We start from the raw sequence: 55,273 nt of genomic DNA on the forward strand, positions 1-55,273 counted from the left end.
GTCAGCAGCCCTCCGGCCAGGCATTTCGGTGAATTGGGGCACGCGGAGGTTACGGCGACCCTTGAAGGGTCTAGACAACAAGCAAGACCCGGTCTATGACCTGGGCCTTCGTAGTGGAGCGGGTGACGGGAATCGAACCCGCGCTCTGAGCTTGAGAATCACGAGGGGTGGGGTGGCATGTGTGCTGCCTGAGCTGCAGCATTGCGTGCTCCTGCCGGAGTGTTCGGCCGGACGTCGGCCCCGTCGCTGACCGTCGTTTGCCGACCGATCTGGCACTGGTCTGGCACGGCCGTTTGCGTCCGGGCGGTTGCGAGGTCACCCCTGGCACATTGGGCGACCGACCCGCGCAACCCGGCTGGCATCCGCGTGGGAGACGTGTACTAGGACCAGGAGGTAGGGCGTTCCCGGCGGCCCCCGAAGTGTCTGGCCTGCAGGTCTCACCGAGACTTGCAATCTGGCTGCGGTGGGATGAGTAGCCGTTGATCGCCTACCAGTACGATCCCTTGTCCATCAGCTCTGGGGAGGACGTATGACCGCCGACGTATCCGTGCAGTTCACGTACACGGTGACACTGCGGGAGATATCCGACGGGTTGAAACTTCAGATGCGGCACAGTCCGGTTGGCCGGTGGGGTTATCGCGTCCTGTGGGTCGTGGGCATCTTCCTCGGCCTGGTGATCGCGATCAACGTTGCGGCCAAGGGCATCGACTCCCCTGCCCTGGGGGTATTGCGGTTCACTGTGACCGTCATCGTCATCATGATCGCGTGCCGCTGGCTGATGGCTCTGGGCTTGCTCGGATATGCCAGGCACCTGGGCGAACATCGCGTCACGGTCGACCAATCAGGGATCGGCACTGTGTCCGAGCGCCATACGAACCACACAGGCTGGGAGTTCTACGGGCGCTGCGTCGAGGGTCGCCGGGTCTTCGTGCTACTCACCCCAGATGTATGGGGCGCCGGAGTGCTGATACTGCCCAAGCGCGGCTTGAGCGCGCCGCAGGACACGGAACGCATGCGGGAGTTGCTCGCCGCCGCGCTGATCGACCAGCACTCAGTCCGGGCCGCGCGGAAGAAGGGTTCTGCCCAGCCGGAAGAGGGTTCAAGTGGTGCGGAAGTGGTGCGCGGCGCCTGAATCGGTCTGGACAACACAAAGGCCCGGGTTGGGGTCCCTGACCTGGGCCTTATCTATTGGAGCGGGTGACGGGAATCGAACCCGCGCTCTGAGCTTGGGAATCACCGGGCCGTCACGGAGGGGGTTGACGCTGACCAGCGCAAACGGCCTCTGGTGATTAATCGCGAGGCGTCGCGCTTGACTGCTCTTGACCGCTGGGATCCGCTCTTTCTGGCACGGATGTGGCACGGGCTTCCATCCGCTCTGACGGGTCGCGTCACCGACCCCGCACCCGACAGCAATGTCAACCGAACGGCCCAACATGACGTGTCGCCCACATGGATGAACAATTGGCTGAGTAGTGTCCCAACCGAGGCAATCTGTGAAAGGCGAACCAAATGCGCATTCGACGAATCCTCGCCGCAGTCTTCGCCACGGCAGCCCTCGCCGGACTCGGCCTCACAGGCGCCGCCACCGCCACCGCCACCGCCGGCAGCGTCACCCCGGCCAGCGTCACCCCGGGTGAGTGCACGGACGGCGGCGGAACGATCGATCGGTCGACGCCCGTGCTCCCGACCTGCAGAGGCGGTATGTACGACGGGCAGACGGTCGACTAAACCCCACTAGGGCCCGTTGTGAAAGTGGATCGGCGCCCCGCAGCCACGCGTTGCGGGGCGCTCCCTCGCGAGCGTTCCCCCTCGGCTGACGGCTCAACGTACCTGGGAGGCGTGACGATCGCACACGGGCCCGATGAGGTCGGCGGGAGCGGCTTTGGGCTGGAGCTGCCATGGGGCGAGAGATCGGGGCCCGTACGCTGGTCGCGAATCGGGCAGTCTCTGGACCTGCCCGCAATAGCCCGATGTGGGCCCCGATCTTCGAGGCTCGCCCCATGGTGGCTGCCTAGAGCCGTGGAGCCGACCGGCCCCAGCCACAGCGGGCTACCGTCCACCGCATCTGGTGTGCTTGCTCTAGTCGCGCGGCCGGCGTTGGAGCCGGAGCCGCGCGGCGAGCGGAGCGAGCCGCCTTGAACCCGTAGAGAAAGTTGTTACTCAGCCCTTGGGTGGGATGTGCCAGAGTGGGGCTTGGTACTGCTCCGGGCGGCTGTTGAGCAGGAGAGCTCTGAGGTCCTGGCGCTGCTTGCCGTTGAGTTCGAGTGCTTCGGTGAGGCGGCGGAACGTTGTGTGGGTGACTCCGCGGGCGCGGGCCTCTGCTTCGAACTGGTCGAGTTGGCGGAGAGTGGTCTCGGGGTCGAGCTTCTGCTCCGGCTGGGTGCCGAACCAACTGGCCTTGTTGCGTTCGTAGTCGATTTCGGAGTAGCCGCAGATTTCGCGGCTGTGTTGCTCGACCTCGTCGAGTGTTTCCGTGGCAAGGATGGCGCGCGCGAGCTCGTTGCGGGTGAGAGCGTCGTCCAGTTCGGCTTCGTGGATGGTGGGGCCCTCGTCGGTGAGGGGGACCGGGAGGCCGGCATCGCGGACTTCACACAGGCCGCGGACTCCTCGGGCTGTCGCGGCGAGCATGGCCGTTGCCTCCGAGGGGTGCCATTCCAGGACCGAGCTGACCGGCTCCACGTGCTCAGCCGTCAGGGTCAGAAGAATGGGGCCCGTGCGGTCGCGTAGGTCCTCGGCTGGGATCTCGCCGTCCAGGCCGGGGCCTGCGACCAGGAGGCGTACGGGGGCGTTGACTTGGCAGCAAGCCGCGAGCGTGAGGGCGTCCGCGAGTGGGCTACGCAACGTCGGCTCGTCGCCGCGGGCGAGGATGTCGCCTCCCACGTCCAGCAGGTCGATCGACTCCGGCTCCAGGTGCTGGATGAGTTCTTCGAGCTGACGCGTGATGCCCTCGGCACCGTGGTGCGGATCGATCAGGGCGAAGGTCTGCGGGAGCTCCGCGGCGAGCCGCGGGAGGGTCGAGCCTGCGGGAGCTACCGGACGAGCCTCGCCGGGTACCACCTGGACGCTTCTAGTCAGAGGTCGCAGGCCGGTGAAGCTCGCGGGACCTCGGGGGCCCGGGACCGGGTCGACCAGGAGGCGATCCCACGCGTACGTGAAGACAACCGCTGGGCCCTCGTCGCCGTACAGGGCGGCGTCGAGCATTGAGGCGGCGACTGCGTCGCCCCCTCCACCTGCTGCCACGATCAAGCGCGTCACCCGCGTCAGCGTACGGGCTAGGTGCCTGGCCACTCACCCTATAGTGGCCAGAGGTAATAGCCACTTAGGGAAGGGGCTCGGATGCCGCAGATCGAAGAGACCCAGCCCAAGTACCTGCAGATCGCGCATCACATCCGCGATCAGATCTTGCGCGGTGACTTGCGGCCGGGGGATGAGGTTCCGTCGGAGAGGCAGCTGGCGGCCGACTGGAACGTGTCGCGGCCGACCGCTGCGCGCTCGCTGGAAGCCCTGAGTCATCAGGGCCTGGTCGAGAAGCGGCAGGGATCGGGGACGTACGTCCGCGGTCTGCAAGTAAACCGGCGTGCACGTGAGTTGTACGGCCGTGCCCGGCAGACGGGCAAGATCTATACGCCGGGCGAGTACGCGGTCATCACTTCGGCGGGCTGGCTGGGTGCCCCCGACTACGTCGCCGAGGCGCTGAACCTGGCACCCGGCAGCCGTGCCGTGCATCGCCGGCGGGTGACCAACAACGAGTCCGGACCGATCACGCTCTCTACCTCGTGGTTCGCCGCCATGGTCGGCGAGCGGGCGCCCAAGCTCCTGGAGCCGGACCGGATTCGGGAGGGCACGTTGATGTACGTCGAGAGTATGACGGGACGTCAAGGTAGCTACGCCGAGGACCGGATGTGCGCCCGAGTGGCCACCGAGGAAGAGGCGGCCGACCTCAAGTTGCCTCCCGACTCGCCTGTGTTGATCGTGCATCACATCGTCTTTGACATGCAGGATCGTCCTCTGGAGTTCGACGAAGCGACGTACCCGCCTGGGCGTTGGGCCTTCGAGCAGGGCTACCCGATCACGTAGAAACCTGTGGCGCTGTCTCCGAACCACTTGCGCGCCCCAAGTGGCCAATGCCACTATCCAGTAAGTGGCTAAGGCCACTTACTGGAAGGGAGTGCGGACGTGATCAAAGACGGCGCAGGGTTAGCGCGCAACGCGCATGCGCCATGCGTGGGTTGCCGGGGCCAAGGCTGGAAGCGCGTAGGTTCCCGCTCCGCCCTGGCAGCCTCCGCGGCTGACGGTCGCGCTCGCACTACGTCCAAGCGGCGCTGTCTCGACTGCGACGGCACCGGTAGGGAGCAGCGAAGCGCATGACTGATGCCGATGACCGGCGCGACGAAACGGGCTCCGGCCCGGTCTCGATCGGTCGCATGACCCTCTACCCGGAACCCGAATCGGTCGCCCGAGCTCGGCGATGGTTTCGGAAGTTCTTGGATCCGTACGACCTGTCGTGCTCGCTCGACGATTGCGTCTTGATGATCTCCGAACTCGTCACCAACGCGATCCTGTACGGGGAAGCGGAGGACGAGTGGCGGGTGCGCGTCGAGTGGTGGCGCGTGAATGAGGCCTTGCGGGTCGACGTCCACAATCCCGGATTCCCCGCGCACGTCAGGATGCGGCAGCCGACCGCATACGAGGCGCACGGGCGCGGACTCTGCCTGGTCAATGAGCTGTCGGACTCATGGAGCGCCGGGCCCAGTCCCTTCGGTGGCACTCTGGTGTCGTTCCAGGTCGACGGGGCATGGAAGCGCTGAGCCGCGACCGGATTCCGCAGAAGTTCCGTGCCATGGGTGGCCACTGCCTACTCACGTGAGTAGGTTGGTTGACAGGTTGACTTGGCGAATTCCGACTAGGCGGGGCTATGGCGTACGAAGTGGCTGCACCGAAGTACGTGCGGCTGGCGCAGACGCTCCAAGGTCGGATCGAGGACGGAACGTACCCGCCCGGCACCGTCATCCCGAGCGAGAACCAGCTCGTTCAAGCCTTCGGCATGTCGCGGCCGACGGTCGTTCGGGCCCTCGAACTCCTCAAGCGGGACGGTTGGCTTGAGTCCCGCCAGGGGTACGGCACCATCGTGCGCGGCCAGCCGGAAGCCGTCGAGCAGAAGATCCGGCGTGGTCGCGAAGTGGTGGAGCGCGACGAGTCCCAAGCTGCGGGCCGCCTGGTCGAGGTGAGAGAAGTGCCCGTGCCTCCGCGTGTGGCTTCGCTGCTCGGCGTACCCAAGCGGGCCAAGGTCCTCGTACGGCGGCTGCTGATCGAAGATGAGGGCGAACCGTTTGAGCTGGCCTCGTCGTACTTCCCTGCAAGTCTGGTCGACGGTACGGACCTTGCCGGTCCCGCGCCTATTCAGGGCGGCCTCCGCGAGCACCTGGAGTCGCGGAAGCGCGTGCGCTTCGACCACGTGACGGAGCGCGTTTCGGCTCGCCTGGCGACCAAGGAGGAGGGCGATCTTCTCGGCATGGCTGCCGGGGACCCGCTGCTCAGCGTGCTCGTCGTGGCCTTCGATGCGTCCGGGCAGGCCCTCCAGGTGACCGATGTGCTGCTGCCGGCGGACCGGCAGGAACTCGAAGACACGTATCGGCTCGCCTGAGATCCACCAACTGATCCATCCAGCAAGCCACTTGAATCACTTGACAAGTCAACCTGGCATCCCTAACTTCGAACCTGCTAAGTCAACCTGTCAGGTTGACAGGTGTCCACACAGAGGAGAAATTTCAGTGCGTGTGATGCGAATCGACGCCTCGACGGCAACGGTCCTGATGACGGAAGCTCCGGCGCCGAAGCTGCGAGACCGGCAGACCGGTGAGATCGCCAAGGACGCCGTAACGGGCGAGGGTCTGATGACGATCGGCGTCGTCTACATCGACCAGGGGGAGTCCTCCCTGATCTCGGTGACCGTTCCGCAGAGCGGCGTCATGGACGGGCTCGCCGTGGGTGCGCCCGTCTCGCTGCCGGGCCTGGTCGCCCGGCCGTGGGAGAGCGTCTTCAACGGTCAGGCTCGTCACGGCATCGCCTTCCGTGCGACTGCGATCGCTCCCGGCGCGTACCCAGCCGGGCAGGAGGGCTGATCCCGTGGCTGACCTGGTGACGCTCGCCGAACTCGGGGGAGCACTTACCGCCGTTGGTGGGGCGGCCTACGCCCGCAAGGCTCACCCCACGGTCTACTGGTCCATGGTCGGCCTGCCCCTCTCGACCGCCCGGCTGCTGGTCTCATATGGCTCCACCATGGATGCGTGCGGGCTCACGGTTCCGCCGTCCCGTCTGCGGGCGCTTGCAGTCAGGGCGACCACTCGTCGCGAGGTATGCCCAGTCCCTCCCCGTCGCGGCCTGGTTCGCCCGACCGCGACGGGGCTCCGGGTACGGCTCCGCCTCGCCCCCGGACAGGAGCCGGCCGACGTGGCTGCCTCGTGCGAACGGCTCAGGCACGCCTGGGGCGTACACGCCGTGCACGTCCGGAGCGTCAAGCCGGGCGTCGTCGAGCTGCTGCTCGTAGGCTTCGACGTGCTGCGGGACGTGAAGATGCCGCGTCGGGTGGAGAGGAGCCTTCTCGCCGTACCCGTGGCACTGCGGGAGGACGCGACGCCGTTCGTACGCGACTACCGGGCCATCCCTCACCAACTGGTCCTCGGAGCCACGCTCTCGGGGAAGTCCATGTTCCTTCGCAACCTGCTGGCGGCGCTGGCGGCTCAGCCCGTGGCGCTCGTCGGCATCGACTGCAAGCGCGGTGTGGAGCTCGCTCCCTTCGCGCCTCGGCTCTCGGCCCTGGCCACGGACCCCGATGAGGCCGCCGAGCTGCTGCCCGTACTCGTACAGGAGATGGAGGACCGGTACGACCTCATCCGGGCCCGGCAGAGCATCGCGCCCGGCGTCCCGAACGAGGAGATCACCTCCGATATATGGGGCCTGCCGTACGACGAACGACCCGCCCCGATCGTGCTCTTCGTCGACGAGGTCGCGGAACTCTTCCTCGTCGCCACACGCAAGGACGAGGAACGGCGCGACGGGATGGTCACTCAGTTGATCCGTCTCGCTCAGCTCGGACGGGCCGCGGGCATCTATCTGGAGGTCTGCGGGCAGCGCTTCGGGGCCGAACTGGGCAAGGGGGCGACCATGCTCCGGGCCCAGCTCACAGGCCGCGTGTGCCACCGGGTGAACGACGAGGCGTCGGCCAAGATGGCGCTCGGCGACATCGCTCCTGAGGCGGTGTACGTCGCGTCCGCCATCGCCCCCGAAGTGCCTGGGCTGGCGGTCGTCGGTGACTCGTCAGGCGGCTGGTCCCGCATTCGCACGCCGTACCTCTCCCTCGCCGGTGCCGCGGCGACCTGCCGTGACTCGGCCCATCTCGCCCCGCACATACCGGCGTTGGAGGCCTTCCGGCCGTACGCCTCGGCCGAGCTGAGTCCGGCGGACTGAGCGCGCTCAATCCCTCGGCCGGCGTGACCGCATCGCGCCGAGTCCCTACCCCGCCATGCCCGAAACCGGAGGTCCTGCCGTGCGTGCGCTGCCCGTCCGTGTCGACGCCGTCCTGATCCAGGCGGTCATCGCCGCCGCGCTCTCGTTCGCGCACCTTCATGACCTGGCCGTGGCAGCTGGCGAGGACGGTTGGAAGGCGTGGGCCTATCCGGTCAGCGTCGATCTGCTGATGGTCGCTGCCTGGAAGCGGCTGCGGTCGGGGGGTTCCAGGGCCGCCGGCTGGTCGTGGTTCCTGGTGGCCATCGCCGCGAGCCTCGGAGCGAACGTGGCCACCGCGGGACTGCTCGACGTCGACAACGTTCCGGCCTGGCTCCGCATCACCGTGGCGGGTTGGCCGGCGGTCGCTTTCCTCGGCGGCACGCTGCTCGCCCACGGGGCCAACGAGTGTACGGAAGCCGTCGACGAACCGGCCCCACTGCCCGCTGACGAGCTGGATGCGCCCGCGCTGCCCGCGACTCCCGAAGAACCCCGCGCGCCTGGCCAGCTCCCGGCCGCTCTCGTCGACCACGCCCGGAAGGTCGCGGCGGAACACCGCACCCGCACGGGATCGCTGATCGACACCGCCACCCTTCGCGCACGGCTCGGTGTCCCGATGCCGCTTGCCGAGGCCATCGCCGCCGAACTCACCTGACCGACAAGGAAATGCCGTTGCGTCCGTCCACGCTCCGCACGCTCAAGCGCGCGGCCGAACTGACCCGCCAGAACCACTTCGTTGAAGCCGTGCTCCTGGCAGAGCCGGTGATCATCAGCGCCGACGAGCAGGAGGCCGCGGAGATCCGCCGCTGGCTCATCGACCACACCTCCCAACTCACCCAGGAAGGGACCCACTCATGCCCGCACAGCCGCGTTTCCGACGCGTGATCCGCGTCGGCCCGGTCCAGGTCGGCACGTACTACGACGGCCGGGGCCGCGAGAAGCACGCCGCCGCCTGCACGGCTCCTCGCTGCGGCTTCTCCACCGACTTCGACAGTCGCGCCGCCGCCGAGCTGGCTGCCCGTACTCACCGCTGTTCCGTCCGCTGAGGAGCCTCCCGTGACCGTGAGTCTGCCCCTTGTCTTCGTCCTCGGCGTCATCGCCTGGGCCGCGATCAAGTTCCTCGGCGTCCGCCTGTGGGTGGCCGTCGTGATCGCACTCTTCGGCTTCTGGCTCTCTCAGACCTTCCTCGCCCCGGCGATCGAGTCCGGCACGCGCTCCGGAGTCGACGTCGTCAACGGCACCAACAAGTGATGAGGAGAACGCTGTGCTGCTCCGCCCGAAAATGCCTGACACTCCGCCTGCCCCGACCGCGCACCTGATCACCTCGGGTTCGCCACCTTCACCGCGCCCGGGTTCGGGCCCGTCCACAACCGGCCGACCGGCGGGCACGGAACGATACGGCCCTGCCGGTGCGGCCTCCTGCACGACCAGGACGACGACGGACTCGGCGTGCCGCTCGACCCGGCAACGTACGACTACGAGGCCGCAGTGCTGTGGAATGCCCACGCGGGGATGCTCTGGCGGCGCTTCTCCATCTATCTGCGCAGAGAGATCGCCAAGCGCGCCGGGCTCACCCAGCGCGACTTCCCGAAAGCCGCCCGAGTCTCCTTCGCCAAGGTGGCCGAGTACCAGAAGCGCGGCGCGGTCCACTTCCACGCGGTGATCCGCCTCGACGGCCCGGAGGGTAGCTACAGCTCTCCTCCGACCTGGGCAACGGCTGAGCTGCTGACCGACGCGATCCGCGCCGCCGCTCGCCATGCGGCCGTCAGCGGGCCCGTGGTCGACGGTCGGCCCCACGCATTCAGGTTTGGTCGGCAGCTCGACGTACGCCCGATCCGCTCGGCTGACTTCGAGGGCCCGGCTGAACTGACGGAACGCGCCGTGGCCTCTTACATCGCCAAGTACGCCACCAAAGGCGCTGAGGCAGCGACCGGGACCCTGGACCGGCCGATCAAGTTCCTTGCCGAGCTCGCCCATGCGCGCATCACGGACCACGCCCGGCAGATGATCCGCACGGCCTGGCTGCTCGGCGCGCGCAAGGACCTGGCTGAGCTGCGGCTGAGGGCCTGGGCCCACATGCTCGGCTTCCGCGGCCACTTCTCGACCAAGACGCGCCGCTACTCGACGACCCTCGGCGCGCTGCGTAATGCCCGAGCGGAGTGGCGGCGCGCCCAAGCGCTCGCGACTCTGCCCGAGGAGTTCTGTTCGGTCGAGGTCGACCAGGACGAGGAGACGACCTACGTCGTGGCCCACTGGGCGTTCGCCGGATTCGGCCTGACCCGCGGCGAGGAGTGGCTATCCGCCTCGCTCGCCCCCGCCCTCGGTACGGAAGGAGAACCCACCCATGGCTGAGCGGCTTCTGACCGTCGCGCAGGCTGCCGAGCGGCTCGGCACGAGCGAGCGCTTCCCCCGGCGCTTGATTGCCGAACGGCGCGTGACCTTCGTCAAGGTCGGTCGGCATGTCCGCATCCCGGAGAGCGCGCTGGCGGCCTTCATCGACGCCAACACCATCGAACCGGTCCGCCGCCGCCGTTCCCGCTACGGGAGGGCTGCCTGATGGCCAACAGCAAAGGGAGGCGTCGCACCTTTGGCGCGGTTCGAAAGCTGCCGTCCGGGCGCTATCAGGCCCGCTATCCAGGCCCGGACGGCGTCATGCGGCCGGCATCCGAGACCTTCGAGACTGCCCGCGACGCTGACGACTGGCTCGCTGAGAAGCAGACCGAGATCCGCCGAGGGGATTGGCAGGACCCAGACGCGGGCGCGATCAACTTCAGGGATTACGCCCTCCGCTGGGTCAAGGAGCGTCGGTTGGCGCCGACGACGGATGAGCTGTATCGGCGGTTGCTGCGGCTGCACATCATGCCCACCTTCGGAGCCCTGGACCTCGACGAGATCGCCGCGCCGGGTGTGCGGAGCTGGCGGTCGGAACGTCTCGACTCCACAGGTGCCGAGACCACGGTCGCCAAGAGCTATCGACTTCTCAAAGCCATCTTGGAGACGGCCTTCGAGGATGAGCTGATCCGCCGGAACCCTTGCCGGATCCGGGGAGCCGGAAAGGAGTCCGCGGACGAACGGCCGGTCGCCTCCGTCGACCAGGTCGACGCGCTCGCTGAGGCGCTCGGGCCGCGCTGGCGGCTGATGGTCTACCTCGGCGCGTACGGGCCGCTTCGACCGGAGGAACAGGCGGAGCTCCGCCGAAAGGATGTGGACCTCGACAACTTGACGGTTCGCGTCCGTCAGGCAGCGCCCGAGCTCACCACCGGCAAGCGGGCGGAGGGGCCGACCAAGTCCGAGGCGGGCAAGCGGCTCGTTGCCCTGCCGGCCTTTCTGCGAGTCGAGCTGCGGCGGCATCTCGACTGGTACGCCGAAAGAGGTCCGGACGGACTGCTGTTCGTGGGGGAGAAGGGCAAGCCGTTACGTCGGTCCACCTTCGGGCGGAAGTGGCGCAAGGCTCGCGCTGTCGTAGGGCTCCCAGACGGCTTCCGCTTCTACGATCTTCGTCACACAGGGCACACGCTGACGACCCGATCCGGGGCGACGCTCAAGGACACGATGGTGCGGGCCGGGCAGTCCACGGAGCGTGCCGCGCTGATCTATCAGCACTCGGATCTGGAGCGGCAGAAGGAGGTCGCTGCAGGGCTCGACCAGCTGGTCCGGGCGCAGCGGAAGGACGCGGACGATCAGGCATCTGGCACGGATCTGGCACGAGACGCTTAGCGTGGTCTAGACAACAAAGAAGCCCCGGGCTCTTGGCCTGGGGCTTTTGCGTGGAGCGGGTGACGGGAATCGAACCCGCGCTCTGAGCTTGGGAAGCTCATGTTCTACCATTAAACTACACCCGCGCGGCGGGCCGTCGACCGGCGACCGCATCGTCGCACACTGTACCCCATCGCTGGCCCCCGGTGTTTTTAGCCGCGGGGTCTTTGCCCTGTCCAGGGGGCGGATGCAGTCGATGTCGCCGACCCGGATGCGGCTGCCGCGTACGGGAGTTGAGGCGTACCGTTGCGTGCGGAGTGCCGTCGGAGTGCCGCATGCGGGCGCGTCCCGTTCATCCCCTAATGTGGTCGTTCGTCCGCATTTTGTTGGGAAAGGGGACCCGATGGACTTGAGGGAGCGCACCGTCGTCCGCTGTGCCGAGGGGCACGTCTTCAGTACCGCTTCGTTCCCGATGCAGCAGCTCGGCGCCGATCGGATCGGGCCCGGGCGGCTCATCCGGTGCCCGCGTTGTGCGCGGCTTCGCAGCGTCGTGCCTGTGGAGTCGGAGCGGTCGGCCAAGCGGTAGCCGGTAGCCGTAGGGAAGCCGTGGGGAAGCGGCGGTCGGAGTGGGCGCGGGGGCTGTCCCGATTGGGGTGGGCCCGCGCGCTCTGCGTATCCTCGGTGCGTGCTTCTCTCAGACAAGGACATCCGGGCCGAGATCGACGCCGGACGGGTGCGTATCGACCCGTACGACGAATTCATGGTGCAGCCCTCGAGCATCGATGTGCGGCTCGACCGCTACTTCCGGGTGTTCGAGAACCACCGCTATCCGCATATTGATCCTGCTGTCGAGCAGACGGATCTGACCAGGAAGGTCGAGCCGGAGGGGGATGAGCCGTTCATCCTGCACCCCGGTGAGTTTGTCCTTGCCTCGACCTACGAGGTCATCTCGCTGCCGGACGACCTCGCCTCGCGGCTGGAGGGGAAGTCCAGCCTCGGGCGGCTGGGGCTGGTCACGCACTCAACCGCAGGGTTCATCGACCCCGGCTTCTCCGGGCACGTCACGCTCGAGCTGTCGAATCTCGCGACGCTGCCCATCAAGCTCTGGCCGGGCATGAAGATCGGTCAGCTGTGCATGTTCCGGCTGAGCTCGCCGGCCGAATTCCCTTACGGGAGCGAGCGTTACGGGTCCCGTTACCAGGGGCAGCGTGGGCCCACGGCGTCGCGGTCGTACATGAACTTCCACCGGACGCAGGTGTGAGCGATGAGTGAGGCACGGGAGAACCTGACGTACGAGAAGTTCGGCGGGGCGATCCGTGAGCTTGCTCAGGCCATCGCCGACGACGGGTACGAGCCCGACATTGTCCTCAGTATCGCCAGGGGTGGCGTGTTCGTCGCCGGGGGACTGGCGTACGCGCTCGACTGCAAGAACATCCACCTGGTGAATGTGGAGTTCTACACGGGGGTCGGCACCACTCTCGAGATGCCGGTCATGCTCGCGCCCGTCCCGAACGCCATTGATTTCTCGAACAAGAAGGTCCTTATCGCCGACGACGTCGCCGACACCGGTAAGACGCTGAAGCTCGTGTACGACTTCTGCGTCGACCAGGTCGCCGAGGTGCGCAGCGCCGTCATCTACGAGAAGCCGCATTCGCTGGTGAAGTGCGAGTACGTCTGGAAGCGCACCGATGAGTGGATCAACTTCCCCTGGAGCGTCTTGCCTGTAGTACGTAAGTCTGGGGAGCCGGTCACTCCGTCGAAGGAAGCCCTCTGACCTGCGGCTGAGATGTGCCGTCATTCTTGCGTGCCCTGGCTCGGCGCTGAGGAGGCTTGACCTCGGCTACCACCCGGTTGCGTCCGGTTGAGGCAGGCGCCGGGTCATCCGGCTGTGCTCGAGGCGCCACCTGGGTGCCATGGCACGCGGCAATGGACACCATCAAGGTGGCGCGTTGCTCCACGGCGACGTCAAGAGCCCGGGACCAGCGGGCTCTTTCCCATATGGGAACGCCGTTCTCTGTCAAGTCCCGAAAAGCAGTGACGTGTCGGGATGGCAAAGCTCGGGGCTTACTCAAGAGGCGGGCTTTGACAAAGCCGGTGCATGATCAGCGCCTCCCGGACATGGAGCGACATTGGCCTTAGGGAGGCGAACGAGAAGAATTTCCCATTCCGCGACATCTATGCGGTTGAGGAGAGTGCCGTGAGTTCCCTACCTCCTTCGTCCGAGCGCCCCACCGGCCCTCCCTCCGGTCCGCTGTCCGGCCAGCCCTCAGGTGAGCAGTCGCCGGTACCCCCGCCCCCACCCGCGCCACCGCCCCCACCGGGGTCCACGGGTCCGCCCGGCGAACCCGATGAGCCTCATCGGCGCCGCGGAGGACTGTCGCCCCGGTGGCGGACGCGGAGAACTTTGCTGGGTGCCGGCACTGTGGTGGTGGGTGCCGCGATGGCGGTGTCCCTCACGGTCGCCCTCCCCGGCGGGAAAAAGGGCGGTGGGGAGGTCTTCCTCCAGACCGCCTCCGCGGCCGGCTCTGATCCGTTCACCCCGTCGACCGTCACCCAGGACAAGGATGCCGCAGCCTCGTCCGCAAGCCCCGGTACGTCATCGGAAGGCGGCACAGGCACCCTCGTCGTCAATGGTTCCCACCCGGGGCTGTACGGCGGTACGGAGAACGTCGCGAGCTGTGACGTCGAGAAGCAGGTCAAGTTCCTCACGCAGAACGGCGACAAAGGGCAGGCCTTCGCCGGAGCCCTCAACATCCGGCAGCCCGAAATCCCCCAGTACCTGGGGTCCCTGACGCCGACTCGGCTGGTCTGGGACACACGCGTCACGAACCACGGGTACAGGAACGGCGCGGCGACCAGCTATCAGGCCATCCTGCAGGCCGGCACGGCCGTCCTCGTCGACGACCGCGGCGTTCCACGCGTCCGCTGCGCCTGCGGCAACCCCCTGACTCCGCCCGTCGCCGGCGAGAACAAGCAGAAATACACCGGCAGGCAGTGGTCGTCGTTCCAGCCCTCCCACCTCGTTGCGGTCACACCCGCCAACAAGCCCATGAAGACCGTGATGATGTTCGACCAGGAGCGCAAGGGCTGGTTCCAGCGTCCGAGCGGCGACCTCCTGGGCAAGAGCGACGCAAGGGTTCCCGCCCCGAAGGGCCGGCCTGCCGGAACGCCGTTCCCTGTCCTGCCCCCTCCTGAATCGACAGAGAAGCACCAGAACAAGGAAGAGGAGTACCCGGAGAAGGGCGAGCAGAAGGACAAGGACAGCAAGAAGGACGAGCCGAAGGACCAGCCGAACCAGGACGAGCCCAAGGGCCACCCGAAGGACGAGCCGAAGGACCAACAGAAGGACCAGCCCAACCAGGACCAGCACAAGGATCAGCCCAACCAGGATCAGCACAAGGACCAGCCCAACCAGGACGAGCCCAACCAGGACCCGCACAAGGATCAGCCCAACCAGGATCAGCCGAAGGACGAGCCGAAGGACCAACAGAAGGACCAGCCCAACCAGGACCAGCACAAGGACCAGCCGAAGGACCAGCACAAGGACCAGCCGAAGGACCAACAGAAGGACCAGCCCAACCAGGACCAGCTCAACCAGGACCAGCACAAGGACCAGCACAACCAGGACCACACCGGCGCCGGTTGAGCCGCCGGCCCCGGAGTCGCGGCAGAACTGAAGTATGGAGAACGGCCCCCGGATGGCTCCGGGGGCCTCTGTGCGTCCGTAGAAAGTCTTAGATCGTGCCCAGCTTGATGATCGACAGCAGTGCGATCAGCTGGATCGCCGACGCGCCCAGCGCCTTCGGCCACGGCAGATCGTGCGACTTGCTCACCATCGATGTGAACAGCGCTCCCGCCGCCACCCATGTCGCCCAGCCCAGGACCTGGACCAGGGAGTTCTCGCCGCCCAGAAAGAGGGCGAAGATCAGGCGCGGGGCGTCCGTGATCGACATGATCAGCATGGAGAGGCCGACCGTCGGCTGCCAGGCGCCGTCGCCGCCGAGCTGGCGGGCCATGGTGTGGGTCACCGCGCCCAGGATCAGGCCGCCGATGACGAATGCGACCGCCGTCGTCAGTACGTACGGGATGGCCGCGGAGATCGTCGCGTTGATCGTCTCCTCGCGGGCCTTGTCGAAGCCGAAGAGCGCGAGCAGTCCGTAGAGGAACGTCACGATCAGCGCCGGGCCCCACACCGGGTAGTCGCGCATCTGCCAGAACGTCGGTCCGGGGCGCAGCACGATGCCGCTCAGCAGCTGCTTCCAGTGCAGACGCGGGCCGGACGGGGCGGCAGCGGCCGCGCCCGCGCGGTAGGTCGCGCCGTCGCCGTACGGGTCCTCGTTGACGCTGAACGCCTGGGTGTGGCCAGGGTTGTTGGCGTACGGGTCACCGTGCGGGGGCTGCTGGTACGGGTCGCCGAAGTACTCCGGTTCGCCGTACGGGCCCTGAGGCTGCTGCTGATGATGACCGCCGCCGGCCCGGGGCCACTGCGGCGGTTGCTGCTGCTGCGCATACGGCGGCGCCGCACGGCCGCCCCCGCCCCGGTAGGGCGGCGGCGGTGCCTGCTGCGGTTGCTGCTGCTGCGAGGTGCGGTTGTCCCGGCCGCGTCCGATCCTGAATCCAGCCACGTATTCGAACGTACCTGGTCCCGGAGAGTGAGGTGCTCGACCCAGGGGAACAAGCGGTCCTTTGCTGCTGAGCTGTGACATCCCCTAGGGGAACCCCGGGGGGTCTGCGGTACTGCGCTCAGCCGGGCATTCGGCGGGCGTAGGGGCAGCCGCCCGGCAGGCGGTCAGGTCAGGTCAGGGCAGGAAGACCGACGTACTGAAGGTGAGCAGCGCGCGCGTCCGCTCCGCCGCCGGGTACAGCGCCACGACGTCCGCGTGTTCGCCGCGGTGCGTACGTGTCACCAGGTCCGGGCGCTTGTCGCCGTCGAAGTCCGCGTACTCGAGGACGTTGGTCGCCGGGCTTGTCTCGCCGGACGGGAGCGCGGGGCCGGGCGGCAGCTGTACCGGCTTGGTGCGGTACGTGCCGCCGGCGCGGCCGGGTCCGTCGGGGCTGCCGAGCAGCAGCTCCCCTATGGCCGCCGCGCCCGGCTCGGGGGCGCGGGCCGACACCACCAGGTCGTCGTAGCCGTCGTCATTGGTGTCCGGCTCGGGTGCCGGTGCGGAGAGCGCCGGGCCGCCGCCCGGGACAGGCGCTGTGGCGGCGCGCGGGGCGCCGGCGCGGGTGAAGGGGCCGCGCAGGAAGCTGACGTGGCCCGCGGAGGCGGTGACCGCCAGGTCGGTGCTGCCGTCGCCGTCGAAGTCGCCGCAGACGGGGTGGTCGGGCCAGTCGTTGCCGTATCTCGCCTGGTCGGGGATGCGGAGGACGACCGCCTTGCCGCCGAGGCCGGTGGGGGAGCCGAAGAGGAGCTGGAGCGGTACGGGTGGGCGGCCGATGCCGTTGTACGGCGGGTCCGTGGCGACGATCAGGTCCGCGAAGCCGTCCTTGTCGAGGTCGCAGGAGGCCTCGGCGTCGAAGGCGGCGGGGAGAGTGCCGTCGACCGGCGCGGCGTTGGCGCGCGGGGTGAGGATCTGGCGTCGGGCGGGGTCGAGCCGGCGCAGGGCGGCGGTGCCGTAGACGATTCCGATGCCCGCGTCGTCGCCGTGGCTGTCGTCGGGAGCCTTCACCAGGTCGTTCAGTACGAGATCGCGGTGGCCGTCGCCATTGAAGTCCTCGGGGACGCGGCTGCCCGCGCCGTGGGGGACGGGGAGGCGCGGGGTGGCGGCCCGGCCGGCGAGCGGGGCGGTGTCGCCGTTCTTGGCGGCTGCCGGCCGGTCGGGCTCGGGGTTGCTCGTGCAGCCCGCCAGCAGCACTGCGCAGGCGCAGGCGGCGCCCATCGCCGCTGCTGCCGCCGTTCGTATCCGCACGACCCACCCCGTCCGTCTGTTCTGTGCTCAGTCGCCCCACGATGCTCGTTCGGCCGTCGCGGCAGGGCAATGGATCCGTCGTGATCGCAGGCCAATGGTTATGCGGTGGGTAGTGGGGCGGTCGCGGAACGCAGCGCAAAGGGCAACAGACACGATAAACCAGACACCGGACCACCCTGGGGGCGGTGTCGAGCGGCCCGCGGACACGCGCGTACGCACACAAGAGAGCGGCCGGTTCTGCCCCCGATGCAGATCCGGCCGCTCCCGTGCTACGCAGGGACTACTTCACCGGCTCGGGCTCCGGCGCGTCCTCCGACTCCTCGGCGGCAGTCGGGTCGGCCGGAGGCGTACGCACCGAGTCGAGGAGCAGCTGCGCCACGTCCACGACCTGGAGCGATTCCTTGGCCTTGCCGTCGTTCTTCTTGCCGTTCACCGAGTCCGTGAGCATGACCAGGCAGAACGGGCAGGCGGTGGAGACGATGTCCGGGTTCAGCGAAAGGGCCTCGTCCACACGCTCGGTGTTGATGCGCTTGCCGATCCGCTCCTCCATCCACATCCGGGCACCACCGGCGCCGCAGCAGAAGCCGCGCTCCTTGTGGCGGTGCATCTCCTGCTGGCGCAGGCCGGGGACGGCGGACATGATCTCGCGCGGCGGCGTGTAGACCTTGTTGTGACGGCCCAGGTAGCAGGGGTCGTGGTACGTGATCAGACCCTCGACCGGCGTCACCGGAATCAGCTTGCCCTCGTCGATGAGGTGCTGGAGCAGCTGCGTGTGGTGGATGACCTCGAACTCGCCGCCCAGCTGCGGGTACTCGTTCGCGATCGTGTTGAAGCAGTGCGGGCAGGTCGCGACGATCTTCTTCGACGACTTGGGCTTCTTCGTCGAGGGGTCCTCGTCGTCTTCGCCGTACGCCATGTTCAGCATGGCCACGTTCTCCTGGCCGAGCTGCTGGAACAGCGGCTCGTTGCCCAGGCGCCGGGCCGAGTCACCCGTGCACTTCTCGTCGCCGCCCATGATCGCGAACTTCACGCCCGCGATGTGCAGCAGCTCGGCGAAGGCCTTGGTGGTCTTCTTCGCCCGGTCCTCGAGGGCGCCCGCGCAGCCGACCCAGTACAAGTAGTCGACTTCGGACAGGTCCTCGACGTCCTTGCCGACGATCGGGACCTCGAAGTCGACCTCCTTGGTCCACTCGACACGCTGCTTCTTGGCAAGACCCCAGGGGTTGCCCTTCTTCTCCAGGTTCTTGAGCATCGTGCCCGCCTCGGACGGGAACGCGGACTCGATCATCACCTGGTAGCGGCGCATGTCGACGATGTGGTCGATGTGCTCGATGTCGACCGGGCACTGCTCGACACACGCACCGCAGGTGGTGCAGGACCACAGCACGTCCGGGTCGATGACGCCGTTCTCCTCGAGCGTCCCGATCAGCGGGCGCTCGGCCTCGGCGAGGGCCGCCGCCGGCACATCCTTGAGCTGCTCGGCCGAAGCCTTCTCCTCGCCCTCCATCGTCTTGCCGCCGCCGGCCAGCAGATACGGGGCCTTGGCGTGCGCGTGGTCGCGCAGCGACATGATCAGGAGCTTCGGCGAGAGCGGCTTTCCGGTGTTCCAGGCGGGGCACTGCGACTGGCAGCGGCCGCACTCGGTACACGTGGAGAAGTCGAGGATGCCCTTCCAGGAGAACTGCTCGACCTGGGAGACGCCGAAGACGTCGTCCTCGCCCGGGTCCTCGAAGTCGATCTCCTTGCCGCCGCTCGCCATCGGCAGGAGCGCGCCGAGCGCGGTCGAGCCGTCGGCGTTCCGCTTGAACCAGATGTTCGGGAAGCCGAGGAAGCGGTGCCAGGCGACACCCATGTTGGTGTTGAGCGAGACCGTGATCATCCAGATCAGCGAGGTGCCGATCTTGATCATCGCGGTGAAGTAGATGAGGTTCTGGAGCGTCGCGAGGCTGAGCCCCTTGAAGGCGAGGACCAGCGGATACGAGACGAAGTAGGCGGCCTCGTAGCCCTCGACATGGTGGATCGCGCCTTCGAGCCCGCGCAGGGCGAGGATCGCGAGACCGATGGTGAGGATGACGTACTCGACGAAGTACGCCTGCCAGGCCTTGGAGCCCGCGAAGCGCGACTTGCGGCCGGCCCGGGACGGCAGGTTCAGCAGCCGGATGGCCATCAGCACGACAATGCCGACGACCGTCATCAGGCCGATGAACTCGATGTACATCTCGAACGGCAGGAAGCCGCCGATGACCGGCAGCGTCCAGTCCGCCTGGAAGAGCTGTCCGTATGCCTGCGCCAGCGTCGGCGGCAGGGTGAGGAAGCCGATCGCGACGAACCAGTGGGCGAAGCCCACGATCCCCCACCGGTTCATCCGGGTGTGGCCGAGGAACTCCTTGACCAGGGTGATCGTGCGCTGCTTGGGATTGTCGGTACGGCTGCCCGCGGGCACGGCCTGGCCGAGCCTGACGAACCGGTAGATCTGCGCGACGGCTCTGGCGATGAGCGCAACGCCGACCACGGTCAGGACCAGCGACACGATGATCGCGGCGAGTTGCATTTGGGGGCTCCTCGGGCCTGCGAGGGTGGGATTCGGCGACTTCTACTAAGCGGTAACTTATTCAGTCCGTGCTGAGATTACCTACTTATTCCGCCGCACTGTAGCCGCGCACGCGGTGATCTGTGTCGCTCAGGCAAGCCTGACCGGGCGGCCCTGGCGGGGACGGACCGGGGGGCGCCCGGCGAAGACGGCCGGGAGGGTCCGGGCCAGGATCAGCAGGTCCAGTCCCAGCCAATACTCCTCCATGTAGTGCAGATCGAGCACGGCCATCTCCTCCCAGGGGAGTTCGGAGCGCCCGCTGATCTGCCAGAGGCCCGTGATGCCGGGGCGTACGCCGAGACGGGCGCGGCCCGCTCCGGTGGCGGGCTCGGACCTCTCCGGTGGCAACGGCCGTGGGCCGACGAGGGACATCTCGCCGCGCACCACATTGATCAGCTGGGGCAGTTCGTCGAGGAAATGGTCGCGCAGCGGCCGTCCGACGGGTGTGCTGCAGCGGGTGCCGGCCCGCCGTGTGCGGAACGTCAGCATCGCAAAGGTGCGACCGCCGAGGCCGGTCCGGTTCTGGCGGGCCAGGACGGGCCCCGGAGAGGTGAGCGCGACCGCCGCGGCGACCGCGAGCAGTAGCGGGGACAGGAGCAGCAGCAGGATCAGACTGCCCGTCAGGTCGACGGCTCGCTTTGCAGGCATGGATACACGCCCTTCATCACGATTGACAGTTATTGATCGTTTTTGCGGCTACGACTTTCGCAGATGGGCGCTTTGTGAGCCGGTCCGCCACGCGCGCGGACCCCCGCACGGACCCCTGGGTGCAGGGTGGGTGCAGGACTTGGCCACAAGGGTGGGCAAGGGTGCTCGTAAGGGCCGGATAAAAGTTGAGTGGGCTCGACTCAGGTCTGTTGACTCGATCGAGCCGTTCATGCATCCTTGAGCCAGATCCACTCAAGTCAGCTGGAGGAATCGAAATGGCACGTGCGGTCGGCATCGACCTGGGCACGACTAACTCCGTCGTCAGCGTTCTGGAGGGCGGAGAGCCCACCGTCATCACCAACGCCGAGGGTGCCAGGACCACGCCGTCCGTCGTCGCCTTCGCGAAGAACGGTGAGGTGCTGGTCGGCGAGGTTGCGAAGCGTCAGGCGGTCACCAACGTCGACAGGACCATCCGGTCGGTCAAGCGCCACATGGGCACCGACTGGAAGATCGAGCTCGACGGGAAGCACTTCAACCCGCAGCAGATGAGCGCCTTCATTCTGCAGAAGCTGAAGCGCGACGCGGAGTCCTACCTCGGCGAGAAGGTCACCGACGCGGTCATCACCGTACCGGCGTACTTCAACGACTCCGAGCGTCAGGCGACCAAGGAGGCCGGTGAGATCGCGGGCCTGAACGTCCTGCGTATCGTCAACGAGCCGACGGCGGCAGCCCTGGCCTACGGCCTCGACAAGGACGACCAGACGATTCTGGTCTTCGACCTCGGTGGCGGCACCTTCGACGTCTCGCTGCTGGAGATCGGCGACGGCGTCGTCGAGGTGAAGGCCACCAACGGTGACAACCACCTCGGTGGTGACGACTGGGACCAGCGCGTCGTCGACTACCTGGTGAAGCAGTTCGCCAACGGTCACGGCGTCGACCTGTCCAAGGACAAGATGGCTCTCCAGCGTCTCCGCGAGGCCGCGGAGAAGGCGAAGATCGAGCTGTCGTCCTCGACCGAGACGAACATCAACCTGCCGTACATCACGGCCTCCGCCGAGGGTCCGCTGCACCTGGACGAGAAGCTCACCCGGGCTCAGTTCCAGCAGCTCACCGCGGACCTGCTCGAGCGCTGCAAGACCCCGTTCCACAACGTCATCAAGGACGCCGGCATCCAGCTGTCCGAGATCGACCACGTGGTCCTGGTCGGCGGCTCGACCCGGATGCCCGCCGTCGCCGAGCTCGTCAAGGAGCTCACCGGCGGCCAGGACGCCAACAAGGGCGTCAACCCGGACGAGGTCGTCGCCATCGGCGCCGCGCTCCAGGCCGGTGTCCTCAAGGGTGAGGTCAAGGACGTCCTGCTCCTCGACGTGACCCCGCTGTCCCTCGGTATCGAGACCAAGGGCGGCATCATGACCAAGCTCATCGAGCGCAACACCACGATCCCGACCAAGCGGTCCGAGATCTTCACGACGGCCGAGGACAACCAGCCGTCCGTGCAGATCCAGGTCTACCAGGGCGAGCGCGAGATCGCGGCGTACAACAAGAAGCTCGGGATGTTCGAGCTGACCGGTCTGCCGCCGGCCCCGCGCGGCGTCCCGCAGATCGAGGTCGCCTTCGACATCGACGCCAACGGCATCATGCACGTGACCGCGAAGGACCTGGGCACGGGCAAGGAGCAGAAGATGACCGTCACCGGCGGCTCCTCGCTGCCGAAGGACGAGGTCGACCGGATGCGCCAGGAGGCCGAGCAGTACGCGGACGAGGACCACCGTCGCCGCGAGGCCGCCGAGAGCCGTAACCAGGGCGAGCAGCTCGTCTACCAGACCGAGAAGTTCCTCAAGGACAACGAGGACAAGGTTCCCGGCGATGTGAAGACCGAGGTCGAGACCGCGCTCACCGAGCTGAAGGAGAAGCTCAAGGGCGAGGACACGGCCGAGATCCGTACCGCCACCGAGAAGGTCGCCGCGGTCAGCCAGAAGCTCGGCCAGGCGATGTACGCCAACGCCACGCCCGAGGGCGGTGCCGCTGCCGGTGCCGACGCCCCCGCCGGCGAGCAGGCCAAGGCTGAGGACGATGTCGTCGACGCCGAGATCGTGGACGACGAGAAGGACGCGAAGGGTGGTGCCGCGTGACGGAGGAGACTCCGGGCTTCGACGAGAAGCCCGACGTCCCCTCCGGCGCCACACCTGACGACGCCGCCGAATCCGCCGAGTCCTCCGAGAAGGAGGGCCCGGCGGCCCCGGCAGGGGACGCAGCAATGATCGTCGGCCTGACAGCACAGCTGGACCAGGTCCGCACGGCGCTCAACGAGCGCACGGCAGACCTCCAGCGGCTCCAGGCCGAGTACCAGAACTACCGCCGTCGCGTGGAGCGCGACAGGATCACGGTCAAGGAGATCGCCACGGCGACCCTCCTGACCGAGCTCCTGCCCGTACTCGACGACATCGGCCGCGCCCGTGATCACGGGGAGCTGGTGGGCGGGTTCAAGTCGGTTGCCGAATCTCTTGAGACGGCCGCCGCCAAGATGGGCCTGCAGCAGTTCGGCAAGGAGGGCGAGCCCTTCGACCCGACGATCCACGAAGCCCTGATGCACTCGTACGCACCGGATGTCGCAGAGACCACGTGCGTCGCGGTCCTGCAGCCGGGGTATCGCATCGGCGAGCGGACCGTCCGCCCCGCGCGGGTCGCGGTGGCGGAGCCCCAGCCGGGCGCGGCTCCGAAGGACGAGACGGCAACCGACGAGGAGAGCGGTGGCCCGGAAGAGGGCTGACGCAATGACAGGCCGAGAGGAGGGACGTCGATGAGCACGAAGGACTTCGTCGAGAAGGACTACTACAAGGTTCTCGGCGTCCCGAAGGACGCCACCGAGGCCGAGATCAAGAAGGCGTACCGGAAGCTCGCCCGCGAGTTCCACCCGGACGCCAACAAGGGCGACGCCAAGGCCGAGGAGCGCTTCAAGGAGATCTCCGAGGCCAACGACATCCTCGGCGACCCCAAGCGGCGCAAGGAGTACGACGAGGCGCGCGCCCTCTTCGGCAACGGTGGCTTCAGGCCAGGTCCCGGCGGCCCCGGCGGCACCTTCAACTTCGACCTGGGCGACCTCTTCGGAGGCACGCAGGGCGGGACGCAGGGTGGCGCCGGAGGCTTCGGCGGCGGTCTCGGCGATGTGTTCGGCGGCCTGTTCAACCGCGGCGCCGGCGGCGCCGCGGGTACGCGCACCCAGCCGCGCCGTGGCCAGGACATCGAGTCCGAGGTGACGCTCAGCTTCACCGAAGCGGTCGACGGGGCCACGGTCCCGCTGCGGATGTCCAGTTCGGCGGCGTGCAAGGCGTGTTCAGGCACCGGCGACAGAAACGGTACGCCTCGGGTGTGCCCGACCTGTGTCGGCACCGGCCAGGTCTCGCGCGGCGGCAGCGGCTCCTTCTCGCTCACCGATCCGTGCGTGGACTGCAAGGGCCGCGGCCTGATCGCGCAGGACCCCTGCGAGGTCTGCAAGGGCAGCGGGCGCGCCCGCTCCTCGCGCACCATGCAGGTCCGTATCCCCGCGGGTGTCTCCGACGGCCAGCGGATCCGGCTGCGCGGCAAGGGCGCGCCGGGCGAACGAGGCGGCCCGGCCGGCGATCTGTACGTCGTCGTGCATGTCGGCGCCCACTCCGTCTTCGGCCGCAAGGGCGACAACCTCACGATCACCGTGCCCGTCACCTACACGGAGGCGGCGCTCGGCGGCGAGGTGAAGGTACCGACCCTCGGCGGTCCCCCGGTCACGCTGAAACTGCCCGCCGGGACGCCCAACGGCCGTACTATGCGGGCCCGCGGCAAGGGTGCGGTCCGCAAGGACGGCACCCGCGGCGACCTGTTGGTCACCGTTGAGGTCGCGGTACCCAAGGAGCTGAGCGACAAGGCGAAGGAAGCGCTGGAGGCCTACCGCGAAGCCACTGCGGAGGAGGACCCGCGGGCCGAGCTGTTCCAGGCCGCGAAGGGAGCATGACGCAATGGACGGACGTCGCCGACAGTATTCAGCTGTCAGCAGGGCTTACGAACTGACCGACGAGTCGCCGGTGTACGTGATCTCGGTGGCCGCGCAGCTCTCGGGCCTGCATCCGCAGACCCTGCGACAGTACGACCGGCTGGGTCTGGTCTCGCCGGACCGTACGCCGGGCCGGGGTCGGCGATACTCCGCCCGCGATATCGAACTGCTTCGCACCGTCCAGCAGTTGTCGCAGGACGAGGGCATCAACCTGGCCGGAATCAAGCGCATCATCGAACTGGAGAACCAGGTCGCGGCGCTTCAGCAGCGGATTGTCGAGCTGTCGGCGGCCGTGGACGGCGCGGCGGCGGCGATGCAGCAGCGCGAGGCGCAGGTGCATGCCTCCTACCGGCGCGATCTGGTGCCGTACCAGGATGTGCAGCAGGCGAGCGCGCTGGTGGTCTGGCGGCCCAAGCGTCACGAGTAGGACCGGAGTTGTACGGCTGAGGGGCCGGAGAGCGAGTCGCTCTCCGGCCCCTCAGCCGTGTGAAACATGAGACGGGACGCCAGCTTCTTACGTCCCTTCTCATGTCCTCCCACGTCCCCGCGGCATACGGATCCCGCCGTTCTCGCCGGCTGCCCCGCCATGGGCCTCAGCCTTCGTGCTCCAGGATCCCCGACTGCGCGATGAGATAGCCGAGTTGGGTCCGGCTGCCGCTGCCCAGCGAGGAGCCCAGCTTGGCGATATGGGCACGGCAGGTACGGACGTTCATGCCGAGCCGCCGGGCGATGGCCTCGTCCACATGGCCCTCGACCAGCAGCTTGGCGATCGAGCGCTGGACGCCTGTGATGCCGTCCAGCGGTGGGCCGTAGGAGACCTGCTCCTCCCACGGGATGCCGTGCAGCCAGAACTGCTCGAAGACGCCGACGAGATACTCGACGATTCCCTTGTGCCGTAGCTCAAGTGCCGAGAGCCTGTCGCTACTTGCCGGTATGAACGCCACTTTCCGGTCGACAATGATCAGCCGGTCGATGATCTCCTCGAGCGTGCGCACCTCCACGCCGGACGGGCCGACCTGCTCCATGTAGGCCAGGGTGGCCGGGTGGTGGCGGGCCGTGTGCTGGTAGAGCGTCCGCATCCGTACGCCGCGGTCGATCAGCGGCTCGACGCGGCGCAGCGCCTTCTCCAGGATGTGCGGCTGTCGCCCGCTGCCGGGCTGCACCGTGAGAAGCTCCTCCGAACAGTCTGCGGTGACCTGGTCAAGGGTTGTGTTGATGCGGTTGAGACCCTCGAGGACGGTGATCCCTTGTGGGACGGTGGAGTTCTGAGCACTGAACGCCATGAATGGCTCAAGAGCATCGGTCAGAGCGACAGTTCGACGTCGGCGCTCTTGGATCTCCCGCTCGATGGGGTGTATCAGCTGTGTCAGCGCAGTGGTCGGCGGAACCGGACGGAGCCATTGAGCGTCGTCGGGATCCGGATGCAGTAGGGCGAGATCGAAGAGACAGGGTGTGGGCTCCGCCTCTGACCGGGCTATTCGCCCGGTCCGCAGAGCGGTGATGTACAGATTCTTCCCCGCCTCGCACAGCTCGCCGTCTGCGTGAGGGTGTCCCGTTTCGCCCCCCTTCGATGACATGTGCACCCCCTCAGGCTCCTGCATTACAGGAACATGATGCCTGCCGTCGCTGGTGCAAGCGTTCGGAGTGAGACATCGTCTTATGCGCGGGGGAGGAGGAATGATCAAAAGAGGTGGAGATCACCCATGTCTAGGACGCTTCGTGCTCTTTGTGCTCTTGCCATAGCGGCGGCCGCGCTCGGTGCGGTGGCTTCCGGCGAGCCCTCCTGGGGTAGCTCTCCCGCCGGCGCTGTGACGGCAACCCCCGGCGAACCTTCGTGGGGCTTCGTTCCCGCGGACGCTGTGGCAGCAACGCCCGGTGAGCCCTCCTGGGGTTTCGTCGCTGCAGACGCGGCGCTTACTCCTGGTGAGCCTTCCTGGGGTGTGGCACCGGCAGACGCGGCGCTTACTCCTGGTGAGCCTTCCTGGGGTGTCGCTCCGGCCCGCACGGACGCATGACTGTTCCACCGGACGACCGGGTCTTCCGGCGTGAAATGGCTACGGCCTACCGATCGGGGTGGCATTTCATCGACCTCGTCACGGCAATCCCCCACCGTGGCGACTCGTTGATGGTCACCCTCTTCGGGGAGCCGATCGTCGTGGCGCGTGAGGAGGATGAGGACGTCCGCGCGTATCGGTGCCTTCGCAGGCCCCGTGGAGCTCCGCAGCCCGTCCGCTGTGCCATCCGGTACGGCATGATTTTCGTCAATCTTGACCAGCGGGATCACCAGCTGGTCGAGCCCGACACCACCACCGCCACCCCCCGCAGTGCCTGAGCGGTTCCCCCGTCGTTTTAAATCGCTCAGGTGCTTCCCCCACACAGCGGCGCCATCGTGGACCTGAAACACGATGGCGCCGCTGTGCTTTTCCCGTACGGAGCTTCTCCCGTACGGAAGCGGGACGGCCGACGGCAGCCGCGTCCCTCAGTCGCGTCCGTCAGCCGCGCCCCAGCGCCCGGTCCAGGGTGATTTCGATGAGCACCCGGTCCGGGTTGGGCGCCGGCATCCGCTCGTAGCGCTCCGCGTAGCGCCGTACCGCGTCCTCGATGAGCTCCGGCTCCGTGCGTACGGTCGCCCGCCCCTCCAGCGTCGCCCAGCGCCCCCTGTGGACCTGACAGACGGCCACGCGCGCCCCGCCCTGCCGGTCCGCGGCCAGGATGTTGGCCACCTTCCTGCTGCTCTTGTTGGTGATGACGCGGGCGAGCCCGGCCTCGGGGTCGTACGTCACGCCCACCGGCACGACGTGCGGGCTGCCGTCCGGACGCTGTGTCGTGAGCGTGCACAGATGGTATTCACGCCAGAACGCGAGGTACTCGGGACCGGGGTTGCGTACGTCGATGGCCATGCTCTGCAGGGTAGTGGCGGCGATCGTTCGCGTCGGCATGTCCTGGCCTGCCCCATACTTGAGTGAAGTAGACTCAACTTAGTGCAGGTTGAATGAGTCAGTGTTGAGGGAAAGAGTCCTACAGCGAGGAGGAGAGGCCGCAGTGGACGCCGAGCTGACCAACAAGAGCCGGGATGCGATCAACGCCGCCACCACCCGGGCCGTGTCCGAGGGGCATCCCGATCTGACCCCCACGCATCTGCTGCTCGCGCTGCTCGCGGGCCAGGACAACGAGAACATCACCGATCTGCTGGCCGCGGTCGAGGCCGACCAGGCCGCCGTACGGTCCGGGGCGGAGCGGCTGCTGGCCGCGCAGCCCAGCGTCACCGGGTCCACCGTCGCGCCGCCGCAGCCCAACCGCGAGCTGCTCGCCGTCATCGCCGACGCCGCGCAGCGGGCCAAGGAGCTCGGGGACGACTACATCTCCACCGAGCATCTCCTCATCGGAATCGCCGCCAAGGGCGGTCAGACCGGGGAGGTGCTGGACCAGCAGGGGGCCACGGCGAAGAAGCTGCTGGCCGTGTTCGAGACGGTAAGGGGAGGGCGCCGGGTGACCACCCCCGACCCTGAGGGGCAGTACAAGGCGCTGGAGAAGTTCGGTACGGACTTCACCGCCGCGGCCCGCGAGGGCAAGCTCGACCCGGTCATCGGCCGGGACCAGGAGATCCGCCGCGTGGTGCAGGTGCTGTCGCGGCGTACGAAGAACAACCCCGTCCTCATCGGTGAGCCCGGCGTCGGGAAGACCGCGGTCGTCGAAGGCCTCGCCCAGCGGATCGTGAAGGGCGACGTGCCCGAGTCGCTCAGGAACAAGCGGCTGGTCTCGCTCGATCTCAGCGCGATGGTCGCGGGCGCGAAGTACCGCGGTGAGTTCGAGGAGCGTCTGAAGACCGTCCTCTCCGAGATCAAGGAGAGCGACGGCCAGATCATCACCTTCATCGACGAGCTGCACACCGTCGTGGGCGCCGGCGCGGGCGGCGACTCGTCCATGGACGCGGGCAACATGCTGAAGCCGATGCTGGCGCGCGGCGAGCTGCGCATGGTCGGCGCGACGACTCTCGACGAGTACCGCGAGCGGATCGAGAAGGACCCCGCGCTGGAGCGGCGGTTCCAGCAGGTGATGGTCGCCGAGCCGTCCGTCGAGGACACGATCGCGATCCTGCGCGGGCTCAAGGGCCGGTACGAGGCACACCACAAGGTGCAGATCGCGGACTCGGCACTGGTCGCCGCCGCGACGCTCTCGGACCGGTACATCACCTCGCGCTTCCTGCCCGACAAGGCCATCGACCTTGTGGACGAAGCCGCCTCCCGGCTCCGTATGGAGATCGACTCGTCGCCTGTCGAGATCGACGAACTCCAGCGCTCCGTCGACCGGTTGAAGATGGAGGAGCTCGCCCTCAAGAACGAGACCGACCCGGGCTCCATGCAGCGCCTGGAGAAGCTGCGCCGCGACCTCGCCGACAAGGAGGAGGAGCTGCGCGGCCTCACCGCGCGCTGGGAGAAGGAGAAGGAGGGCCTCAACCGCGTCGGTGCGCTGAAGGAGAAGCTCGACGAACTGCGCGGCCAGGCCGAGCGGGCCCAGCGCGACGGCGACTTCGACACCGCGTCCAAGCTCCTGTACGGGGAGATCCCGGGCCTGGAACGGGAGTTGGAGGAGGCGGCGGAGGCCGAGAAGGAAGCGGCCAAGGACACCATGGTCAAGGAGGAGGTCGGCCCGGACGACATCGCGGACGTCGTCGGCTCCTGGACCGGGATCCCGGCCGGGCGGCTGCTCGAGGGCGAGACGCAGAAGCTGCTGCGCATGGAGCAGGAGCTGGGCAGGCGGCTGATCGGCCAGACCGAGGCGGTGCGGGCGGTGTCCGACGCGGTCCGGCGCACCCGGGCCGGGATCGCCGACCCCGACCGGCCGACCGGCTCGTTCCTCTTCCTCGGCCCGACCGGTGTCGGCAAGACCGAGCTGGCGAAGGCCCTCGCCGACTTCCTTTTCGACGACGAGCGGGCGATGGTCCGCATCGACATGAGCGAGTACGGGGAGAAGCACTCCGTGGCCCGGCTGGTCGGCGCGCCTCCCGGGTACGTCGGCTACGAGGAGGGCGGCCAGCTCACCGAGGCCGTGCGGCGGCGTCCATACTCCGTCGTGCTGCTCGACGAGGTGGAGAAGGCGCATCCCGAGGTCTTCGACATCCTGCTCCAGGTCCTCGACGACGGCCGGCTGACGGACGGGCAGGGCCGGACGGTGGATTTCCGCAACACGATCCTGGTCCTGACGTCGAACCTCGGCAGCCAGTATCTGGTCGAGCCGCTCACCTCGGAGGAGGAGAAGCGGGAGCAGGTCCTGGAGGTGGTCCGGGCGACCTTCAAGCCGGAGTTCCTGAACCGGCTGGACGATCTGGTGGTCTTCTCGGCACTGTCCCGCGACGAGCTCGCGCACATCGCGAAGCTCCAGATCGACCGCCTCGCGCAGCGCCTCGCCGAGCGCAGGCTCTCGCTGGAGGTCACCCCGGCGGCGCTGGAGTGGCTGGCCGACGAGGGCAACGACCCGGCGTACGGGGCGCGCCCGCTGCGCCGTCTGGTGCAGACGGCGATCGGCGACCGCCTCGCGAAGGAGATCCTCGCGGGCGAGGTCGCGGACGGCGACACGGTCCGGGTGGACCGTTTCGAGGACGGACTGATCGTGGGCAAGGCGGGCTGACGCGGTGCGGGGTCCGTCTTGCCGAGGCGAAAGGCTCCGGCCGGAAATGTCAGCCTGCAGCGGATCGGGTGAGTCGGGGGTTGCCATGCCCCGCCGGGCATGGGAGAGGATGGCGGGAACCGTACGAAGGGAAATACACGGTGACCATCGATCCGTCCTCGATTCCTAATTTCGGGGGCCAGCCCCAGCCGCAGGCCGCAGGACCGGCGGGCCCCGTCGTTCCCGATCAGGACCTGGTCAAGCAGCTCCTCGATCAGATGGAGCTCAAGTACGTCGTCGACGACGAGGGCGACCTCGCCGCGCCGTGGGAGGAATTCCGCACGTACTTCATGTTCCGCGGCGAGGAAGACCAGCAGGTCTTCTCGGTGCGGACCTTCTACGACCGTCCGCACGCCCTTGAGGAGAAGCCCAAGCTCCTCGACGCGATCGACGACTGGAACCGCCGCACCCTGTGGCCGAAGGTCTACACGCACATCCACGACGAGGACGAGGACGCACCCAGCACGGTCCGCCTCATCGGCGAGACGCAGATGCTGATCGGCATGGGCGTCAGCCTGGAGCACTTCGTGTCGTCGACGGTCAGCTGGGTCCGGGCCTCGATCGAGTTCGACAAGTGGCTCGTGGAGCAGCTCGGCCTGGAGCCGGCGGACGAGCAGTCCGCCGACGAGAAGCCCGCCGACGACGAGGCCTGAGCGGCCCCCCGGCAGCACCGGCTACGGCGCCAGCGGGGACAGTGTCACCAGATACGTCCCGTAGGCGAATGACAGCCCGGCCAGCGCGACGGTCACCACGACCGCCGCACTCGGCCGGGCTTTCGTCATGACGCGGGCCACCGGCAGCAGCAGCGGAAAGGCCGGCAGCAGAAAGCGCGGCTTGGACTCGAAGAAGCCGGAGCCGCCGACCGTGATCAGCACCAGCACGATGGTGTAGACGAACACCGCCAACGGCGGCCGCTCCAGCGCGAACAGCACGAACAGGACCACCGCCGCCGCGACGATCAGCAGCGCCACCACGGGTGGGAACATCGCCGGGCGCAGCACGATGTCGCGCACCACCTTCAGCGCTCCGATCCCGAAGTCGAAGCGCGAGTTCCAGCCGCGCTGCACGGCGAAGTACCCGTCCAGTGGGTCGCCCTTACGGAAGCCGACGAAGAGCACATAGCCGCACCAGCCGAGCGGGGCCACGGCCGCGCCCGTCCCGATCCGCCAGCCCGGGCGCTCGCCCCGCCGGTACGCCTTGGAGACCTCGTACGCCGCCACCGCGAGCACCGCCGCGGCCACCGCGATCCCGTTGGGCCGGGAGAGCCCGGCGAGCGTCGCCAGCGTGCCCGCCCATACCCAGCGGCGGGTGAGCAGCGCGTACAGCGACCAGGCGGCGAACGCGGTGAGTACCGGCTCCGTGTACGCCATGGAGAGCACGATCGAGTGCGGCAGCAGGCCCCAGAGCAGGACCACCGCGGTCGCGATGCGCCGCCCGCTCAGCCGCTCGACGACCGCGTAGATGCCCCAGGCGGCAGCCGCGGCCGCGGACCAGGAGAGCAGCAGCCCGGCCGTGCCGCTGGTCACCGGCAGCAGGGTTGTCACCCCGCGCAGCAGCCCCGGGTAGAGCGGGAAGAACGCCAGATCGCTCTGGACCGAGCCGTCCGGCCAGCGCAGGACGCGGCCGTAGCCGTGCTCGGCGATCAGCATGTACCAGTCGGAGTCCCAGGCACGGGCCACGAGCATCCGGGGCGAGCGCCCGATGTGCCAGGCCCAGCCCGCCATCACCAGCAGCCCGGCCAGTCGCGCCGCCGCGAACAGCCCCAGCGCGGGGGCTGCCCTCAGCAGCGCGGTGCGCCAGCGGGGAGCGGGCCTGGCAGCCGCCGCCGCTGTGCTGTCGAAAGTGTCGGCGGACAGGGTGCACCTCCGGGCGCGCACAGGGGGTCGGTCAACCCGACCTTGTGCCGCCCAAGGCGCGCGCGCGAGCGCTGCGCAGCAGATGGTGCTGGTTCTTACCCGGTCGGCTGAAGGTGTGCGTGTCACTCGTGACAGCGGGCGGTTCAGCCGTTATTGAGCCCCTTCAGGCGGGTCACGGCCTCCTGGAGCACCGACTCGCGCTTGCAGAATGCGAATCGGACGAACGGCGCGCCCTGGTCACGGTGGTCGTAGAAGACCGCGTTCGGGATGGCGACCACCCCGCACCGTTCCGGCAGCGCCCGGCAGAAGGCGAAGCCGTCGTCCTCGCCCAGGGACCGGATGTCGGTGGTGACGAAGTACGTGCCCGCCGGGCGGTAGACCTCGAAGCCGGCATCCACCAGACCCGCGCTCAGCAGATCCCGCTTGGCCCGCAGACTGTCCCGCAGGTCCTCGAAGTACGTGTCCGGCAGCCGTAGCGCCTCGGCCACCGCGTACTGGAACGGCCCCGCCGACACGTACGTCAGGAACTGCTTCGCCGACCGGACCGCCGTGACCAGCTCGGGCGACGCCGTCAGCCAGCCGACCTTCCAGCCGGTGAACGAGAACGTCTTGCCGGCCGAGGAGATGGTCACCGTGCGCTCGCGCATCCCGGGGAAGGACACGATCGGGACGTGCTCGCCGTCGAAGGCGAGATGCTCGTACACCTCGTCGGTGACGACGAGCAGATCACGCTCGACGGCGAGTGTGGCGATCGCCGCCAGCTCCTCGCGCGTGAGCACCGTGCCGGTCGGATTGTGCGGCGTGTTGAGCAGGATCAGGCGGGTCCGGTCGGTGATCGCGTCCCGCAGCTCGTCCAGGTCGAGGTGGTACGAGCCGTCCCGCGGCCGCAGCGTCACCGGTACCCGCGTCCCGCCCGCCAGCGCGATGCACGCGGCGTACGAGTCGTAGTACGGCTCCAGCGCGATGACCTCGTCGCCCGGCTCCACCAGCGCGAGCAGCGCCGCCGCGATCGCCTCCGTCGCCCCCGCCGTGACCAGGACCTCCGTGTCGGGGTCGTACGACAGGCCGTACCGCCGCTGCTGGTGGTCGGTGATCGCGGTGCGCAGCTCGGGGACCCCGGGACCCGGCGGGTACTGGTTGCCGCGGCCGTCGCGCAGCGCCCGTACCGCCGCCTCCCTGATCTCCTCGGGGCCGTCCGTGTCGGGGAAGCCCTGGCCGAGGTTGATCGACCCGGTCCGTACGGCCAGCGCCGACATCTCCGCGAAGATCGTCGTGCCGAATTCCGCCAGCCGGCGGTTGAGCAGCGGTCGTGGTCCGGGTTCGCGTCCAGTCATGGTCGACATCCTGTGCCCAAGCTCTGGAGTTGCTCAAGTCTGCTTTGGGTCTTCGGAGCCAGGGGCATCCCCCTCTCACACAAGAAGCGGTCACGCAAAGACGCGGGGGGCTCGCTTCGGGGGAATGGAAGGACGGTGAGAGCAATGGCAGCTTTCTTCGGGATTCTGATGGTCGTCTTCGTCTTCGCTGTGATCATGGCCAGCACGGCACACGGGAAGAAGAACAACAGGCGCAGGACGGTCAAGAGCCGTCGGCGCAGCGGGGCCGGGGGCAGCGGTGGCAGCTGGTGGGCGGGTGGCGGCGGCGCGTCCTGCGGCGGCTCCTCGTCCTGCGGGGGCTCTTCGTCCTGCGGGGGTGGCTCCTCGTCCTGCGGAGGTGGCGGGGGCGGGGGCGGATGCGGTGGCGGAGGCAGCTGACACGGGGCAGCCGGTCCGCGACCACTGAAGGCACCCGGCGGGTGAACTCCCGCCGGGTGCCTCCTTGTTGGCTGCTCTGTCGGCCGCCGCGCGACACGCTCCACGGCTCACCGTTGTCGACCCTGTCGACCCTTTTTTGTTGAACAGTTGAACTGTAAGGCCCCCGAGGGGATGGAAACCCAACCAAGTTGGGTAAAAGCGCTGTGGGTGCCGCGTAGTTCATGATTCCCTCGCTGTTGGAACCTGTAGGAACCATCCAGCCCCTCGTTCCTCATGTGGACCCGAGCAGGCGTTCCCCGCTTTCTTGACCTTCCCCCTCCGGGGCGCCCCCGGTCCACGTGTCCACCTGCCGAAGCGTGTTTGCGGAGCCGACCCATGCTCACGACCCTCAAGACCGCCTATTCCGACACCAGTGCCGACGACCTCGCCTGGGCGTTGGGCCGGGAGCCGCTCCCTGCCCTGGCCGTACTCGATCTCGAACTTTCGGGTGCGAAACTGCAGTTGAGACTGCTGGGCGCCTCCCATCAAGTGCTGCTGGAGGAGGAGCGGGGCAACTGCTCCGAGACCGTCGCCTGTATGCGCGGCAGCAGTACTCCGCTGCCGCTCGGCGTGGCCAAGCGGCTCGGCGACTGGGAGTACGAGTTCGCGGCCCATGTCGAAACGCTCACGAAGGGGTCGTTCGCGGGGCGCGCGCAGGAACTGCTCGCGCTGGTCGCCGACCACCCGAACGGACTGGCCGGGACCTTTCCCGGCTCGCCGCACGCGTTCACCGCGATGCTGGCACAGCGGTTCGATGACCAGGTGCGGTGGCGCACCTGGCACGCCTATCCGCAGGAGGGGCGCCTCGTTGTCACCCGAACGCGTGTCGGTGCCCGTATGCCGGCCCTGCTCTAGTCGCACCCTTGTGGGTGACAGAGTGAATGTGTGCAGTGACGTAGCGTTACAAACATGATCGACCAGCGGCCGGCCTCACCGCCCGAGAGCGTGCTGCGGCTGCCCGTCCGCCCGGACGCCGGCCGGTATCTGGTGCTGGTCGCGGTCTTCGTCTGCGCCGCCTGCGGGCTGGTGTACGAGCTCGAACTGGTCGCCCTCGCCTCGTACTTGATCGGCGATTCCGTCACCCAGGCATCCGTCGTCCTCTCGGTGATGGTCTTCGCGATGGGCGTCGGCTCGCTGCTCGCCAAGCGGCTGCGCTGCCGGGCGGCAGTCGGCTTCGGTCTGCTGGAGGCCGCGCTGGCCCTGATCGGCGGCTGCTCGGCCATGGTGCTGTACGCCTCCTTCGCCTGGATCGGCGAGTCCCGGTTCGTGCTGGTCGTGTTCTCCCTGGCCATCGGCGTGCTGATCGGCGCCGAGATCCCGCTGCTGATGTCCCTGATCCAGCGCATCTCCCGGCGCGACGCGGAGGGCACGGTGGCCGATCTGTTCGCCGCCGACTATGTGGGCGCCCTCGTCGGTGGACTCGCCTTCCCGTTTCTGCTGCTGCCGTGGCTGGGTCAGCTCATGGGCGCGCTGCTGACGGGAGCCGTCAACGCGGTGGCGGGCGGGCTGCTCGTGCTGTGGCTCTTCCGCCGCGATCTGACGACCCGTTCGCGCTGGTGGCTGCTCGCCGCCAATGTGGCGGTGCTGGCGGTGCTGGCGGCCGCGGCGGTCCTGGTCGACGATTTCGAGCGGGCTGCGCGCAGCGCGGTCTACGGGCACCAGGTGCGGGTCGCCGTCCACACCGACGTACAGGAAGTCGTGCTCACGGGCGGCCGGTCGGGGCCGCCGGATCTCTTCCTGGACGGTCGGCTGCGTGTCAGTGGGCGCGACGAGTACCGGTACCACGAGGCGCTGGTCCACCCGGCGATGCGCGGGCCGCACGCACGCGTACTGATCCTGGGCGGCGGCGACGGGCTGGCCGCGCGCGAGGCGCTGCGCTATCCGGATGTCCGGTCCGTGACCGTCGTCGAACTGGACCCGGGCGTCGTCCGGCTGGCGCGCACGGACCCGGCGCTCGCCACGCTGAACGCCCACGCCTACCAGGATCCGCGGGTGCGGGTCGTCCCCGCGGACGCCTTCTCCTGGCTGCGTGCGCCCCAGGGGATGTACGACGTGGTGATCTCGGACCTCCCCGACCCCGGCATCACTCCCAGCACCAAGCTGTACTCCCAGGAGTTCTACGGGCTCGCCGCACGGGTCCTCGCGGACGGCGGGCGGCTGGTCGTGCATGCGGGGCCGCCGGCCTCCCGTCCGCACACCTTCTGGACTGTCGACGCGACGCTGCGCGCGGCCGGGTTCGGCACCCGGCCGTACAGCGCGACCGGCCGGCTCCCGGGATTCGCCGCAGGACCGGACCGTGTGACGGGCACTGCCGCCGCGTCGCGCGACTGGGGGTTCCTCCTCGCCGCCGTGGGCCGGGTCCCGCGGCTCGGACTCGACGCCGACGTACCGCGGCTGCGGGCACTGGGCCCGTCCACGCTCGCGGCGGGGGTGCGCGCCGCCGCGCGGACCAGGCTGCCGGACCTGCCGCCGTCGACGTTGGTGCACCCGCGGTACACAGACTGAGTACGGACTGCGCAGTACACGGACCGAAACGCTGACGTAGCGGTCGTGCCTGGGTAGGCTCGGCTCCCATGGAGCATGAGGTGTTCGTTCCGCTTCCGGCAGAGGCCCTCCGACAGGCGCTGCGGGACCCCGCGCGGGTCGCCCGCTGCGTCCCCGGGCTCCAACAGGCCGCGGAGGAGTCGGCCGGCCCGCTCTCTGGGCGACTGAAGATCCGGATCGGCGGGCACACGATCACCTATCGCGGCACCCTGCACATTGTCGAGCAGGGCGACACCTTCGCTGTCGAGGGTGAGGGCGTGGAGGCGCGCGGCACGGGCTCGGCCAAGGTGACCCTGACGATCCGTCCGGAACCCACCGACGGCGGTACGAGGCTCTGCTTCACCGGGACGGCCGGCGCGGAGGGCCGGCTGGCGGAGCTGGCCGACTCTACGACGGCATCGGCCGCGCACCGGCTGCTGGACCGGTTCGCCGACCGGCTAGCCCTGACGGCGGAGCCGACACCGGAAGAGCTGGAACAGCCGGTCGACGGCGGCGAGGCCCCTGCGGACGCCGCGAAGCCGTCCGTGTTCGATGCGCCCGTGCCGCCTCCGTCGCTCGACCCGGTCGCCGAGGAGCAGTTCGACGCAACGGATGTGCCGGAGGTGCCCGGCGTACCGGACGTGCCTGCCGTACCGGACGTGCCCGATGTGCCGGAGGTGCCCGACGCATCCGAAGCACCGGAGCTGCAGGAGCTCCCCGCCGTCCCCGTCGAGCCGCCCGCCGAGGCCGCGCACGCCCGCCGCACCATGATCGGGCGCAGTGCCGAAGAGGTCGACCACGCCCCGCCGCGCGGCCGCTACGCCCCTACGCCCGCGCCCGAGGCAGGCACCGCCGGCGCGACCCTGCGCTGGCTCGCGCCCGCCGCGGCCCTCGCGCTCGCCTCCGCGGTTGTCGTCGGCCGGGTGCTGCGCCGCCGCAAGTAGTCGCCGGTCGCCAGTACTGTCGTCGTGTGAGTAGCAGCGAAGAAAACATCCGGCTGGCCGCCGGAGACGTCGAGTTGACCGTGCATCCGCAGAACGGCTGCCGCATCGCGAGCCTGCGCATCGGCGGCACCGAGGTGCTGCGCCAGGGCGAGCGGTACGGCTCCTTCCCGATGGTCCCCTGGTGCGGCCGCGTCGGGCACGGCCGGTTCAGCAACGGAGACGTACGGCATCAACTGCCGCTCAACTCACCGCCGCACGCCATCCACGGCACGGGCCGCGACACCGCCTGGCACACCGCCCGCGCGAGCAAGAGCGAGGCGGCCTTCACCTATGACCTCGCCGACCCCTGGCCGTACAGCGGGCGCGTCACTCAGGCCTTCGAGCTGGCCGAGGACTCGCTGATCCTCACCATGGGCGTCGAGACGTACGAGAACTCCTTCCCGGCCCAGGCCGGCTGGCACCCGTGGTTCCTGCGCAACCTCGGCACCGGTGAGGACGCACGGATCGACTTCACGCCCGAGTGGCAGGAGGAGCGTGGCCCCGACCATCTGCCCACCGGCCGGCGCGTCGCCCCGCTGCCCGGCCCGTGGGACGACTGCTTCGGGATGCCCGACGGTGTCTCGGTCACGCTCACCTGGCCGGAGCAGCTGGAGCTCACGGTTACCAGTCGCGCCGAGTGGGTCGTCGTCTACGACGAGGAGGGCGAAGCCATCTGTGTGGAGCCGCAGTCGGGCCTGCCGAACGGTCTCAACACCCACCCGCAGCTGGTCACCCCGATCGAGCCGCTGGAGATCGCGACCACCTGGGCCTGGCGCCGCCTTTAAGCTCATGGGCATGACTGACGTACGTGCTGAGCTGCTCCAGCAGATCAAGGACAAGGCCGTGGTGCACGGCAAGGTGACCCTCTCCTCGGGTCTTGAGGCCGACTGGTACATCGACCTGCGCCGGATCACGCTGGACGGCGAGGCCGCGCCGCTGGTCGGCCAGGTGATGCTCGATGCGACCGCCGAGCTGGACTACGACTGCGTGGGCGGTCTGACGCTGGGCGCCGACCCGGTGGCGACGTCGATGCTGCACGCCTCGGCGGCGCGCGGGCAGCGGCTCGACGCCTATGTCGTACGCAAGACGGGCAAGGCGCACGGTATGCAGCGCCGGATCGAGGGCACCGACGTCAAGGGCCGCCGCTGTCTGGTCGTCGAGGACGTCTCGACCACCGGCGGCTCTCCGCTGACCGCCGTCGAGGCGGTACGGGAGGCCGGCGGCGAGGTTGTCGCGGTCGCCGTGATCGTGGAGCGGGGCGCGGCTCCGGCCATCGCCGAGGCGGGGCTGCCGTATGTCAATGCGTACTCGCTTGACGAGCTCGGGCTCGCCTGACCCTCCTTCGCCGACTCGTGACCTAGGTCCCGAGACGCCCTCTGACCTGCGATGACGTCGAGGGGCGTGCCGTTTCACGTGAAACAGCACGCCCCTCGCGCAGGTCGGCGACCCACGCGGGGTGGAGCCGCGCGCAGAGTCTGGAAAGATGGGCGCCGACGATGACGTCGCCCCCAGGTCAGGGCCAAGCACCACATACCCGCACATCACAAGGAGCGGACACATGCCCATCGCGACTCCCGAGGTCTACAACGAGATGCTCGACCGGGCGAAGGCAGGCAAGTTCGCCTACCCGGCTATCAATGTGACCTCGTCCCAGACCCTGCACGCTGCGCTTCGCGGCTTCGCGGAGGCCGAGAGCGACGGCATCGTCCAGATCTCCACCGGTGGCGCCGAGTTCCTGGGCGGCCAGTACAAGAAGGACATGGTCACCGGCGCGGTCGCGCTCGCCGAGTTCGCGCACATCGTCGCCGCCAAGTACGACATCAACGTCGCGCTGCACACCGACCACTGCCCGAAGGACAAGCTGGACGGCTATGTCCGTCCGCTGATCGAGATCTCCGCCGAGCGCGTCAAGGCCGGCCAGAACCCGCTGTTCCAGTCCCACATGTGGGACGGCTCGGCCGAGACCCTCGCCGACAACCTGGCCATCGCCCAGGAGCTGCTCGCGCAGGCCGCCGCCGCCAAGATCATCCTCGAGGTCGAGATCACCCCGACCGGTGGCGAGGAGGACGGCGTCACCCATGAGATCAACGACGAGCTGTACACCACGGTCGACGACGCGCTGCGCACCGCCGAGGCGCTCGGCCTGAGCGAAAAGGGCCGCTACCTGCTGGCCGCCTCGTTCGGCAACGTCCACGGCGTCTACAAGCCGGGCAACGTCGTCCTGCGCCCCGAGCTGCTGAAGGACCTGCAGCAGGGTGTGAGCGAGAAGCACGGCCTGAAGGCCGGAAGCCAGCCGTTCGACTTCGTCTTCCACGGCGGCTCCGGCTCGACGGTCGAGGAGATCGCCACCGCGCTGGAGAACGGCGTCGTGAAGATGAACCTCGACACCGACACCCAGTACGCCTTCACCCGCCCCGTCGCGGACCACATGTTCAAGAACTACGACGGTGTGCTGAAGGTCGACGGCGAGGTCGGCTCCAAGAAGACCTACGACCCGCGCACCTGGGGCAAGGCGGCCGAGGCCGGTATGGCCAAGCGTGTCGGCGAGGCCTGTGCCGCGCTGCGCTCCGCGGGCACCAAGCTCAAGTAAGCGGCTGGGGCAGGCGGCCCAGGCCGGCAGCCCGAACAAGCGTCATCCGTACGCCGGGCCCGGCACCCCTTCCCGGGGTGCCGGGCCCGCGGCATGTGGGAGGACTCACCGTGAGCTATGACTTCGACACTCCCGTCGACCGGCGCGGCACCTGGTCCGTGCAGTGGGACGGCGTCGCGGACCGGTTCGGCGTGGACGGGCTGCTGCCCTTCACCATCTCCGACATGGACTTCGCGTCGCCGCCCGAGGTGCTCGACGCGCTTCAGCGGCGTATCGCGCACGGGGTCTTCGGCTACACCGACTGGCGCCACGAGGACTTCCTGTCCGCGATACGTGACTGGTTCGCCGGCCGCCACAGCACGGACATCGACACCGACCGGATCGTGTACGGGCCGTCCGTGCTCAACCAGCTTTCGCAGCTGCTGCAGATGTGGACCGGGCCGGGCGACGGCGTGGTCGTCCACACCCCGACGTACGACGGCTTCCTGAAGGCGATATCGGGCCTCGGGAGGGAGCTGCGCGGGGCACCGGCCGGCGACACGGCCGCCCTGGAGCGACAGCTCGCCCGCCCGGCCAGCAAGGTGCTGGTCCTCTGCTCGCCCCACAATCCGACCGGCAGGGTGTGGACGGAGGCCGAGCTGACGGAGTTCGCGCGGCTAGCGGCGGCGTACGACGTCGCGGTCATCAGCGACGAGATCCATGCCGACTTCGTACACACCGACCTTGTGCCCGACGGGCGGCGCCATCTGCCGTGGACGCGGTTCGGGGCAGGTCGCTGGGCGCTGATCACCTCCGCCACCAAGGCCTTCAACTTCCCGGCACTCAGTGGTTCGTACGGGATCATCGGCGACGCGGACGACCATGCGGCGTTTCTGCGCCGGATGCAGACGGGCGAGGGGCTCGCCTCGCCCGCCGTGCTGTCGCTGACCGCGCACATCGCCGCGTACCGGGACGGCGGGCCGTGGCTGGACCGGCTCAACGCCTATGTGGCGGGGAATCTGCGCCTCGTCGCCGAGCGGCTCAACTCCGCGTTCCCGGAACTTCGCTGGCAGCCGCCGCAGGCGGGCTACCTGGCGTGGATCGATCTGCGGCCGCTCGGCATCGACGACGCGGCGCTGCAGCGGGAGCTGATCGAGCGCGAGAAGGTCGCGATCATGCCGGGCACGACGTACGGCTCCGACGGCTTCGTACGGTTCAACGTCGGATGCCCCCGTGCCAAGGCGGAGCAGGGCGTGGACGCTCTGATCCGTGCCCTCCACCGGCTGGCCTGAGCCGCCCGGCCCGGGGATGATCCGGGTATGGACAACAGGCCGGGGGAGACAAGTCCGGAGGAGAGGAACTCGGGGCGGAAGAGCCCGGGGCGGCAGAGCTCGGCAGGGATGAGCCCGGGTGAGAAGAATCCGGGCGGCATCAGACTGTCCACGGCCACCGGCCGCTGGGTGATTCTGACGACGGTGCTCGGCTCCAGCATGGCCCTGCTGGACTCGACCGTCGTCAATGTCGCACTGCCCCGCATCGGGGAAGATCTCAACGCCGATATGGCGATCCTCCAGTGGACCGTCAACGCCTACATGCTCACCCTGGCCGGGCTGATCCTGCTCGGCGGGGCGCTCGGCGACCGCTTCGGGCGGCGGAAGATCTTTGTGCTCGGCGTGGTGTGGTTTGCGCTTGGCTCGCTGCTCTGCGGGCTCGCGCCCAATGACCTTGTGCTGGTGGGCGCCCGCGCTCTGCAGGGCGTCGGCGCGGCGCTGCTCACGCCGGGGTCGCTCTCCCTGATCCAGGCGAGCTTCCACCCGGACGACCGGGCCCGCGCGGTGGGGCTGTGGTCGGGGCTCGGCGGTGTCGGTGCGGCGGTCGGTCCGTTCCTCGGCGGCTGGCTGGTCGACGGGCCCGGCTGGCGCTGGGTGTTCCTGATCAATGTGCCGCTGGCCGCGCTGTGTGTGCCGGTGGCGCTGAAGCACGTGCCGGAGTCGCGCGATCCGCAGGCCCACGGCCGCTTCGATGTGCTGGGTGCGGTGCTCGGAGCTGCGGCGCTGGCGCTGGTGACATACGCGCTCATCGGGCCGTCGGTGTGGGTGGGCGTCGCGGGTGTGGTGGTCGGGTTGGCCTTCGTCCTCGTCGAGCGGCGTCGGCCCCTTCCGATGCTGCCACTGTCGATCTTCGCGAACCGGCAGTTCACCGCGGCCAATCTGGTCACGTTGTGTGTGTACGCCGCCTTCAGCGGGTTCTTCTTCCTGACCGCCCTGCAACTCCAGGTGGTGGCGGGCTATTCGGCACTCGGCGCGGGTGTGGCACTGCTGCCCATCACCGTGCTGATGCTGCTGCTTTCGGCGAAATCCGGGGAGCTGGGGGAGCGGATCGGCCCGCGTATCCCGCTCACCGTCGGCCCGCTGCTCTGCGCGACGGGCATGATGCTGATGCTGCGCGTCGGCGAGAACGCCTCGTACCCAGCTGATGTGCTGCCCGCGATGCTGGTGATGGGCATGGGCATGGTGACCCTGGTCGCGCCGCTGACCGCGACCGTCCTGGCCTCCGTGGAGACTTCGCGGGCGGGGCTCGCGAGCGGCATCAACAACGCGGCGGCCCGCGCGGCCGGTCTGCTCGCGGTGGCCGCGCTGCCGCTGCTGGCCGGGATGGGCCCGGAGGCGTACCGCTCGGCGGCGGAGTTCGGCGCGACGTTCCGGCGGGCGATGCCGATGTGTGCGGGGGTGCTGGTCGTGGGCTCGCTGATCGCCTGGTGGACGGTGCGGAATCCGGTGCCGGAGGCGGCGCGGGCCCGGCCCGAGTGCAGGATGAACTGCGGGCTTTCGTCGCCGCCGCTGGAGCCGACCGCCGTGGTCAGTACTGAGCCGGGTCGATCTGGTTGAGGATCCAGATGAGCTCGGGGTCGGTCTGGTAGTGGAAGACCAGGGTCTGCTTCTTCCCGTACGCATTGATCCTGGTGAGGAACTCGCTCGCGGTGATCGCCTTGCGCTGCCCGGCGGGGGCGAACGGCGTGGTGACGGTGATGTGCGCGTTCTCGTTCAGCGGGAACGGGCGTGCCGTCCCGCCGGTGACGGTCCAGGTCGCCCTGTCCTTGCCGTGGCAGGTGAAGTGCCCCTCGCGGATGACGAGCCGGCCGGTCCGCCCCGTGCCGGAGCCGCTGTGGACCTGGATGTACGGGCCGTGGTCGCCGCCGCAGAGATTGCCGTCGTACGGGAAACCGTCCGTCCCGCCGGCCGGGGCCTGCTGGGAGGGGGGCGGGGGCGCGGTGGGCGGCTCGGGTTCGCCGGCCCCGCCGCTGCCGCCGCCGTTCCCGCTCGTACCGCCACCGCCGCCGTCGCTGGAACCGCCCGAGCCGCCCGAGCCGCCGGAATCACCCGTCGCTGGGCCGCCCGTGCCCATACCGGCGGTCGTGGTCGGACCCGGTGCCGGTGAGCCCGCTGAAGCGCTGCCGGAGGGCTTCGCGGACACCGAGGGCGAGGGCGTCGCGGGCGCAGGGGACGTCGAGGACGTCGTGGAGGGAGACAGCGAGGGTGGGGCCGACGGCGGGCGCCAGGCCTCGTCGTGCCCGCCCTGGCCGCCCGGTTCACCGCACCCCGTCACCAGGCCCAGGACGACGACCGCCCCCAGTGCCATGGCCTTCCACCCGCCCGTGACCCTGCCCATGACAACGATGGTCGCCCCCGTCGCAGAGCACCCGCACCGCTTCCACGGATTCCCCACCGACCTGTGACACTGGAGCCCATGTCCATCCATGAAAACCTGCTCGGGGGACCCGCCCCGACCCACCTGCCCGACGACCCCGAGCCGCGCGAGCTCCTCGCGACCGGGGCGGCTCCCGCCGACGTCGCCGCCAAGTACCCGACCTCGTCGCTGGCCTGGGCACAGCTCGCCGACGACGCGTTCGAGAACGGCCGCGTCGTCGAGTCGTACGCCTACGCGCGCACCGGCTACCACCGCGGCCTCGACTCGCTGCGGCGCAGCGGATGGAAGGGCCACGGCCCGGTGCCGTGGGAGCACGAGCCGAACCGCGGCTTCCTGCGGGCGCTGCACGCGCTGGCCCGCGCCGCGCAGTCGATCGGCGAGCAGGCGGAGTACGAGCGCTGCTCGACGTTCCTGCGGGACTCCTCGCAGACGGCGGCCGACACGCTGAGCTGATGGAAAATGAACCGAAGGCCCGTATCCCCCGTCTGTACAGAGGGGGGCGCGGGCCTTCGGCTGCTAACGATCGTCCGCACTGACAATTCGCACGCACCGGCGATTGAGGTGGGGGACGTTCTGTTGGGCAGCCAGAGCCAGAGCCAGAGCCGCAGCCAGAGCCAGAGCCAGCGCCAGAGCCGAAGACGCAGCAGTAGCCGTAGCCGCCGAAAACAGGCGGCCCGCCCCCCGCTCGCGCGCTTACTCCTGCTCGGCGCGGCCCTCGTCGCCCTCTCGCTCGGCGGCGGCGCGGCCCTCGCGCACTGGCGCGGCACCGCGGAGCCCACACCCCAGGCGGCCGATGACACCGTCCAGCCGCACGCAACGCCGTCCGAGGCCCCGGAGGCCGTCGACCTCGAGCCGCGCACCACCCCCTCGACGCCCTCGCGACACCGTCCGCCGGACGCCGAGCCTCCGACGCGGAAGAAGAAGCCGCCCGCCAAGGTCCCCGCCTCCGGCAAGGGCACCTTCACCACCGCGCAGGCCTCCGGCAGCGCGGCCGGCTCGGGCCCGCTGCGCCGCTACCGCGTACAGGTCGAGGACGGCGTCGACATCCCCGCGAAGGACGCCGCCGCCGAGATCCAGCAGATCCTCGCCCACCCGCGCGGCTGGGCAGCCCACGGCAGGGGCTCCTTCCAGCTGGTCACCTCGGACGCCGACTTCGTGATCAGGATCGCCACCCCGGCCACCGCGGACAGGCTCTGTCTCGAGCAGGGCCTCGACACCGAGGGCGAGCTGAACTGCGAGACCGCCGACGGTGTGGTGGTGAATCTGCGCCGCTGGATGCTGGGCTCGCCGACGTTCGCCGGGTCGCCCGCCGAGTACCGGCATCTGATCATCAACCATGAGATCGGGCACGAGATCGGCATCCGCAATCACCTGGGCTGCGCGGGCCCGGGAAAGCCCGCGCCGGTGATGATGCAGCAGATCAAGGGGCTGGACGGGTGCCGTTCCAACGCCTGGCCGTACGACGAGAACGGGACGTACATCACAGGCCCGACGCTCTGACCCGCAAAATGACCACCGGCTTATGATGCCGGTGGGGACCGGGGCTCCCGAGCCAACAGGAAGGGGCGGACCGCTACCCGGACACGTCGAGGAGACAGCGATGTCACATGACGCGGCCCCGAATCTGGATTTCGCGGGCACCACTCCGTACGAGGACTATGTCCAGGCGGACGTTCTCACCCACCTGCAGCATCCGCTCTCGGACGATCCGGGAGAGATGGTCTTCCTGGTCACCACCCAGGTGATGGAGCTGTGGTTCACCGTCATCGTCCACGAGTGGGAGACGGCGGCCGGCGCGCTGCGGGAGGACGATCTGCCCGTCGCTCTCGCCGCGCTGAAGCGCAGCACATACGAGCTGGAGTCGCTCAACGCCTCCTGGGAGCCGCTCGCGCACCTCACCCCCGCCCAGTTCAATTCGTACCGCAGCGCTCTGGGCGAAGGCTCCGGCTTCCAGTCGGCGATGTACCGGCGGCTCGAATTCCTCCTCGGCGAGAAGTCGGCGTCGATGCTGGTGCCGCACCGGGGCGCGCCGCGGGTGCACGCGGAGCTGGAGAAGGCGCTGCAGGAGCCGAGCCTGTACGACGAGGTGCTGCGGCTGCTCGCGCGGCGCGGGATGGCGGTTCCGTCCGCTGTCCTCGACCGTGACCTCTCGCAGAGGTACGAGCCGTCGGCGGAGATCGAGGAGGTCTGGGCCGCGGTGTACGGCGGTGCGGACCAGGACACCGAGCTGGTGCGTCTCGGCGAGGCGCTGACCGATGTCGGCGAGCTGGTGTGGCGCTGGCGCAACGACCATCTGGTGGCGACCCGGCGGGCCATGGGCTCGAAGTCGGGCACGGGTGGTTCGGCGGGCGTGGCCTGGCTGGAGAAGCGCGCCCGCAAGAACGTCTTCCCCGAGCTGTGGACGGCGCGCAGCCATGTCTGAGTCACGGGCCGGAAAGGCCGCGGCGCTGGACGCCGCAGATGAACTGGCCGGTGCGCGCAAGCTGTTCGCGCTCGACGAGGCCGTGTACCTGGACGGCAACTCACTGGGCGCGCTGCCTGCCCATGTGCCGGCGCGGGTCGCCGATGTGGTGACCCGGCAGTGGGGCGAACTGCGGATCCGCTCGTGGGACGAGAGCGGCTGGTGGACGGCGCCGGAACGGATCGGCGACCGGATCGCGCCGCTGGTGGGTGCGGGGCCGGGGCAGGTGGTGGTCGGCGACTCCACAAGTGTCAACGTCTTCAAGGCGGTTGTGGGCGCGATACGGCTCTGCGAGCGCACCGGCGATTCCTCCCGTACGGACATCCTGGTCGACGCGACGACGTTCCCGACGGACGGCTATATCGCCGAGTCGGCGGCCCGGATGACGGGCAAGCGGCTGGTCCCGGTCGCGCCTGCGGACCTCCCGGCGGCGCTCGGCCCGAACACCGCGGTGGCGCTGGTCAACCACGTCGACTTCCGCACCGGCCGCCTCCACGAGCTGCCGTCCCTGACGGCGGCGATCCACGAGGCGGGCGCGCTGGCGGTCTGGGACCTGTGCCACAGCGCGGGCGCGCTGCCGGTCGGTCTGGACGCCCACGGCGTTGACCTGGCGGTCGGCTGCACCTACAAGTATCTGAACGGCGGCCCGGGGTCACCGGCGTATCTGTACGTCGCCGAACGCCATCAGGCAGCCTTCGACTCCCCGCTGCCGGGCTGGAACTCGCACACGGACCCGTTCGCGATGACGTCCGCCTACGAGGCGGCACCGGGCGCGGTACGGGGCCGGGTCGGGACGCCGGACATCCTGTCCATGCTGGCGCTGGAGGCGGCGCTTGATGTGTGGGACGGCGTCTCGGTCGACTCCGTACGGGCGAAGAGCCTGGCGCTGACGGACTTCTTCCTGGAGTGCGTCGAGTCGTACGTCCCGCAGGGCCGCGTCACTTCCCTGACCCCGCTGGAGCACGCGTCGCGCGGCAGCCAGATCGCGCTGCGCTGCGAGCAGGCGCCCGCGGTGATGGAGAAGCTGATCGCACGGGGCGTGGTGGGCGATCTGCGCCGCCCGGATGTGCTGCGCTTCGGGTTCACACCGCTGTACGTGGGCTTCGCAGACGTGGAGCGGGCGGCGTCGGTACTGGCGGAGGTACTGGCCGAGATACCGGCCGCCTGACGCTGTGACGATCTGATCAGCGGGGGCTGGTACCGTCCCCGCTGGTCAGGTCAATTCCGCCGCCCTGTCGGAAGGTTGGAGCAGCAATGCCGGACCCCGCCGCCCGTGACGCCGCCGAGAGCGACTCCTTGTTCTCGCATCCCGTCGTCGCGCCGGATGCCTCCGCCGCGTACGGCGAGCACCCCGACCAGGTCGTGGACTTCTACGCACCCCGTGGCGGGCTTGCCGGCGTGCCGCTCGTCGTCATGCTGCACGGTGGGGCCTGGCGGGCGCCGTACGACCGGCGGCACGTCACTCCCTTCGCGGACTTTCTGGCCAGGCGCGGGCTCGCCGTCGCCAATGTCGAGTACCGGCGCGGGAGCGAGATTCCGCAGCAGCGGGGAAGCGAGCCCGTCGCCGGGCGGTGGCCGGAGACCTTTGACGATGTCGCCGCCGCGATGGACGCGCTGCCCGGCCTGGTGAAGGACGTCCTGCCGCAGGCCGACGCCCGGCGCACTGTCGTCACCGGGCACTCCGCCGGCGGGCATCTCGCGCTGTGGGCCGCCGCGCGGCATGTGCTGCCGGCCGGCTCGCCGTGGCGGCTGGCCGCGCCGCCCGCACTGCGCGGTGTCGTCGCGCTCGCGCCGATCGCGGACTTCGCGAAAGCCGTCGAGCTCGATGTGTGCGGCGGGGCCGTGAAACAACTCCTGGGCAGTGAGGCGGAGTTCGGTGCGCGCAGTGCGTACGCGGACCCGGCCGCACTCCTGCCCACCGGTATCGCCACCGCCGTCGTACAGGGCCGTACCGACATCGTCGTGCCATACGCCGTCTCGGAGGCGTATGTCGACGCCGCCGCGAAGGCCGGTGAGACCGTCGGGCTGACGCTCCTCGAGGATGTCGGGCACTTCCCGCTGATCGACCCGGCAGCGGATGCGTGCGCCGTCGTCGCGGAGGAGATCGCCCAGCTGGCCTGGTAGCCACGGGGCCCCGCTCATACTCGTCATACCTCAGAGCTACGTCACAGGTGCGTTCCCCAGCGGGACGCCGACCACACGCCGCGATTCATAACTTCTGTTCCGAGAGAAAGCATTCAGCACTCGGAACGGAAGGAAAGCCATGGCGTCCCGCCTGCGTCGTACCTTGCTCGCCGCGCTCGTCACCGCCGCGGTGACCGTGCCGGTGTCGGCGGCGGCGCGGCCCGCCGCCGTCCCCGCGCCCGCACCGGCCACCCTCGCGCCGCTCACCGCTGCCGAACTCCCCCTCCTCGGCGACAGGTTCGCGGCCGGCCGCGACGACATCCGCGCGGCCGCGGAGACGGCCGCCGACCATGGCGATCAGGGGCGGGCTGCCCGGCTGCGCGTCATGGCGGACCCGGCGCGGCACTTCCTCTCCTTCGACGGGCGGGACGGCGGCCGCACTGCCGAGATCTTCGGCGATCTGGCGCGTGCCGAGCGGATCGCCGTGCTGGTGCCGGGCTCGGACACCAACCTCGATACGTACGAGCGTTTCCGGGCCGGCGCTGTCGCCCTTCACGACGAGCTCGGCGGCCGCGCCGCAGTCGTCGCCTGGCTCGGCTACGCGACTCCGGGAACCGTCAGCCCCGAGGTCCTGACCGAAGGGAGGGCGGACGATGCCGCCGCACAACTACAAGGATTTGTACGGGAGTTGAAGGGGGCCAAGCCTGGTTCGCGAGTGTCGCTGCTCTGCCATTCGTACGGTTCCGTCGTCTGCGGACGCGCCGCCCCCTCCCTCGATGTCGCCGACATCGCCCTCTACGGCAGCCCCGGTGCCGGTGCCGACAACGTCGCCGACCTCCACACCGCCGCCACGGTCTGGGCCGGACGCGGCTCCGACGACTGGATCGCCGATGTCCCGCACGTCCGGCTCGACATCCTCGGTACCACCGTCGGCCTCGGCGCCGACCCCGTGTCGGACGGCTTCGGCGCCCGCACCTTCGCCGCCGGTGACGGCGGGCACAGCGACTACCTGAAGCCCGGCTCCGTATCCCTGAAGAACCTCAGCCGGATCGCCCTCGGCCGTGCAACGGAGGTCACTCATGCGTGAATCACGGCTGCGTGACCTGGCACGCCGTATCGACGCGGCCACTCCGCCCGACCGCGATCGCGCCGTCGACGCCCTGCGCGCCCTCGCCATCCTCGGCGTGGTCCTCGGGCACTGGCTCGTCACCGCCCTCGTCATCGACGGCGGCGCGCTGCGCGGCGCGAGTCCGCTGGAGCATCTGTCCCAACTCGCTCCGATCTCCTGGATGTTCCAGACCCTCGCCGTGTTCTTCCTGGTCGGCGGGCAGGTGGGTACGTCGAGCTACGCCTCGGCCCGCGCCACCGGCACGACCTACGGGCAGTGGCTCGGTGCCCGGCTGTCCCGTCTCTTCCGGCCGGTCGCCGCCGTACTGACGCTGTGGACCGTGGCGGCCGTGTGCATGCTTGCCTCCGGTACCGGCCTGGACACCGTGACCACCCTTCTCAACCTCGTCCTCTCACCTCTCTGGTTCCTGCTGGTCTTCGCGGCTCTGACGGCGGCGACGCCGCTGGTCGCGAGGCTGCATCCGCTGTGGCCGCTTGCCGTCGTCCTGCACATCGACCTGTTCCGCTTCGGCCTGGGCGGGCCCGCCTGGCTGGGCTGGATCAATGTGGCGGCGGGCTGGCTGGTCCCGTACTGCCTGGGCGCGGCGTGGGCACGCGGTGAGTTCTGCTCCCGTACCAGCGGCTGGGTACTGCTCACCGTCGGCGTCGCCGCGACCGCTCTCCTTGTCGTGTTCGCCGGGTACCCGGCGTCCATGGTCGGGGTGCCCGGTGCCGAGATCTCCAACCTCAACCCGCCCACCCTCGCCGCGGTCACCTTCGGTCTCGCCCAGTGCGGGGCGGCGATGCTGCTGCTCGGCCCGCTGCGCCGGGTGCTTCAAAGGCCCGTGGCATGGGCCGCCGTGGCGCTGGTCAACCTCTCCGCGATGACGGTCTTCCTGTGGCACCAGACCGCGATGATGGCGGTCACCGCGACCGGCCTGCTCGCGGGCACGGCGCTGCCCGGACTGCACACCGCGCCCGACGGCCCCGGCTGGGTGCTCGCCCGGATCGCCTGGCTGCCGGTGTTCGCGGCGGCGCTGCTGGTGTGCTGGGCCGCGTTCCGTACGTACGAACAGCGGCGGCCCCGGAAAACCAGCAGGGTCGTACGGACCCACGAGCCCGCCCGGGAACGGGAGATGGGCCGTGCTTAGGGTTGACGCCGTGGACAACGACGACAAGGCGCGCCTGGCCCCGGCGGCCAGGACCCTGCGGTCGTTTCCGCGCACCCTCCGTGAGGACCTGTGCACCCTCGCCGCCGACCCGCTGCCGCGCATCACCAAGGTGCGATGGCTGGCCTGGTTGCCGCACGTCGTTGTGGTGTGGCTGTCGATTCCCCTCTTCCTGGCCGACAGTGATGAGTTGGAACACCGCTACGGCCTCGTTGGGCAGTACGGGTTGCTGCTTGCCGCGCTCCAGACGGGCGCGCTCATCCTCGCGATGTTCCGTCCGGTGCCCGCCTGGTGGCTGTCGCTGGCCGCCACTCTCGTCGTCGCGGTCGGCGAGCCAAGGCTGGACGATCCGTGGCCGTGGCCCGTGACCGGGATCCTCGCGCACGCCGGTGTACTGCTCCTGCTGTCGCTGCGCGTACGCCCCCGGGTGGCGGTCGAGGCGCTGCTGCTCAGCTCTCTGGCGGGTGTGGTCCTCGAGGGGATCGGCGACCGCACCCACGAGACGACGGCCCCGGTGGCGGCGCTCGTTTTCACCGTCGTCGTGATCGTGGGCGGATCGCTGCGCGGCCGCCGCGAGGCCCGTACCAGGCTGGTTGAGCAGGAGGTGCTGACCGCGGAGGAACGCGCCAGGCGCACGCTGCTGGAGGAGCGGAGCCGTATCGCACGCGAGCTGCACGACGTGGTCGCCCACCATATGTCGGTGATCTCCATCCAGGCGCAGGTCGCGCCTCACCTGGTCGAGGATCCGTCCGAGGAGCTGAAGGAGAACCTCGCGGGCATCCGTGAGAACGCCGTCGACGCACTGACCGAACTGCGCCGGGTGCTCGGCGTACTGCGGTCCGAGAAACCGGAGCCGGACGACGAGTCCCAGACCCCGCAGCCCACGCTGGCGCGGCTCGGCGCCCTCGTCGACAACGTCCGCAGCGCGGGCCTGACCGTCACCACCGAGGTCGACGACGGTACGCGCCCGCTGTCGCCCGGCATCGAACTGTCGGCCTTCCGCATAGTCCAGGAAGCGCTCAGCAATGCGATGCGGCACGCGCCGGGCTCGATGGTGCGGGTGCGGATCGCGTACGACCCGGCCGGGCTGACGGTCCGGGTCACCAACACCGCGCCGGCCGGGCCGGTCCCGGCATCCCCGGGCGCCGGTCACGGTCTGCTCGGCATGCGCGAGCGCGCCGCGATGCTGGGCGGCGAAGTGACGACCGGCCCCACGGCCGACGGTGGGTACGAAGTGACCGCCACGCTCCCGTTGAACGGGACCCCTATGAAGGACAGAGCATGACGATCCGCGTGATGGTCGCCGACGACCAGGCGATGGTCCGGCAGGGCTTCACAGTGCTGCTCAACGCCGAGCCCGGTATCGAGGTGGTCGGCCAGGCCGTGGACGGCCTCGACGCCGTCGCCAAGGTCGCCGAACTCGACCCCGATGTCGTTCTGATGGACATACGGATGCCCGAACTCGGCGGCATCGAGGCCACCCGCCGGATCACCCAGGCCCCGGACGCGACCGTCAAGGTCCTCGTACTCACCACCTTCGACCTCGACGAGTACGTCTACGAGGCGCTGCGCGCGGGTGCGTCCGGCTTTCTGCTGAAGGACGCCTCGGCCGCTCAACTGGCTGAAGCCGTGAGGGTGGTTGCGGCGGGCGACGCGCTGCTCTCGCCGAACATCACCAAACGGCTGATCCTGGAGTTCTCCCGGACCCTCGGCGCACCGCGGGCCCCGCTCAAGGAGCGCGTGGGTGATCTGACGGAGCGTGAGACCGAGGTTCTCGCGCTGATCGCGCAGGGGCTGTCGAACGCGGAGATCGCCCAGCGGCTGGTGGTGGCGGAGCAGACGACGAAGACGCATGTGAGCCGGATCCTGCTGAAGCTGGGGCTGCGGGACCGTACGCAGGCGGCGGTCTTCGCGTACGAGACGGGTCTGGTACGCCCCGCCGGATACTGAGTCCCCTTGAGCACGGGCCCAGTTGAGATCAGGGTCTGGTGAGGTCGGGTTCTGTCGCGGACAGAACCTGACCGCAAGTCCTTCTACGTTGTTCTCATGACGAATCCCGAGAACATCCTCGTGACCGGTGCCACCGGAACCGTCGGCCGCCAGGTCGTCGCCGAACTTCTTGACCGCGGCCACACGGTGCGCGCCCTCACCCGCGACCCCGCGAAGGCGGAGTTCCCGGCGGGCGTCGAGGCCGTCCAGGGCGATCTCACCGACCCCGACTCGCTCGCTGCCGCCCTCGAGGGCGTCACGGGTCTGCATCTGATCACCTTCGGCGGGGCGTACTTCGCGCCCCTGGAGACCGGCCCACGGATTCTCGAACTGGCCCGCGAGGCGGGCGTCCGCCGGGTCACCGTGCTGCACGGCGGTGGTCCTTCGCTGCTCGAGGACGCGGTACGCGCCAGTGACCTGGACTGGGCCGTGATCATGCCGGTCGAGTTCATGTCCAACGTCCTGGAGTGGGCGGAGGGGATCAAGACAGGCGACGAGGTGCGCGAGCCGTTCGCCGGCCGGCTCAGCGCCATGGTCCACGAGGGCGACATCGGAGCCGTCGCGGCAGTCGCTCTCACCGAGACCGGCCACCGCGGCCGGGCGTATGTGGTCACAGGCCCGGAGGTGCTCACCCTCAAGGACAAGGTGGACGCGCTGGCGGAGGCCCGGGGCCGCGGGATCGAGCTCGTGGAGCTGACCGAGGAGGAGGCGGTCGCGCAGTGGCGGGCGGCGGGCCACTCGCAGGAGGTGATCGGCTTCCTGCTGGAGGCGTTCGGGAACACCCCGGCCGTGGGCCGTACGGTCGTCGACACCGTGGAGAAGGTCACGGGCCGCCCGGCGCGGAGCTTCGCCGAGTGGGCGGCCGATCACGCCGACATCTTCCGGTCCTCGTCACACGCGGTGAGCAGGTAGTACTCAGGACGGACGCGGCAGGATCCGCAGCGATGCTGACGACCGCGTCCGTCCTTCCGCTTACCGTTCTGTACGTGACCGAGAAGACCCGCAGCCCCGAGTTCCGCCTGGCCCTGGGCGCGCTGAGCGGCCTCCGCCAGGACCTGTTCCATGACGCCTTCGCCTACCGACCGCTGCCGCCGAGGCGGACGTACGGGCCGCTCACGCGCCGTCTGCCCGGCCGGATACGCGACTGTGCCGCCTGGACCCCGCACGCCGCCGTGGTCGGCCTGGCGATGTACGGGCTGTTGCTGGCGTACTTCTCCGGTGACGGCGGGCGGGCCGGGGCGGAGTTTGTACTGACCGGGTTCATCCCGGCGGCCGCAGTGCTGATGACGCTGGTCAGGCCGGTCGGCGCATGGTGGCTCTCGCTGCTCAGCACCCCCGTGGTAGCCGTCCTCGCCAACGACTGGAACGGCTATCCGTGGCCGCCCAGCGCCTTCCTCTCGTACCTGACCGTGATGACGGTGGTCGCGATGCGGACGCGCCCGCGGACCGCCGGCTGGATGTGGGCGCTGACGGCGGTATACGGCTTCTTCGCCGAGGTCGCTCCCGGCCGCGGGCTCGGCGTCTCCGACACGCCGCAGATGCTCTTCACCGCCGCGCTCGCACTGCTGGTGGTGACCGTGCTGCACGTCCGCCGCGAGGCGAAGCAGGAGGTCGCGGCGCAGCAGACCGTGACAGCCGTCGAGCGCGACAAGCGCACGCTGCTGGAGGAGCGCACCACCATCGCCCGTGAGCTGCACGATGTCGTCGCCCACCACATGTCGGTGGTCGCGATCCAGGCGGAGGCCGCGCCGTACCGGGTGGAGAACCCGCCGCCCGAGCTGGAGAAGGCCTTCGCCACGATCCGCGAGAACGCGGTGGCCGCGCTGACCGAACTGCGTCGTGTCCTCGGTGTCGTACGGGCGGAGGACTACCAGGCCCCCGACGCGCCGCAGCCGGTGCTCGCCGATATCGAGCACCTGCTCTCCAATGTCCGCGAGGCGGGTCTGGACGTGGAGAAGACGGTCACGGGCGCGGTCCGCGATCTGCCGCAGGGCGTCGAGCTGTCGGCCTACCGGATCATCCAGGAGGCGCTCAGCAACGCGCTGCGCCATGCGCCCGGGTCGACGGCGAAGGTCGAGATCTCCTACGTACTCGGTGGCCTGGGCCTGCGGATCGTCAACACCGCCGCGCAGAGCCTGGTCAAGCCCTCGCCGGGGGCCGGCCACGGCATCACGGGCATGCGGGAGCGTGTGACGATGCTGAACGGCGAGATGACCGCGGAGTCCACGGAGGAGGGCGGCTACGAGGTGACCGCCTTCATTCCCGTCGCCGCGACCGAGACCGCATCCGAGGAGACCTCATGACGATCCGCGTCCTTATCGTCGACGACCAGATGATGGTCCGCGAGGGTTTCTCGGTCCTGCTGAACGCGATGCCCGACATCGAGGTCATCGGCGAGGCGGTGAACGGCCGCGAGGCGGTCACCAAGGTCGCCGAGCTCGCACCCGACGTCGTGCTGATGGACATCCGTATGCCGGAGCTGAACGGTATCGAGGCGACCCGCGAGATCGTCGCGGCGCACAGCGAGTCCAAGGTGCTGGTGCTGACGACCTTCGACCTCGACGAGTACGTGTACCAGGCGCTGCGCGCGGGGGCGTCCGGCTTCCTGCTGAAGGACGCGTCGGCCCGCCAACTGGCCGACGGTGTACGGGTGGTGGCGGCGGGCGAGGCGCTGCTGGCCCCGACGGTGACGCGCCGCCTGATCACGGAGTTCTCGAAGCTCTCGCAGAACCCGCGGCCGCCGGCGCTGGCGCAGGTCGGCGATCTGACGGAGCGCGAGACGGAGGTCCTGGTGCTGATCGCGCAGGGTCTGTCGAACGCGGAGATCGCCTCGCATCTGGTGGTGGCGGAGTCCACGATCAAAACGCATGTGAGCCGGGTGCTGGTGAAACTGGGACTGCGGGACCGTACGCAGGCGGCGGTGTTCGCCTACGAGGCACGCCTGGTGACCCCGG

General features: G+C 69.2%; 56 protein-coding genes, 1 tRNA gene and 1 pseudogene (1 of these 58 cut by a window edge). 47 read left to right on the forward strand and 11 right to left on the reverse strand.

From position 1 onward, the window contains the following. Positions 1–529 precede the first annotated feature (529 nt). Positions 530–1,132 (forward strand): YcxB family protein, encoded by a 603-nt coding sequence (locus tag AB0D12_RS06620; RefSeq protein ID WP_362677727.1) that lies wholly within the window; start codon positions 530–532, stop codon positions 1,130–1,132. A 377-nt stretch (positions 1,133–1,509) separates the two neighbouring features. Further along, positions 1,510–1,728, forward strand: a complete 219-nt coding sequence (locus AB0D12_RS06625; RefSeq protein ID WP_354777646.1) for a hypothetical protein — start codon at positions 1,510–1,512, stop codon at positions 1,726–1,728. A gap of 432 nt (positions 1,729–2,160) precedes the next feature. Here AB0D12_RS06625 and AB0D12_RS06630 read toward each other — a convergent pair whose 3' ends face one another. Then, positions 2,161–3,255: a DUF1152 domain-containing protein gene (locus AB0D12_RS06630; protein WP_362677729.1), complete on the reverse strand. Its 1,095-nt coding sequence runs from the start codon at positions 3,253–3,255 to the stop codon at positions 2,161–2,163. A gap of 81 nt (positions 3,256–3,336) precedes the next feature. On the opposite strand from AB0D12_RS06630, the gene AB0D12_RS06635 reads away from it, so the two are divergent. The 12 genes and pseudogenes from AB0D12_RS06635 (at position 3,337) to AB0D12_RS06690 (ending at position 11,220) form a co-directional block, all read left to right on the forward strand. After that, positions 3,337–4,077 carry a GntR family transcriptional regulator gene (locus AB0D12_RS06635; RefSeq protein ID WP_362677731.1) on the forward strand — a complete coding sequence of 247 codons (741 nt, stop codon included), beginning with the start codon at positions 3,337–3,339 and terminating at the stop codon, positions 4,075–4,077. A gap of 287 nt (positions 4,078–4,364) precedes the next feature. Continuing rightward, complete coding sequence (locus AB0D12_RS06640; protein WP_362677733.1) at positions 4,365–4,808, forward strand: ATP-binding protein; 444 nt, start codon at positions 4,365–4,367, stop codon at positions 4,806–4,808. 107 nt (positions 4,809–4,915) lie between these two features. Further along, entirely contained in the window at positions 4,916–5,644 is a 729-nt protein-coding gene (locus AB0D12_RS06645) for a GntR family transcriptional regulator (RefSeq protein ID WP_362677735.1), read from the forward strand. A gap of 127 nt (positions 5,645–5,771) precedes the next feature. Next, entirely contained in the window at positions 5,772–6,122 is a 351-nt protein-coding gene (locus AB0D12_RS06650; RefSeq protein WP_362677737.1) for a hypothetical protein, read from the forward strand. Between the two features lie 4 nt (positions 6,123–6,126). Next, positions 6,127–7,467: an FtsK/SpoIIIE domain-containing protein gene (locus AB0D12_RS06655; protein ID WP_362677739.1), complete on the forward strand. Its 1,341-nt coding sequence runs from the start codon at positions 6,127–6,129 to the stop codon at positions 7,465–7,467. A gap of 79 nt (positions 7,468–7,546) precedes the next feature. Next, complete coding sequence (locus AB0D12_RS06660; RefSeq protein ID WP_362677741.1) at positions 7,547–8,158, forward strand: DUF2637 domain-containing protein; 612 nt, start codon at positions 7,547–7,549, stop codon at positions 8,156–8,158. Positions 8,159–8,175: 17 nt separating this feature from the next. Beyond that, on the forward strand, positions 8,176–8,388 hold the full coding sequence (locus AB0D12_RS06665) for a hypothetical protein (RefSeq protein WP_362677743.1): 213 nt from the start codon (positions 8,176–8,178) through the stop codon (positions 8,386–8,388). Continuing rightward, a complete protein-coding gene (locus AB0D12_RS06670; RefSeq protein ID WP_362677745.1) occupies positions 8,358–8,549 on the forward strand; it encodes a mobile element transfer protein in 192 nt (63 codons plus the stop codon). The genes AB0D12_RS06665 and AB0D12_RS06670 overlap by 31 nt, the downstream gene beginning before the upstream one ends. A gap of 10 nt (positions 8,550–8,559) precedes the next feature. Next, positions 8,560–8,754: a hypothetical protein gene (locus tag AB0D12_RS06675; RefSeq protein WP_362677747.1), complete on the forward strand. Its 195-nt coding sequence runs from the start codon at positions 8,560–8,562 to the stop codon at positions 8,752–8,754. Between the two features lie 78 nt (positions 8,755–8,832). After that, positions 8,833–9,855: pseudogene (locus AB0D12_RS06680) on the forward strand (replication initiator); the annotation flags it as partial. Beyond that, positions 9,848–10,060, forward strand: a complete 213-nt coding sequence (locus tag AB0D12_RS06685) for an excisionase family DNA-binding protein (RefSeq protein ID WP_362677749.1) — start codon at positions 9,848–9,850, stop codon at positions 10,058–10,060. The pseudogene AB0D12_RS06680 and the gene AB0D12_RS06685, both read left to right, overlap by 8 nt. Then, positions 10,060–11,220, forward strand: a complete 1,161-nt coding sequence (locus tag AB0D12_RS06690) for a tyrosine-type recombinase/integrase (RefSeq protein WP_362677751.1) — start codon at positions 10,060–10,062, stop codon at positions 11,218–11,220. Before AB0D12_RS06685 ends, AB0D12_RS06690 begins: the two co-directional genes overlap by 1 nt. 51 nt (positions 11,221–11,271) lie before the next feature. On the opposite strand, the gene AB0D12_RS06695 is transcribed toward AB0D12_RS06690, so the two are convergent. Then, positions 11,272–11,345: transfer RNA gene (locus AB0D12_RS06695), tRNA-Gly, on the reverse strand. A gap of 257 nt (positions 11,346–11,602) precedes the next feature. Between AB0D12_RS06695 and AB0D12_RS06700 the strand changes: the two genes are divergently transcribed. The 4 genes from AB0D12_RS06700 to AB0D12_RS06715 all read left to right on the forward strand — a co-directional run bounded on the left by AB0D12_RS06700 (position 11,603) and on the right by AB0D12_RS06715 (position 14,845). Further along, entirely contained in the window at positions 11,603–11,785 is a 183-nt protein-coding gene (locus AB0D12_RS06700) for a hypothetical protein (RefSeq protein ID WP_362677753.1), read from the forward strand. A gap of 99 nt (positions 11,786–11,884) precedes the next feature. Next, entirely contained in the window at positions 11,885–12,460 is a 576-nt protein-coding gene (gene dcd / locus AB0D12_RS06705; RefSeq protein ID WP_362677755.1) for a dCTP deaminase, read from the forward strand. 3 nt (positions 12,461–12,463) lie between these two features. Continuing rightward, complete coding sequence (locus AB0D12_RS06710) at positions 12,464–12,973, forward strand: phosphoribosyltransferase (RefSeq protein WP_362677757.1); 510 nt, start codon at positions 12,464–12,466, stop codon at positions 12,971–12,973. Between the two features lie 666 nt (positions 12,974–13,639). After that, positions 13,640–14,845 carry a DUF6777 domain-containing protein gene (locus AB0D12_RS06715; protein WP_362677759.1) on the forward strand — a complete coding sequence of 402 codons (1,206 nt, stop codon included), beginning with the start codon at positions 13,640–13,642 and terminating at the stop codon, positions 14,843–14,845. A gap of 88 nt (positions 14,846–14,933) precedes the next feature. Here AB0D12_RS06715 and AB0D12_RS06720 read toward each other — a convergent pair whose 3' ends face one another. The 4 genes from AB0D12_RS06720 to AB0D12_RS06735 all read right to left on the reverse strand — a co-directional run bounded on the left by AB0D12_RS06720 (position 14,934) and on the right by AB0D12_RS06735 (position 20,346). Further along, the gene (locus tag AB0D12_RS06720; protein ID WP_362677761.1) at positions 14,934–15,824 is read right to left on the reverse strand and encodes a Yip1 family protein; all 891 of its coding nucleotides are present in this window, start codon (positions 15,822–15,824) and stop codon (positions 14,934–14,936) included. Between the two features lie 174 nt (positions 15,825–15,998). Next, complete coding sequence (locus AB0D12_RS06725; RefSeq protein ID WP_362677763.1) at positions 15,999–17,108, reverse strand: VCBS repeat-containing protein; 1,110 nt, start codon at positions 17,106–17,108, stop codon at positions 15,999–16,001. Positions 17,109–17,388: 280 nt separating this feature from the next. Beyond that, positions 17,389–19,659 carry a (Fe-S)-binding protein gene (locus AB0D12_RS06730; protein WP_362677765.1) on the reverse strand — a complete coding sequence of 757 codons (2,271 nt, stop codon included), beginning with the start codon at positions 19,657–19,659 and terminating at the stop codon, positions 17,389–17,391. Positions 19,660–19,788: 129 nt separating this feature from the next. Continuing rightward, positions 19,789–20,346 carry a sugar transferase gene (locus AB0D12_RS06735; RefSeq protein WP_362677767.1) on the reverse strand — a complete coding sequence of 186 codons (558 nt, stop codon included), beginning with the start codon at positions 20,344–20,346 and terminating at the stop codon, positions 19,789–19,791. 275 nt (positions 20,347–20,621) lie between these two features. Here AB0D12_RS06735 and dnaK point away from each other — a divergent pair, with 275 nt between their 5' ends. From dnaK to AB0D12_RS06755, 4 genes are read left to right on the forward strand one after another with little or no spacing between them, the layout of a single operon-like run. After that, a complete protein-coding gene (dnaK, locus tag AB0D12_RS06740; RefSeq protein ID WP_362677769.1) occupies positions 20,622–22,478 on the forward strand; it encodes a molecular chaperone DnaK in 1,857 nt (618 codons plus the stop codon). Next, entirely contained in the window at positions 22,475–23,116 is a 642-nt protein-coding gene (gene grpE, locus AB0D12_RS06745; RefSeq protein WP_362677771.1) for a nucleotide exchange factor GrpE, read from the forward strand. The genes dnaK and grpE overlap by 4 nt, the downstream gene beginning before the upstream one ends. Positions 23,117–23,146: 30 nt before the next feature. Beyond that, positions 23,147–24,334, forward strand: coding sequence for a molecular chaperone DnaJ (gene dnaJ / locus AB0D12_RS06750; RefSeq protein WP_327325019.1), 1,188 nt, complete (start codon positions 23,147–23,149; stop codon positions 24,332–24,334). A gap of 4 nt (positions 24,335–24,338) precedes the next feature. Beyond that, complete coding sequence (locus tag AB0D12_RS06755) at positions 24,339–24,800, forward strand: helix-turn-helix transcriptional regulator (RefSeq protein ID WP_362677773.1); 462 nt, start codon at positions 24,339–24,341, stop codon at positions 24,798–24,800. A gap of 166 nt (positions 24,801–24,966) precedes the next feature. Here the strand turns inward: AB0D12_RS06755 and AB0D12_RS06760 are convergent, their stop codons facing one another. Continuing rightward, positions 24,967–25,950: a helix-turn-helix transcriptional regulator gene (locus AB0D12_RS06760; protein WP_362677775.1), complete on the reverse strand. Its 984-nt coding sequence runs from the start codon at positions 25,948–25,950 to the stop codon at positions 24,967–24,969. Between the two features lie 434 nt (positions 25,951–26,384). Between AB0D12_RS06760 and AB0D12_RS06765 the strand changes: the two genes are divergently transcribed. Next, a complete protein-coding gene (locus tag AB0D12_RS06765) occupies positions 26,385–26,705 on the forward strand; it encodes a (2Fe-2S)-binding protein (RefSeq protein WP_142214562.1) in 321 nt (106 codons plus the stop codon). A 160-nt stretch (positions 26,706–26,865) separates the two neighbouring features. Here AB0D12_RS06765 and AB0D12_RS06770 read toward each other — a convergent pair whose 3' ends face one another. Next, the gene (locus AB0D12_RS06770) at positions 26,866–27,273 is read right to left on the reverse strand and encodes a TIGR03618 family F420-dependent PPOX class oxidoreductase (protein ID WP_362677777.1); all 408 of its coding nucleotides are present in this window, start codon (positions 27,271–27,273) and stop codon (positions 26,866–26,868) included. Between the two features lie 142 nt (positions 27,274–27,415). Here AB0D12_RS06770 and clpB point away from each other — a divergent pair, with 142 nt between their 5' ends. Further along, entirely contained in the window at positions 27,416–30,001 is a 2,586-nt protein-coding gene (gene clpB / locus AB0D12_RS06775) for an ATP-dependent chaperone ClpB (RefSeq protein WP_362677779.1), read from the forward strand. Positions 30,002–30,141: 140 nt separating this feature from the next. Then, positions 30,142–30,693: a YbjN domain-containing protein gene (locus tag AB0D12_RS06780; RefSeq protein WP_362677781.1), complete on the forward strand. Its 552-nt coding sequence runs from the start codon at positions 30,142–30,144 to the stop codon at positions 30,691–30,693. A 21-nt stretch (positions 30,694–30,714) separates the two neighbouring features. On the opposite strand, the gene AB0D12_RS06785 is transcribed toward AB0D12_RS06780, so the two are convergent. After that, complete coding sequence (locus tag AB0D12_RS06785) at positions 30,715–31,917, reverse strand: glycosyltransferase family 39 protein (RefSeq protein ID WP_362677783.1); 1,203 nt, start codon at positions 31,915–31,917, stop codon at positions 30,715–30,717. Between the two features lie 122 nt (positions 31,918–32,039). Beyond that, positions 32,040–33,239: a pyridoxal phosphate-dependent aminotransferase gene (locus AB0D12_RS06790; protein ID WP_362677785.1), complete on the reverse strand. Its 1,200-nt coding sequence runs from the start codon at positions 33,237–33,239 to the stop codon at positions 32,040–32,042. 135 nt (positions 33,240–33,374) lie between these two features. Here AB0D12_RS06790 and AB0D12_RS06795 point away from each other — a divergent pair, with 135 nt between their 5' ends. The 9 genes from AB0D12_RS06795 to AB0D12_RS06835 all read left to right on the forward strand — a co-directional run bounded on the left by AB0D12_RS06795 (position 33,375) and on the right by AB0D12_RS06835 (position 42,649). Beyond that, a complete protein-coding gene (locus tag AB0D12_RS06795; RefSeq protein WP_362677787.1) occupies positions 33,375–33,647 on the forward strand; it encodes a hypothetical protein in 273 nt (90 codons plus the stop codon). A 375-nt stretch (positions 33,648–34,022) separates the two neighbouring features. After that, positions 34,023–34,541: a DUF2617 family protein gene (locus AB0D12_RS06800; protein ID WP_327325029.1), complete on the forward strand. Its 519-nt coding sequence runs from the start codon at positions 34,023–34,025 to the stop codon at positions 34,539–34,541. Between the two features lie 54 nt (positions 34,542–34,595). Beyond that, on the forward strand, positions 34,596–36,191 hold the full coding sequence (locus tag AB0D12_RS06805) for a polyamine aminopropyltransferase (protein WP_362677789.1): 1,596 nt from the start codon (positions 34,596–34,598) through the stop codon (positions 36,189–36,191). Between the two features lie 68 nt (positions 36,192–36,259). Beyond that, positions 36,260–37,153, forward strand: coding sequence for an SRPBCC domain-containing protein (locus tag AB0D12_RS06810; RefSeq protein ID WP_362677791.1), 894 nt, complete (start codon positions 36,260–36,262; stop codon positions 37,151–37,153). A gap of 26 nt (positions 37,154–37,179) precedes the next feature. Further along, positions 37,180–37,977 carry an aldose 1-epimerase gene (locus tag AB0D12_RS06815; RefSeq protein WP_362677793.1) on the forward strand — a complete coding sequence of 266 codons (798 nt, stop codon included), beginning with the start codon at positions 37,180–37,182 and terminating at the stop codon, positions 37,975–37,977. 10 nt (positions 37,978–37,987) lie between these two features. Then, positions 37,988–38,527 carry an orotate phosphoribosyltransferase gene (pyrE, locus tag AB0D12_RS06820; protein WP_327325033.1) on the forward strand — a complete coding sequence of 180 codons (540 nt, stop codon included), beginning with the start codon at positions 37,988–37,990 and terminating at the stop codon, positions 38,525–38,527. A gap of 223 nt (positions 38,528–38,750) precedes the next feature. Next, positions 38,751–39,782, forward strand: coding sequence for a class II fructose-bisphosphate aldolase (fbaA, locus tag AB0D12_RS06825; RefSeq protein ID WP_362677795.1), 1,032 nt, complete (start codon positions 38,751–38,753; stop codon positions 39,780–39,782). A gap of 110 nt (positions 39,783–39,892) precedes the next feature. Next, complete coding sequence (locus tag AB0D12_RS06830) at positions 39,893–41,053, forward strand: MalY/PatB family protein (protein WP_362677797.1); 1,161 nt, start codon at positions 39,893–39,895, stop codon at positions 41,051–41,053. A gap of 108 nt (positions 41,054–41,161) precedes the next feature. Then, positions 41,162–42,649, forward strand: a complete 1,488-nt coding sequence (locus AB0D12_RS06835; RefSeq protein ID WP_362677799.1) for an MFS transporter — start codon at positions 41,162–41,164, stop codon at positions 42,647–42,649. Here AB0D12_RS06835 and AB0D12_RS06840 read toward each other — a convergent pair. Beyond that, positions 42,621–43,166, reverse strand: a complete 546-nt coding sequence (locus AB0D12_RS06840; protein WP_362677801.1) for a hypothetical protein — start codon at positions 43,164–43,166, stop codon at positions 42,621–42,623. The two genes, AB0D12_RS06835 and AB0D12_RS06840, sit on opposite strands and share 29 nt — an antisense overlap. Positions 43,167–43,176: 10 nt before the next feature. On the opposite strand from AB0D12_RS06840, the gene AB0D12_RS06845 reads away from it, so the two are divergent. The 13 genes from AB0D12_RS06845 to AB0D12_RS06905 all read left to right on the forward strand — a co-directional run. Further along, complete coding sequence (locus AB0D12_RS06845; protein WP_362677803.1) at positions 43,177–43,497, forward strand: hypothetical protein; 321 nt, start codon at positions 43,177–43,179, stop codon at positions 43,495–43,497. An 11-nt stretch (positions 43,498–43,508) separates the two neighbouring features. Next, positions 43,509–43,922: a DUF3151 domain-containing protein gene (locus tag AB0D12_RS06850; RefSeq protein ID WP_362677805.1), complete on the forward strand. Its 414-nt coding sequence runs from the start codon at positions 43,509–43,511 to the stop codon at positions 43,920–43,922. 123 nt (positions 43,923–44,045) lie between these two features. Then, positions 44,046–44,969 (forward strand): DUF3152 domain-containing protein, encoded by a 924-nt coding sequence (locus AB0D12_RS06855; RefSeq protein WP_362677806.1) that lies wholly within the window; start codon positions 44,046–44,048, stop codon positions 44,967–44,969. Positions 44,970–45,069: 100 nt separating this feature from the next. Beyond that, positions 45,070–45,891 (forward strand): tryptophan 2,3-dioxygenase family protein, encoded by an 822-nt coding sequence (locus AB0D12_RS06860; protein ID WP_362677808.1) that lies wholly within the window; start codon positions 45,070–45,072, stop codon positions 45,889–45,891. Beyond that, positions 45,884–47,098 carry a kynureninase gene (gene kynU, locus AB0D12_RS06865; RefSeq protein ID WP_362677810.1) on the forward strand — a complete coding sequence of 405 codons (1,215 nt, stop codon included), beginning with the start codon at positions 45,884–45,886 and terminating at the stop codon, positions 47,096–47,098. Before AB0D12_RS06860 ends, kynU begins: the two co-directional genes overlap by 8 nt. 86 nt (positions 47,099–47,184) lie before the next feature. Then, on the forward strand, positions 47,185–48,054 hold the full coding sequence (locus AB0D12_RS06870) for an alpha/beta hydrolase (RefSeq protein WP_362677812.1): 870 nt from the start codon (positions 47,185–47,187) through the stop codon (positions 48,052–48,054). A gap of 139 nt (positions 48,055–48,193) precedes the next feature. Beyond that, positions 48,194–49,141: an alpha/beta hydrolase gene (locus AB0D12_RS06875; RefSeq protein WP_362677814.1), complete on the forward strand. Its 948-nt coding sequence runs from the start codon at positions 48,194–48,196 to the stop codon at positions 49,139–49,141. Then, the gene (locus AB0D12_RS06880) at positions 49,134–50,312 is read left to right on the forward strand and encodes an acyltransferase (RefSeq protein ID WP_362677816.1); all 1,179 of its coding nucleotides are present in this window, start codon (positions 49,134–49,136) and stop codon (positions 50,310–50,312) included. The genes AB0D12_RS06875 and AB0D12_RS06880 overlap by 8 nt, the downstream gene beginning before the upstream one ends. Positions 50,313–50,322: 10 nt before the next feature. Next, positions 50,323–51,615 carry a sensor histidine kinase gene (locus AB0D12_RS06885; RefSeq protein WP_362677818.1) on the forward strand — a complete coding sequence of 431 codons (1,293 nt, stop codon included), beginning with the start codon at positions 50,323–50,325 and terminating at the stop codon, positions 51,613–51,615. Beyond that, positions 51,612–52,280, forward strand: a complete 669-nt coding sequence (locus AB0D12_RS06890) for a response regulator transcription factor (RefSeq protein ID WP_362677820.1) — start codon at positions 51,612–51,614, stop codon at positions 52,278–52,280. The genes AB0D12_RS06885 and AB0D12_RS06890 overlap by 4 nt, the downstream gene beginning before the upstream one ends. Before the next feature lie 96 nt (positions 52,281–52,376). Beyond that, on the forward strand, positions 52,377–53,231 hold the full coding sequence (locus AB0D12_RS06895) for an NAD(P)H-binding protein (protein WP_362677822.1): 855 nt from the start codon (positions 52,377–52,379) through the stop codon (positions 53,229–53,231). A 32-nt stretch (positions 53,232–53,263) separates the two neighbouring features. Continuing rightward, positions 53,264–54,622, forward strand: a complete 1,359-nt coding sequence (locus tag AB0D12_RS06900; RefSeq protein WP_362677824.1) for a histidine kinase — start codon at positions 53,264–53,266, stop codon at positions 54,620–54,622. Then, on the forward strand, positions 54,619–55,273 hold the 5' portion of the coding sequence (locus AB0D12_RS06905) for a response regulator transcription factor (RefSeq protein WP_327325048.1). 5 nt of this gene lie beyond the right edge of the window; 655 of the gene's 660 nt are visible here — the first part of the coding sequence; it begins with the start codon at positions 54,619–54,621; its stop codon lies beyond the right edge, outside the window. Before AB0D12_RS06900 ends, AB0D12_RS06905 begins: the two co-directional genes overlap by 4 nt.

This window comes from Streptomyces sp. NPDC048479, from assembly GCF_040651435.1.
GTDB lineage: Bacteria > Actinomycetota > Actinomycetes > Streptomycetales > Streptomycetaceae > Streptomyces.

Excerpts from the sequence above, each read along its gene's own strand:
- AB0D12_RS06875 (WP_362677814.1), top strand. The coding sequence starts at position 48,194 with ATGGCGTCCCGCCTGCGTCGTACCTTGCTCGCCGCGCTCGTCACCGCC.
- AB0D12_RS06715 (WP_362677759.1), top strand. The coding sequence starts at position 13,640 with ATGGCGGTGTCCCTCACGGTCGCCCTCCCCGGCGGGAAAAAGGGCGGT.
- AB0D12_RS06850 (WP_362677805.1), top strand. The coding sequence starts at position 43,509 with ATGTCCATCCATGAAAACCTGCTCGGGGGACCCGCCCCGACCCACCTG.
- AB0D12_RS06670 (WP_362677745.1), top strand. The coding sequence starts at position 8,358 with ATGCCCGCACAGCCGCGTTTCCGACGCGTGATCCGCGTCGGCCCGGTC.
- AB0D12_RS06760 (WP_362677775.1), bottom strand. The coding sequence starts at position 25,950 with ATGTCATCGAAGGGGGGCGAAACGGGACACCCTCACGCAGACGGCGAG.
- AB0D12_RS06860 (WP_362677808.1), top strand. The coding sequence starts at position 45,070 with ATGTCACATGACGCGGCCCCGAATCTGGATTTCGCGGGCACCACTCCG.
- AB0D12_RS06890 (WP_362677820.1), top strand. The coding sequence starts at position 51,612 with ATGACGATCCGCGTGATGGTCGCCGACGACCAGGCGATGGTCCGGCAG.
- AB0D12_RS06895 (WP_362677822.1), top strand. The coding sequence starts at position 52,377 with ATGACGAATCCCGAGAACATCCTCGTGACCGGTGCCACCGGAACCGTC.
- AB0D12_RS06645 (WP_362677735.1), top strand. The coding sequence starts at position 4,916 with ATGGCGTACGAAGTGGCTGCACCGAAGTACGTGCGGCTGGCGCAGACG.
- AB0D12_RS06795 (WP_362677787.1), top strand. The coding sequence starts at position 33,375 with ATGGCAGCTTTCTTCGGGATTCTGATGGTCGTCTTCGTCTTCGCTGTG.
- AB0D12_RS06880 (WP_362677816.1), top strand. The coding sequence starts at position 49,134 with ATGCGTGAATCACGGCTGCGTGACCTGGCACGCCGTATCGACGCGGCC.
- pyrE (WP_327325033.1), top strand. The coding sequence starts at position 37,988 with ATGACTGACGTACGTGCTGAGCTGCTCCAGCAGATCAAGGACAAGGCC.
- AB0D12_RS06635 (WP_362677731.1), top strand. The coding sequence starts at position 3,337 with ATGCCGCAGATCGAAGAGACCCAGCCCAAGTACCTGCAGATCGCGCAT.
- AB0D12_RS06800 (WP_327325029.1), top strand. The coding sequence starts at position 34,023 with ATGCTCACGACCCTCAAGACCGCCTATTCCGACACCAGTGCCGACGAC.
- kynU (WP_362677810.1), top strand. The coding sequence starts at position 45,884 with ATGTCTGAGTCACGGGCCGGAAAGGCCGCGGCGCTGGACGCCGCAGAT.
- AB0D12_RS06620 (WP_362677727.1), top strand. The coding sequence starts at position 530 with ATGACCGCCGACGTATCCGTGCAGTTCACGTACACGGTGACACTGCGG.
- AB0D12_RS06870 (WP_362677812.1), top strand. The coding sequence starts at position 47,185 with ATGCCGGACCCCGCCGCCCGTGACGCCGCCGAGAGCGACTCCTTGTTC.
- AB0D12_RS06685 (WP_362677749.1), top strand. The coding sequence starts at position 9,848 with ATGGCTGAGCGGCTTCTGACCGTCGCGCAGGCTGCCGAGCGGCTCGGC.
- AB0D12_RS06755 (WP_362677773.1), top strand. The coding sequence starts at position 24,339 with ATGGACGGACGTCGCCGACAGTATTCAGCTGTCAGCAGGGCTTACGAA.
- AB0D12_RS06810 (WP_362677791.1), top strand. The coding sequence starts at position 36,260 with ATGGAGCATGAGGTGTTCGTTCCGCTTCCGGCAGAGGCCCTCCGACAG.
- AB0D12_RS06805 (WP_362677789.1), top strand. The coding sequence starts at position 34,596 with ATGATCGACCAGCGGCCGGCCTCACCGCCCGAGAGCGTGCTGCGGCTG.
- AB0D12_RS06790 (WP_362677785.1), bottom strand. The coding sequence starts at position 33,239 with ATGTCGACCATGACTGGACGCGAACCCGGACCACGACCGCTGCTCAAC.
- AB0D12_RS06640 (WP_362677733.1), top strand. The coding sequence starts at position 4,365 with ATGACTGATGCCGATGACCGGCGCGACGAAACGGGCTCCGGCCCGGTC.
- AB0D12_RS06835 (WP_362677799.1), top strand. The coding sequence starts at position 41,162 with ATGAGCCCGGGTGAGAAGAATCCGGGCGGCATCAGACTGTCCACGGCC.
- AB0D12_RS06700 (WP_362677753.1), top strand. The coding sequence starts at position 11,603 with ATGGACTTGAGGGAGCGCACCGTCGTCCGCTGTGCCGAGGGGCACGTC.
- AB0D12_RS06840 (WP_362677801.1), bottom strand. The coding sequence starts at position 43,166 with ATGGGCACGGGCGGCCCAGCGACGGGTGATTCCGGCGGCTCGGGCGGC.
- dnaJ (WP_327325019.1), top strand. The coding sequence starts at position 23,147 with ATGAGCACGAAGGACTTCGTCGAGAAGGACTACTACAAGGTTCTCGGC.
- fbaA (WP_362677795.1), top strand. The coding sequence starts at position 38,751 with ATGCCCATCGCGACTCCCGAGGTCTACAACGAGATGCTCGACCGGGCG.
- AB0D12_RS06770 (WP_362677777.1), bottom strand. The coding sequence starts at position 27,273 with ATGGCCATCGACGTACGCAACCCCGGTCCCGAGTACCTCGCGTTCTGG.
- AB0D12_RS06730 (WP_362677765.1), bottom strand. The coding sequence starts at position 19,659 with ATGCAACTCGCCGCGATCATCGTGTCGCTGGTCCTGACCGTGGTCGGC.
- AB0D12_RS06900 (WP_362677824.1), top strand. The coding sequence starts at position 53,264 with ATGCTGACGACCGCGTCCGTCCTTCCGCTTACCGTTCTGTACGTGACC.
- dnaK (WP_362677769.1), top strand. The coding sequence starts at position 20,622 with ATGGCACGTGCGGTCGGCATCGACCTGGGCACGACTAACTCCGTCGTC.
- AB0D12_RS06625 (WP_354777646.1), top strand. The coding sequence starts at position 1,510 with ATGCGCATTCGACGAATCCTCGCCGCAGTCTTCGCCACGGCAGCCCTC.
- AB0D12_RS06710 (WP_362677757.1), top strand. The coding sequence starts at position 12,464 with ATGAGTGAGGCACGGGAGAACCTGACGTACGAGAAGTTCGGCGGGGCG.
- AB0D12_RS06690 (WP_362677751.1), top strand. The coding sequence starts at position 10,060 with ATGGCCAACAGCAAAGGGAGGCGTCGCACCTTTGGCGCGGTTCGAAAG.
- AB0D12_RS06735 (WP_362677767.1), bottom strand. The coding sequence starts at position 20,346 with ATGCCTGCAAAGCGAGCCGTCGACCTGACGGGCAGTCTGATCCTGCTG.
- AB0D12_RS06765 (WP_142214562.1), top strand. The coding sequence starts at position 26,385 with ATGACTGTTCCACCGGACGACCGGGTCTTCCGGCGTGAAATGGCTACG.